Annotated in this window: 49 protein-coding genes (1 of these 49 running past the window's edge); 29 read left to right on the top strand and 20 right to left on the bottom strand. The window is 61.4% G+C overall.

Annotation, left to right across the window (positions count from 1 at the left end):
- Positions 1-498: 498 nt before the first annotated feature.
- Positions 499-1794: a glycine-betaine demethylase subunit GbcA gene (gbcA, locus tag FIV38_RS03645; RefSeq protein ID WP_092230991.1), complete on the bottom strand. Its 1296-nt coding sequence runs from the start codon at positions 1792-1794 to the stop codon at positions 499-501.
- Positions 1795-2075: 281 nt separating this feature from the next.
- Here gbcA and gbcB point away from each other — a divergent pair, with 281 nt between their 5' ends.
- The gene (gbcB, locus tag FIV38_RS03655; RefSeq protein WP_029296985.1) at positions 2076-3176 is read left to right on the top strand and encodes a glycine-betaine demethylase subunit GbcB; all 1101 of its coding nucleotides are present in this window, start codon (positions 2076-2078) and stop codon (positions 3174-3176) included.
- A gap of 3 nt (positions 3177-3179) precedes the next feature.
- On the opposite strand, the gene FIV38_RS03660 is transcribed toward gbcB, so the two are convergent.
- Positions 3180-3995, bottom strand: coding sequence for a nitrilase-related carbon-nitrogen hydrolase (locus FIV38_RS03660; RefSeq protein ID WP_092230989.1), 816 nt, complete (start codon positions 3993-3995; stop codon positions 3180-3182).
- Positions 3992-5437 carry a purine-cytosine permease family protein gene (locus FIV38_RS03665; RefSeq protein WP_029296979.1) on the bottom strand — a complete coding sequence of 482 codons (1446 nt, stop codon included), beginning with the start codon at positions 5435-5437 and terminating at the stop codon, positions 3992-3994. Before FIV38_RS03665 ends, FIV38_RS03660 begins: the two co-directional genes overlap by 4 nt.
- 264 nt (positions 5438-5701) lie before the next feature.
- On the opposite strand from FIV38_RS03665, the gene FIV38_RS03670 reads away from it, so the two are divergent.
- Positions 5702-7516, top strand: a complete 1815-nt coding sequence (locus FIV38_RS03670) for a flavin monoamine oxidase family protein (protein ID WP_092230986.1) — start codon at positions 5702-5704, stop codon at positions 7514-7516.
- 63 nt (positions 7517-7579) lie between these two features.
- Here the strand turns inward: FIV38_RS03670 and FIV38_RS03675 are convergent, their stop codons facing one another.
- A complete protein-coding gene (locus FIV38_RS03675) occupies positions 7580-8620 on the bottom strand; it encodes a threonine aldolase family protein (RefSeq protein WP_029296975.1) in 1041 nt (346 codons plus the stop codon).
- A gap of 90 nt (positions 8621-8710) precedes the next feature.
- Between FIV38_RS03675 and FIV38_RS03680 the strand changes: the two genes are divergently transcribed.
- From FIV38_RS03680 to fdhA, 8 genes are all read left to right on the top strand, one after another.
- Positions 8711-9439, top strand: coding sequence for a TraX family protein (locus FIV38_RS03680; RefSeq protein WP_092230983.1), 729 nt, complete (start codon positions 8711-8713; stop codon positions 9437-9439).
- Positions 9440-9675: 236 nt separating this feature from the next.
- The gene (glyA, locus tag FIV38_RS03685) at positions 9676-10929 is read left to right on the top strand and encodes a serine hydroxymethyltransferase (protein ID WP_092230979.1); all 1254 of its coding nucleotides are present in this window, start codon (positions 9676-9678) and stop codon (positions 10927-10929) included.
- A gap of 22 nt (positions 10930-10951) precedes the next feature.
- Positions 10952-12202 carry a sarcosine oxidase subunit beta gene (locus FIV38_RS03690; protein WP_092230976.1) on the top strand — a complete coding sequence of 417 codons (1251 nt, stop codon included), beginning with the start codon at positions 10952-10954 and terminating at the stop codon, positions 12200-12202.
- Between the two features lie 15 nt (positions 12203-12217).
- Complete coding sequence (locus tag FIV38_RS03695; RefSeq protein WP_003194855.1) at positions 12218-12520, top strand: sarcosine oxidase subunit delta; 303 nt, start codon at positions 12218-12220, stop codon at positions 12518-12520.
- Positions 12517-15534 carry a sarcosine oxidase subunit alpha gene (locus tag FIV38_RS03700; protein ID WP_092230973.1) on the top strand — a complete coding sequence of 1006 codons (3018 nt, stop codon included), beginning with the start codon at positions 12517-12519 and terminating at the stop codon, positions 15532-15534. Before FIV38_RS03695 ends, FIV38_RS03700 begins: the two co-directional genes overlap by 4 nt.
- 123 nt (positions 15535-15657) lie before the next feature.
- On the top strand, positions 15658-16290 hold the full coding sequence (locus FIV38_RS03705) for a sarcosine oxidase subunit gamma (RefSeq protein ID WP_092230969.1): 633 nt from the start codon (positions 15658-15660) through the stop codon (positions 16288-16290).
- Positions 16291-16432: 142 nt separating this feature from the next.
- Positions 16433-17290 (top strand): formyltetrahydrofolate deformylase, encoded by an 858-nt coding sequence (purU, locus tag FIV38_RS03715; RefSeq protein ID WP_029296961.1) that lies wholly within the window; start codon positions 16433-16435, stop codon positions 17288-17290.
- 199 nt (positions 17291-17489) lie between these two features.
- Positions 17490-18689 (top strand): formaldehyde dehydrogenase, glutathione-independent, encoded by a 1200-nt coding sequence (gene fdhA / locus FIV38_RS03720; RefSeq protein ID WP_029296959.1) that lies wholly within the window; start codon positions 17490-17492, stop codon positions 18687-18689.
- Between the two features lie 136 nt (positions 18690-18825).
- Here fdhA and FIV38_RS03725 read toward each other — a convergent pair whose 3' ends face one another.
- Positions 18826-19284: an anti-sigma factor domain-containing protein gene (locus tag FIV38_RS03725; RefSeq protein ID WP_029296957.1), complete on the bottom strand. Its 459-nt coding sequence runs from the start codon at positions 19282-19284 to the stop codon at positions 18826-18828.
- A gap of 182 nt (positions 19285-19466) precedes the next feature.
- On the opposite strand from FIV38_RS03725, the gene FIV38_RS03730 reads away from it, so the two are divergent.
- Entirely contained in the window at positions 19467-20036 is a 570-nt protein-coding gene (locus tag FIV38_RS03730) for a DUF2780 domain-containing protein (protein WP_092230966.1), read from the top strand.
- Here the strand turns inward: FIV38_RS03730 and FIV38_RS03735 are convergent.
- Positions 20033-20920 carry an acyltransferase gene (locus FIV38_RS03735; RefSeq protein ID WP_092230963.1) on the bottom strand — a complete coding sequence of 296 codons (888 nt, stop codon included), beginning with the start codon at positions 20918-20920 and terminating at the stop codon, positions 20033-20035. The genes FIV38_RS03730 and FIV38_RS03735 overlap by 4 nt on opposite strands.
- Positions 20921-21095: 175 nt before the next feature.
- On the opposite strand from FIV38_RS03735, the gene rloA2 reads away from it, so the two are divergent.
- From rloA2 to creD, 4 genes are read left to right on the top strand one after another with little or no spacing between them, the layout of a single operon-like run.
- On the top strand, positions 21096-21596 hold the full coding sequence (gene rloA2, locus FIV38_RS03740) for a retropepsin-like aspartic peptidase RloA2 (RefSeq protein WP_029296952.1): 501 nt from the start codon (positions 21096-21098) through the stop codon (positions 21594-21596).
- Positions 21597-21654: 58 nt separating this feature from the next.
- Positions 21655-22332: a two-component system response regulator CreB gene (gene creB, locus FIV38_RS03745; RefSeq protein ID WP_092230960.1), complete on the top strand. Its 678-nt coding sequence runs from the start codon at positions 21655-21657 to the stop codon at positions 22330-22332.
- Positions 22332-23771 (top strand): two-component system sensor histidine kinase CreC, encoded by a 1440-nt coding sequence (creC, locus tag FIV38_RS03750; RefSeq protein WP_092230957.1) that lies wholly within the window; start codon positions 22332-22334, stop codon positions 23769-23771. Before creB ends, creC begins: the two co-directional genes overlap by 1 nt.
- A gap of 51 nt (positions 23772-23822) precedes the next feature.
- Positions 23823-25181: a cell envelope integrity protein CreD gene (creD, locus tag FIV38_RS03755; RefSeq protein ID WP_029296947.1), complete on the top strand. Its 1359-nt coding sequence runs from the start codon at positions 23823-23825 to the stop codon at positions 25179-25181.
- Positions 25182-25548: 367 nt separating this feature from the next.
- Here the strand turns inward: creD and FIV38_RS03765 are convergent, their stop codons facing one another.
- The 8 genes from FIV38_RS03765 to FIV38_RS03800 form a co-directional block, all read right to left on the bottom strand.
- Positions 25549-26178 carry a glutathione S-transferase family protein gene (locus FIV38_RS03765; RefSeq protein ID WP_029296945.1) on the bottom strand — a complete coding sequence of 210 codons (630 nt, stop codon included), beginning with the start codon at positions 26176-26178 and terminating at the stop codon, positions 25549-25551.
- A 163-nt stretch (positions 26179-26341) separates the two neighbouring features.
- A complete protein-coding gene (locus tag FIV38_RS30230) occupies positions 26342-26521 on the bottom strand; it encodes a hypothetical protein (RefSeq protein WP_070994483.1) in 180 nt (59 codons plus the stop codon).
- On the bottom strand, positions 26518-27621 hold the full coding sequence (locus tag FIV38_RS03775; protein WP_070994527.1) for a PepSY-associated TM helix domain-containing protein: 1104 nt from the start codon (positions 27619-27621) through the stop codon (positions 26518-26520). The genes FIV38_RS30230 and FIV38_RS03775 overlap by 4 nt, the downstream gene beginning before the upstream one ends.
- Before the next feature lie 72 nt (positions 27622-27693).
- The gene (locus FIV38_RS03780; RefSeq protein WP_092230949.1) at positions 27694-30123 is read right to left on the bottom strand and encodes a TonB-dependent siderophore receptor; all 2430 of its coding nucleotides are present in this window, start codon (positions 30121-30123) and stop codon (positions 27694-27696) included.
- A gap of 452 nt (positions 30124-30575) precedes the next feature.
- Complete coding sequence (locus FIV38_RS03785) at positions 30576-31556, bottom strand: FecR domain-containing protein (protein ID WP_092230946.1); 981 nt, start codon at positions 31554-31556, stop codon at positions 30576-30578.
- Positions 31553-32071: an RNA polymerase sigma factor gene (locus tag FIV38_RS03790; protein WP_070994528.1), complete on the bottom strand. Its 519-nt coding sequence runs from the start codon at positions 32069-32071 to the stop codon at positions 31553-31555. The genes FIV38_RS03785 and FIV38_RS03790 overlap by 4 nt, the downstream gene beginning before the upstream one ends.
- Before the next feature lie 129 nt (positions 32072-32200).
- Positions 32201-32908, bottom strand: a complete 708-nt coding sequence (locus FIV38_RS03795; protein ID WP_092230943.1) for a 3'-5' exonuclease — start codon at positions 32906-32908, stop codon at positions 32201-32203.
- A complete protein-coding gene (locus FIV38_RS03800) occupies positions 32905-34827 on the bottom strand; it encodes a putative nucleotidyltransferase substrate binding domain-containing protein (RefSeq protein WP_092230941.1) in 1923 nt (640 codons plus the stop codon). Before FIV38_RS03800 ends, FIV38_RS03795 begins: the two co-directional genes overlap by 4 nt.
- A gap of 245 nt (positions 34828-35072) precedes the next feature.
- Here FIV38_RS03800 and FIV38_RS03805 point away from each other — a divergent pair, with 245 nt between their 5' ends.
- Positions 35073-35519 (top strand): response regulator, encoded by a 447-nt coding sequence (locus FIV38_RS03805; protein ID WP_070994488.1) that lies wholly within the window; start codon positions 35073-35075, stop codon positions 35517-35519.
- 121 nt (positions 35520-35640) lie between these two features.
- Complete coding sequence (locus tag FIV38_RS03810; protein ID WP_092230938.1) at positions 35641-36072, top strand: hypothetical protein; 432 nt, start codon at positions 35641-35643, stop codon at positions 36070-36072.
- A 71-nt stretch (positions 36073-36143) separates the two neighbouring features.
- Here the strand turns inward: FIV38_RS03810 and FIV38_RS03815 are convergent, their stop codons facing one another.
- The gene (locus FIV38_RS03815; protein WP_092230935.1) at positions 36144-38321 is read right to left on the bottom strand and encodes a malate synthase G; all 2178 of its coding nucleotides are present in this window, start codon (positions 38319-38321) and stop codon (positions 36144-36146) included.
- A 431-nt stretch (positions 38322-38752) separates the two neighbouring features.
- On the opposite strand from FIV38_RS03815, the gene FIV38_RS03820 reads away from it, so the two are divergent.
- The gene (locus tag FIV38_RS03820; protein WP_070994490.1) at positions 38753-39271 is read left to right on the top strand and encodes a glycine cleavage system transcriptional repressor; all 519 of its coding nucleotides are present in this window, start codon (positions 38753-38755) and stop codon (positions 39269-39271) included.
- Positions 39272-39493: 222 nt separating this feature from the next.
- Here the strand turns inward: FIV38_RS03820 and rarD are convergent, their stop codons facing one another.
- The 4 genes from rarD to FIV38_RS03840 form a co-directional block, all read right to left on the bottom strand.
- Positions 39494-40378 (bottom strand): EamA family transporter RarD, encoded by an 885-nt coding sequence (gene rarD, locus FIV38_RS03825; protein ID WP_029296920.1) that lies wholly within the window; start codon positions 40376-40378, stop codon positions 39494-39496.
- A 207-nt stretch (positions 40379-40585) separates the two neighbouring features.
- Entirely contained in the window at positions 40586-41560 is a 975-nt protein-coding gene (locus FIV38_RS03830; RefSeq protein ID WP_029296919.1) for a serine/threonine protein kinase, read from the bottom strand.
- A gap of 410 nt (positions 41561-41970) precedes the next feature.
- Entirely contained in the window at positions 41971-42735 is a 765-nt protein-coding gene (locus tag FIV38_RS03835) for a TOBE domain-containing protein (protein ID WP_092230934.1), read from the bottom strand.
- A gap of 65 nt (positions 42736-42800) precedes the next feature.
- Positions 42801-43538, bottom strand: coding sequence for a ComF family protein (locus FIV38_RS03840; protein WP_092230931.1), 738 nt, complete (start codon positions 43536-43538; stop codon positions 42801-42803).
- 92 nt (positions 43539-43630) lie between these two features.
- Here FIV38_RS03840 and bioB point away from each other — a divergent pair, with 92 nt between their 5' ends.
- The 10 genes from bioB to FIV38_RS03890 all read left to right on the top strand — a co-directional run bounded on the left by bioB (position 43631) and on the right by FIV38_RS03890 (position 56085).
- Positions 43631-44686, top strand: coding sequence for a biotin synthase BioB (bioB, locus tag FIV38_RS03845; RefSeq protein ID WP_029296913.1), 1056 nt, complete (start codon positions 43631-43633; stop codon positions 44684-44686).
- A 145-nt stretch (positions 44687-44831) separates the two neighbouring features.
- A complete protein-coding gene (gene bioF / locus FIV38_RS03850) occupies positions 44832-46010 on the top strand; it encodes an 8-amino-7-oxononanoate synthase (RefSeq protein WP_092230928.1) in 1179 nt (392 codons plus the stop codon).
- Positions 46003-46734 carry an alpha/beta fold hydrolase gene (locus tag FIV38_RS03855; protein WP_029296909.1) on the top strand — a complete coding sequence of 244 codons (732 nt, stop codon included), beginning with the start codon at positions 46003-46005 and terminating at the stop codon, positions 46732-46734. The genes bioF and FIV38_RS03855 overlap by 8 nt, the downstream gene beginning before the upstream one ends.
- Positions 46727-47539 carry a malonyl-ACP O-methyltransferase BioC gene (gene bioC, locus FIV38_RS03860; protein ID WP_092230926.1) on the top strand — a complete coding sequence of 271 codons (813 nt, stop codon included), beginning with the start codon at positions 46727-46729 and terminating at the stop codon, positions 47537-47539. The genes FIV38_RS03855 and bioC overlap by 8 nt, the downstream gene beginning before the upstream one ends.
- Entirely contained in the window at positions 47536-48216 is a 681-nt protein-coding gene (gene bioD, locus FIV38_RS03865; protein ID WP_029296906.1) for a dethiobiotin synthase, read from the top strand. The genes bioC and bioD overlap by 4 nt, the downstream gene beginning before the upstream one ends.
- 107 nt (positions 48217-48323) lie before the next feature.
- The gene (locus FIV38_RS03870; protein WP_029296904.1) at positions 48324-48605 is read left to right on the top strand and encodes a hypothetical protein; all 282 of its coding nucleotides are present in this window, start codon (positions 48324-48326) and stop codon (positions 48603-48605) included.
- Between the two features lie 387 nt (positions 48606-48992).
- Positions 48993-50798, top strand: a complete 1806-nt coding sequence (locus FIV38_RS03875) for a phenylacyl-CoA dehydrogenase (protein ID WP_029296902.1) — start codon at positions 48993-48995, stop codon at positions 50796-50798.
- A gap of 206 nt (positions 50799-51004) precedes the next feature.
- The gene (locus tag FIV38_RS03880) at positions 51005-52297 is read left to right on the top strand and encodes a GGDEF domain-containing protein (RefSeq protein WP_092230923.1); all 1293 of its coding nucleotides are present in this window, start codon (positions 51005-51007) and stop codon (positions 52295-52297) included.
- 90 nt (positions 52298-52387) lie between these two features.
- Positions 52388-54172: an acyl-CoA dehydrogenase C-terminal domain-containing protein gene (locus tag FIV38_RS03885; protein ID WP_092230920.1), complete on the top strand. Its 1785-nt coding sequence runs from the start codon at positions 52388-52390 to the stop codon at positions 54170-54172.
- Positions 54173-54306: 134 nt separating this feature from the next.
- Positions 54307-56085: an acyl-CoA dehydrogenase C-terminal domain-containing protein gene (locus tag FIV38_RS03890; protein ID WP_092230911.1), complete on the top strand. Its 1779-nt coding sequence runs from the start codon at positions 54307-54309 to the stop codon at positions 56083-56085.
- A gap of 227 nt (positions 56086-56312) precedes the next feature.
- On the opposite strand, the gene FIV38_RS03895 is transcribed toward FIV38_RS03890, so the two are convergent.
- The gene (locus FIV38_RS03895; RefSeq protein WP_092230908.1) at positions 56313-57233 is read right to left on the bottom strand and encodes a LysR family transcriptional regulator; all 921 of its coding nucleotides are present in this window, start codon (positions 57231-57233) and stop codon (positions 56313-56315) included.
- Positions 57234-57439: 206 nt separating this feature from the next.
- On the opposite strand from FIV38_RS03895, the gene FIV38_RS03900 reads away from it, so the two are divergent.
- Positions 57440-57671, top strand: partial view of an aspartate aminotransferase family protein gene (locus FIV38_RS03900; protein WP_092230907.1) — the 5' end (the start) only. Its footprint extends 1040 nt past the window's final position; 232 of the gene's 1272 nt are visible here — the first part of the coding sequence; its start codon is at positions 57440-57442; its stop codon lies off the right edge, out of view.

A 57671-nucleotide genomic window follows, 5' to 3' on the forward strand; every position in this document is an offset into this window, starting at 1 on the left:
TTCTGTGGATAAGATGTTCGCTACCCGCTACAGGCCTTATAAATAAAGGCGTGCAGTGGGTTGGTTGAAATATGATCAATGTGGCCGTTTCCGCTTGAATCTTCGCGTAAAGCCTCGATTTTGCTCGGTTGCAGACGGTTTTCCACAGATAGGCCAAAGTTGCCCCCAAAGTCTGTTGGCGCTTCTGTGGATAAGGTGTTTGCGTTCCGCTACAGGCTATATAGAACGTGGCTTGTAGGCTTTAGGTCAAAAAATCATCAATGTTGGATAAAACCCGTTGCTTTGAATAAGTCACGGATTTTCTTGGTTTTATTTCGAGGTAAGAGCGCAGTTGCCCACAATTGCTGTGGGTGGGTTTGTGGATAAGTTGTTGGAGGATGGCTGTAGGGCAGGATAACAGTGGGCTGACGGCCCTATGCTCAATTTTTGACCAGATGCGGACCCAAATGTGGGAGCGAGCAAGCCCGCTCCCACATTTTTTGATCCCGGGTGGGTCAGTTACTCGTGCGCGGCAACGCCCTTGAGGTACGGGGCCGGTGCCGCTCCCAGGTTGTTGAGCATGCGCTCGCTGTACCAGTCCACAAAGTTCACCACGCCAAACTCATAGGTCTTGGAATACGGCCCTGGCTGGTAAGCGGTGGAGTTGATCCCGCGCTGGTTCTCTTCGGCCAGGCGCCGGTCCTGGTCATTGGTGGCATCCCACACTTGGCGCATGCGGTCGACGTCGTAGTCCACACCTTCCACGGCATCCTTGTGCACCAGCCACTTGGTGGTGACCATGGTTTCCTGGGCGCTGATCGGCCATACCGTGAAGACGATGATGTGATCGCCCATGCAGTGGTTCCAAGAGTGGGGCAGGTGCAGGATGCGCATCGAGCCCAGGTCGGGGTTCTGGATCCGGCCCATGAGTTTCTTGCAGCCCTGCTTGCCATCCAGGGTCATGGAGACGGTGCCCTTGAGCAGCGGCATGCGCACGATGCGGTTCCGCAGGCCGAAGCTGGCGTGGGCGTAAGGGATCTTCTCGGCGTCCCAGGCAGCGGCGGATGCGGCGACGTGGTCTTTAAAGGCCTGGTCGGCCCGTGGGTCGGTGACGTCGTCCCATTCCAGCAGGGTTTTCAGCAACTCGGGGTGCGAGGCGTTGCAGTGGTAGCACTCGCGGTTGTTTTCCAGCACCAGTTTCCAGTTGGCTTTTTCAAACAAGGTGGTCTGGATCGCCACCTTGGTGTTTTCCATGTCGTAGGGTTCCATGTAGTGGTTGAGCGTCGACAGAAAGTCATCGATGGCCGGTGGGTTTTCGGCCAGGCTGATGAAGATGTAGCCGCCGGCGGTCTTCACGTTTACCGGCTTGAGGCCGTACTGCTTCATGTCGAAGTCGGCGCCCATCTCGGTGCCGGCGAACAACAGGCGCCCGTCCAGTTCGTAGGTCCACTGGTGGTAATGGCAAACCAGTTTGGCGACCTTGCCCTTGTCGCTGGTACACAAGCGCGAACCGCGGTGGCGGCAGACGTTGTGAAAGGCATGCACCACGCCTTCGGCGCCACGGATCACGATGATCGGGTTCTTGCCGATCTGCAGGGTCAGGTAGTTGCCCTTGGTGGGGATTTCGCAGGTCATGCCGGCGATCAACCATTCCTTCTGGAAGATCTCCTGCATGTCGATATCGAACAGCCGCTGGTCAGAGTAAAACGGCTGGGGCAACGAAAAAGTGCGCTCGCGCTCTTGCAACATTTGCGCGGTGGCCTTGCGTGCGGGTTCCAGCGGATCGCCCAAGCTCAAGGTTGCGGTGACGTCCATCGTATGTGTCCTCAAGGCCATTCTGTGTGGCCGCGATAAGTGGCTAATCAGGTTTGCAGCAAGGCGTAAAGAAAGCGTCGTTGTTGGCTGCGAGTGTGGGCCCGGCGCTGCCCGCAACCTTGTCCATTAACGACATGGCCCACTCTGTTCCCGACGCGCAACCCCAGTGGTATGGGGGCTGGTCGCGATAAGTATGCGAATGTCGCAGATAGGTAAATGGCAGGTCGCGGCGTTACGCAGAATCGCCAGCATCAAGCCGAACTACGGCCGTGGAGAACAGCATGTCCAACACCTTCCTGAATCCTGTCACTACCCAGACCTGGGCCAATGGTCGGCACATCGTCCGGTGCGTCAAAGTCATCCAGGAAACCTGGGATGTGCGCACCTTCTGCTTTATGGCCGACCAGCCGATCCTGTTCTTTTTCAAGCCGGGGCAGTTCGTCACCCTGGAGCTGGAAATCGACGGCCAGCCGATCATGCGGTCGTACACCATTTCCAGCTCGCCATCGGTGCCCTACAGCTTCTCGGTGACCATCAAGCGCGTGCCGGGCGGGCGGGTGTCGAACTGGCTGCACGACACCCTGCATGAAGGGCAAGAGTTGGCGGTGCACGGGCCGGTAGGGCTGTTCAACGCCATCGACTTCCCGAGCCCTAAAGTGCTGTACCTGAGCGGCGGCGTGGGGATCACCCCGGTGATGTCCATGGCCCGTTGGTTTTATGACACCAACGCCAATGTCGACATGACCTTTATCCACAGTGCGCGCTCGCCCAAAGACATCATTTACCACCGCGAGCTGGAGCACATGGCCTCGCGCATCGACAACTTCAGCCTGCACCTGATCTGCGAGAAGCACGGCCTGGGCGAACCCTGGGCCGGGTATCGCGGCTACCTGAACCACAAGATGCTGGAATTGATGGTGCCGGACTTCCTCGAGCGGGAAGTGTTCTGCTGCGGGCCGACGCCTTATATGAACGCGGTCAAACGCCTGCTCGAAGCGGCGGGCTTCGACATGGCGCGCTACCACGAGGAGTCCTTCGGCGCCACGCCAGCGGAAGCCCGTGCCGATGCGGTCGAACAAGCCGAACAAGCCGCCGACGCGCCGCAAATCGACCAGGCGGATTTGCATCAAGTGGAATTCATTGCGTCGGGCAAGAGCATCCGCGTGGCACCGGGCGAAACCGTGCATGCCGCCGCCGCCAAGCTCGGCCTGCTGATCCCCAAAGCCTGCGGCATGGGGATTTGTGGCACATGCAAAGTGATGAAGCTGGGCGGGGAGGTCGAGATGGAGCACAACGGCGGCATCACCGAAGAAGACGAAGCCGAAGGCTACATCCTGTCGTGCTGCAGCGTGCCGAAGGGGGATGTGCGGATCGAGTTCTGACGCTCAGTACAACTGCGGCCGCCGATCCTGATGCACATGGTTGTGTGCGCTGATGAACTTGTCCCTGGCGTGGGCCAGTGGCAGGTCGGCGACCAAGCGTTGTTCTTGCTGGTGCGAGACCGCGCCGGCCAATGGGTAGCCGTCGGCGTCGACGATAACTGACCCTCCCACCCAGTTGACGCCGCGTTCTTCGCCATGGCGGTCGCAGGCGGCAATGAACAGGCGGTTGACGGCCGCATTGGCCTGGACCCGGACGATTTCTGCCGGCCTTTCGCCGGCGGGGCGCGGGCCATCTGGCCAGTTGACGGGCGCACACAGCAGGTCGGCACCGGCCAGGGCGGCCAGGCGTACCCACTCGGGCAACTCCAGGTCATAGCAGATCATCACGGCGATGCGGCCGACGGCGGTGTCGACCACCGGCGGGGGCTCGGTGCCGGGGGTGAAGATCAACGTTTCGCGATCCCACAAATGCGCCTTGCGGTACACCGTCAGCCTGCCGTGCGGCTCTATCAGGGCGGCGCTGTTGGCCACCTGCGTTGCCGTCAGCCGCTCACAAAAGCCGGCCACGACAATGATGTTTAGTGAGTTTGCCAGCGTTTTCCACAGGGTCAGTGTCGGGCCATCGAGGGGTTCGGACACCCTGAGGGCTTCCTGCGTGTCAGTGAACACATAACCGCTTTGGGTCAACTCCGGCAGCACCACCACCTGCGCGCCCAGCGCCGCTGCACTGCGGATGGCCTCGGCGCTGAGGGTGCGGTTGTACTCGGCGTCGCCGATACGGGGGGCCAGTTGATGACAGACGACACGTACGCTGTTCATGGGGTGTTGCCTTCCAACATGGCTTCGCTGGCGGCAATCGCACGGCGCTCGGCGTTATGGTCAAGGTTGCGGTTCATTGCACAGTAGACGAGCGCGGAAACGGCCAGGCCGATCACAAACGCAATGTCGGCACCGCCCAGTGCCACGGCGACCGGCCCCACGTAGAAGCTCAACGACATGAACGGCACCATCGAGGCCATGCCCAGGCCATAGGCGACCAGGCCCGCTTTGCCCCACTGGCCATAGATGCCGGCGGAGTTGAAGATGTCGCTGATGGCGTATTGGCCTTTGCGCACCAGATAAAAGTCCGCGAGGTTGACGGCGGTCCATGGCACCAGGAAATACAACATCAGCAGCACAAACGTATTGAAGCTGGCCAGGTAACTGTCAGGAATGCTCAGGGCGATCAGGAAAATCACCACGGCCACCAGGCCGATGCCAATGATCCGGCTCTTGAGGCGCGGCTGGATCTTCACGAAACCGTCGATGGCACTGATGCCAGTCAGCATGGCGCCGTAGCAGTTGACCGCCATGATGCCAATCAACGCCGGCACTGCGATCAGCACGGTGAAGGTGCCGAAGCCGGGGATCACCTGGTTGCCCACGGTGCGCACGCTGGTGATGGCATCCGGCGAAGGCAGCGCCGAAGCGAGGAATGCGCCCAGGGACATCAGCCACAAGGCAGAGCCGGCAGCGCCCAGGTAAGTCCAGAAAATCACCCGGCGCGACGGCGTTTGGTGGGGCAGGTAGCGCGAGTAGTCCGAGACGTACACGGCGTAGCTGATCTGATAACCGGCAGCGGCGCTGAGCTGAATCAGGAACGCCGACCACGAGAAGTGGGCATCGGCCACCGCTGCGTCGGCCGACAGGCTCATCAGGGCGGCGACGGTCAGCACCGCGAATACGCTGATCATCACGTAGGTCAACCAGCGTTGCACCGTGTGCAGCAGGTCATGGCCGATCACGGCGATTACCACCGCGAGGATGATCATCAGCGCATACCACGGCGCGCGGCTGCCCGGCAGGACCGTGTTGATGGCATCGGTGGCGAGAATCACGTTGAACACGTTGAAGCCGATGTACACAAAGATCACCGCGATAAACGGCACGATGGCCCCGCGCAGACCGAACTGGGCGCGTGACTGGATCATCTGCGGCAAGCCCATGCGCGGGCCCTGGTTGGCGTGGAACGCCATGGCGAAGGTGCCCAGGCACACACCAATGACAATCGCCAGCACGGCATAGACCAGGCTCAAGCCCAACGCGGCCCCGGTGAAGCCGGTGACCATGGTGGTGAGGACGAAGTTGCCCGTGAACCAGAACGGACCCTGGTGCCAGACTTTGCCGTGGCGTTCGCTACGCGGAACGTAGTCAATGGAGCGGGTCTCGATTTTCAGGCCGGGAGCGGCGCGGGGAGCGGTCTTGTCGGATAGGGCGTTCATAGGTTCACGGCTTGTTTTTATAGGGGCTGAGTGCCGGAGCATCGGGTAACTGGCGGGCCAATTGAATCGTGATCTATAAATAATTACTTCAGACTTTCCTTAAGTAATGCTTTTTCGCGGGCGGCGACGGAACCGCTCTGTCTTATTGCAAAGCGATATAACCCAGGTGCGGTCGGTCTTCTAGTCTGGTTTTTAGTCCCGTCGCAGTCGCCTTTAGCCGTGTCGTAAAGGGTGGACGCTCACCCTATCTGCAAGGAAGCCACCATGTCTGCGATTCCCTCCCGTTCCCAGGGGGCCCAGCGCCTGTTGAACAAAAACGTCACGGCGCTGATTCCTGATTTTCCGTTCCATTACGCCCGCTATCTGTGGCAGGCGGCGATCCTCAAGAAACCCCTGGGCCATGTCGCACCACAGCATTATGGCGAGCAGGTGTTGATCGTCGGGGCCGGCGTGTCCGGTCTGGTGGCCGCCTACGAGGCGATGCGCATGGGCCTGCATCCGATTGTGGTGGAAGCCTCCGGGCGCATTGGCGGGCGGCTCTACTCCCAGGTGGTGGGTGATCGCAACGACCCGCACGCCCGGGTGATCTGTGAGCTGGGGGCCATGCGTTTTCCCAAGTCCGGCAAGGCGTTGATGCACTACTTCAATAAGGTCGGGATGGACGCAAACTCGACGGACTTCCCCAACCCCGGCTCGCCCGCCGCCCCCAGTACCGTTGTCGATTACGAGAACGAACAGACGTACTACGAACGCAATGACCTGCCGGAAAAATACAAACGAATCGAAGACATGTTCTTCGGCGACTTCCTCGAGCAGGATCCGATCCGTTTTACCGACATGGAAAATGCGATGCAGGAAACCGCGGTCGATCAGGGCGAAATCAAGGCAATCTGGAACACGATCCTGAGGGCGGGCTGGGATGACCTGAGTTTCTATGCGGCCATGGTCGAGCAAGCCAGGTGGGGCAGGGAAGACATTGACCTGTTTGGCCAGATCGGCTTCGGCACCGGCGGTTGGAACACCGACTATCCGAACTGTTTCCTGGAAGTGTTGCGGGTGCTTTACACCGGCCTGGATACCAACCACACGTTGATGTATGACGGCTCCAGCGAGCTGCCCCTGCGTTTATGGAGCCGCACGCCGGCTTCGTTCGGCGACACCCAGGTCCATTGGCCAGCGGACGCGACCGTGGAGAGCCTGACGCGGCGGGAGATTGCCGACCCTCTCAATCAGGAAGTCCGGCAGATTCACCGCCTGGCCGATGGCACCTTCGATGTGTACCTGCATGACAACAAACTGGGTCGAGACACCCTGCGCAACTTTAAAAGTGTGGTCTATACGCCTCACGTACGGGTGCTCGACAAGTTCCGCTATATGGATGGCAAAGACCGCTTTACGCCGATGAACAGCTTGTTGCCCCAGGCTACCTGGGAAGCGGTCATGTACACCCATTACATGCAATCGGCGAAGATCTTTGCCAACACTCGACGGCCGTTTTGGAATGATGTCGAGAACGGTCGCTACAAGATGAGTGTGACCTTGTCGGACCGGCTCACCCGAGGCACCTATCTGTTGGACTATGCCCCAGGTGCTGGGGTGAACAAAGGCAGCGGCCTGTTCCTCTCCTATACCTGGAACGATGACAGCCTGAAATTCCTGGGGGACCGTAGTGCGCCGTTGCCGACCCATGTGCAGTTGTGTACGACCTTGCTCGATACGGTGTACGCCGACACACAACTGGACCTGGCGGCCGAGTTCGGCATGGTTGACCCCTTCATCGAAATCAACTGGGAAGATGAGCCGTTTTACTTGTGCGCCTTCAAGATGAACCTGCCGGGGCAGTATGAGTATCAGCGCCTGCTGTTTTCCCAGTTCATGAGTGGTGTAAGGGAAGGGGTGCCGGACGGTTTCATTCTGTCTGGCGATGATATTTCCTGGACCGGGGGCTGGGCCGAAGGCGCTGTGACCACGGCCTTGAATGCGGTGAACAAGCTGGCGGTCACGTTTGGCGGTGGGACGCTCGAACACAATCCCGGGCCGATTGACCAGTGGGATGCGTTACAGCCTCTCCAATTGTAGGAGTTTGCCGGCGGAGGCGACCTCAGGATCGCCATCGCCGGCAAGCCGGCTCCTACAAGGGGATCAGGCGCCCATCACTTCGCGGATATCCGCCGCGAGTTCACGCACCCGTTCTTCCTCGGTATCCCACGCACACATGAAGCGTGCGCCGCCCTTGCCGATAAAGGTGTAGAAGCGCCAGCCCTTGGCCGTCAGCGCGGCGATGGCCGGCTCCGAGAGTTGCAGGAACACGCCGTTGGCCTGCACCGGGAACATCAATTCCACGCCGGGAATATCCGCCACCAGGCTGCTGAGCAACTGCGCGCAGTGGTTGGCGTGGCGTGCGTGTTTGAGCCAGGCGTCGTTTTCCAGCAGGCCGACCCACGGCGCTGACAGGAAGCGCATTTTCGAGGCCAGTTGGCCGGCCTGTTTGCAGCGATAGTCGAAGTCTTCAGCCAGTTTGTGGTTGAAGAACAGGATCGCCTCACCCACCGCCATGCCGTTCTTGGTACCGCCAAAACACAGGACATCCACCCCGGCTTTCCAGGTCAGGTCGGCCGGCGAGCAGCCGAGGAAGGCGCAGGCGTTGGAGAAGCGTGCGCCATCCATATGCAGGTTCAGCCCCAGCTCCTTGCAGGTGACGCTGATGGCGCGGATTTCATCCGGGGTGTACACGCTGCCCACTTCGGTGGCCTGGGTCAGGGTCACGACGCGGGGCTTGGGGTAGTGGATATCCTGGCGCTTGAGGGCGATCTCACGGATCGATTCCGGGGTCAGCTTGCCATTCTCGGTGCGCGCGGTGAGCAGCTTGGAACCGTTGGAGAAGAACTCCGGTGCGCCGCATTCGTCGGTCTCGACGTGGGCGGTTTCCGAGCAAATCACGCTATGGTAGCTCTGGCACAGCGAAGACAGGGCCAGGGAGTTGGCCGCTGTACCGTTGAAGGCGAAGAACACTTCACAGTCGGTTTCAAACAGTTTGCGGAAACCGTCGGCGGCGCGGTGGGTCCATTCATCGTCGCCATAGGCGCGTTGATGGCCCTGGTTGGCGAGTTCCATGGCGGCCCAGGCTTCCGGGCAGATACCGGAATAGTTGTCGCTGGCGAATTGTTGGCTCTTGTCGGTCATGGCCCGTTCCTGTGGTCGATGTTGGTGCGCACTTTAACCAAGAATATCCGGCGGGCGCACGCACTGTTAATGCAAAGTCTCTGGGGAATTATGCACGGTACTGAAACGATTCCTGTAAGGCGTGGCCGCGATGGCGCGCTGGACCTGCTCAAATGGCTGGCGCTGCTGAGTATGGTGCTCGATCACCTGCGCTATGTCGGTTTGAGCCTCGATGGCCTGTACGTGCCGGGGCGCCTGGCGTTCCCCTGGTTTTGCCTGGCGATTGCGGCGAACCTGCACCGGGTCAAGGCGGGGCCGGCGACCTTTCAATGGCGTTACCTGGGCTGGTTGCTGCTGTTCAGCGTGATCAGCGAGGTGCCCTATCGGATGTTTATCGAGGATGCCGATACATTGAATGTGCTGCCGACCCTGGCGCTGGGTTTGCTGGTTGCCCGGGGATGGCAGCAGAAGACGCTTTTTGATCGAGGATTGGCGCTGATCGCCTTGTTGTTGGCGGCGGTATTCTCGTCGAGCCTGATGTTCGGTTTTTTTGGTGTATTGCTGCCGTTGGCGATGCTGTTGGTGTTCAGTCGCCCCTGGTATTTCAGCGTGTTGCCGGGGTTGGTGTGTGTAGCTGCCAATCAATGGCAGGTCTTACTCAATAGCGGCAATCTCGTCGCGATGCTCGGGTTGGCCACATGCCTGATTGCGCCATTGGCCGGATTGGTCTTGTTGCGACAGGTCACACATGTCTCACCGCCGGCTATGCGGCGCTGGGCGTATGCACTTTATCCCGCGCATTTCTTACTGCTGCTACTCCTTCGAAAGGTCATCACATAGTCCCTGTGGGAGCGGGCTTGCTCGCGAATGCGGTGGACCAGCCAATGCATGTGCTGCCTGACACACCGCATTCGCGAGCAAGCCCGCTCCCACATTTGTTCGGTGTTGTTCTGGCCATGTCGTAAACGCACCTTTGCGTGGCGTGCGTAGGCATTTGACCTGTCTGCGCCAGCCCTACCATCGCATCAAAGGGCCCTGCACGGGCCTCAACAATACGAAAGGCTGGGAGAGACGCGATGTTCAGCAAACAAGACCAGATCCAGGGATATGACGACGCACTGCTGGCGGCCATGAATGCCGAGGAGCAGCGTCAGGAAGATCATATCGAGCTGATCGCGTCGGAGAACTACACCAGCAAACGCGTGATGCAGGCCCAGGGCAGCGGCCTGACCAACAAATACGCCGAAGGCTACCCGGGCAAGCGCTACTACGGCGGCTGCGAGCATGTGGATAAAGTCGAGGTCCTGGCCATTGAGCGCGCCAAGCAGCTGTTCGGCGCCGATTACGCCAACGTGCAGCCGCACTCTGGTTCGTCGGCCAACAGCGCGGTGTACCTGGCGCTGCTGAACGCCGGTGACACCATCCTCGGCATGAGCCTGGCCCACGGCGGTCACCTGACCCACGGCGCCAAGGTGTCGTCCTCGGGCAAGCTGTACAACGCGGTGCAATACGGCATCAACACCGACACCGGCCTGATCGACTACGACGAAGTCGAGCGCCTGGCCGTGGAGCACAAGCCGAAAATGGTCGTGGCCGGTTTCTCTGCCTACTCCAAGACCCTGGATTTCCCGCGCTTTCGCCAGATCGCCGACAAGGTTGGCGCGCTGCTGTTCGTCGACATGGCCCACGTCGCAGGCTTGGTTGCCGCCGGCCTGTACCCGAACCCGCTGCCGTACGCCGATGTGGTTACCACCACCACCCACAAGACCCTGCGCGGTCCACGGGGTGGCCTGATCCTGGCCAAGTCCAACGAAGAGATTGAGAAAAAACTCAACTCCGCCGTGTTCCCAGGCGCACAGGGCGGCCCGCTGATGCACGTGATCGCGGGCAAGGCTGTGTGCTTCAAGGAGGCGATGGAGCCGGGCTTCAAAGCTTATCAACAGCAGGTGATCGACAACGCCCAGGCCATGGCCAGCGTGTTTATCAAGCGTGGCTACGATGTGGTGTCCGGCGGCACCGATAACCACCTGTTCCTGGTCAGCCTGATCCGCCAGGGCCTCACCGGCAAGGACGCAGACGCTGCCCTCGGTCGTGCCCATATCACCGTCAACAAGAACGCCGTGCCCAATGACCCCCAGTCGCCGTTCGTGACCTCGGGCCTGCGCATCGGCACACCGGCGGTGACCACACGCGGTTTCAAAGTGGCGCAGTGCGTCGAGTTGGCTGGCTGGATCTGCGACATCCTCGACAACCTCGGCGACGCCGATGTCGAGGCCAACGTGGCCAAGCACGTGTCTGCCCTGTGCGCTGATTTCCCGGTTTATCGCTGAGCGCGGTTTTGGAGTAATGACTATGCAACGCTACTCAGGCTTCGGCCTCTTCAAGCACTCACTCAGCCACCACGAAAACTGGCAGAAGATGTGGCGCACGCCGACCCCTAAAAAGGTGTATGACGTGGTCATCGTCGGCGGCGGCGGGCATGGTCTGGCGACCGCTTATTACCTGGCCAAGGAACACGGGATCACCAACGTGGCCGTGGTCGAGAAAGGTTGGCTGGGCGGCGGTAACACCGCGCGCAACACCACCATCGTGCGTTCCAACTACCTGTGGGATGAGTCGGCGCACCTGTACGAACACGCAATGAAGCTGTGGGAAGGTCTGTCCCAGGACTTGAACTACAACGTGATGTTCTCCCAGCGCGGCGTCTACAACCTGTGCCACACCCTGCAGGACATCCGTGATTCCGAGCGTCGCGTGAGTGCCAACCGCCTCAATGGCGTGGACGGCGAGCTGCTCAACGCCAAGCAAGTGGCCGACGAGATCCCGTACCTCGATTGCTCGAAGAACACCCGCTATCCGGTCCTCGGCGCCACCGTGCAACGGCGCGGCGGCGTGGCCCGTCACGATGCCGTGGCCTGGGGCTTTGCCCGCGCCGCCGACGCCCTGGGCGTGGACCTGATCCAGCAGACCGAAGTCATCGGTTTTCGCAAGGAAAACGGCATGTGCATCGGCGTGGAAACCAACAAAGGCTTTATCGGTGCCAAGCGCGTCGGTGTGGTCACCGCGGGTAATTCCGGGCACATGGCTTCGCTGGCGGGCTTCCGTCTGCCAATCGAATCCCACCCGCTGCAAGCGTTGGTGTCGGAGCCGATCAAGCCGATTATCGACAGCGTGATCATGTCCAACGCGGTACACGGTTACATCAGCCAGTCCGACAAGGGCGACCTGGTGATCGGCGCCGGTATCGACGGCTACAACGGCTACGGCCAGCGCGGCTCGTACCCGGTGATCGAACACACCATCCAGGCCATCGTCGAGATGTTCCCGGTGCTCTCGCGGGTGCGCATGAACCGCCAGTGGGGCGGCATCGTCGACACCACGCCAGACGCGTGCCCGATCATCTCCAAGACCCCGGTGCCGAACATGTTCTTCAACTGCGGTTGGGGCACCGGTGGCTTCAAGGCTACCCCCGGCTCAGGCAACGTATTTGCCGCGAGCCTGGCCAAGGGTGAAATGCACCCGTTGGCGGCACCTTTCTCCATCGACCGTTTCCACAACGGTGCGCTGATCGACGAACACGGCGCTGCGGCCGTCGCCCACTAACAGGAGAAATTCCCTATGTTGCATATCTTCTGTCCTCACTGTGGCGAACTGCGCTCCGAAGAGGAATTCCACGCCTCCGGCCAAGCGCACATCCCGCGCCCGCTGGACCCGAATGCCTGCACCGACGAGCAGTGGGGCGACTACATGTTCTTTCGCGACAACCCCCGTGGCCTGCACCACGAACTGTGGATTCACGCTGCCGGTTGCCGCCAGTATTTCAACGCGACCCGCGACACCGTGACCTACGAAATTCTTGAAACCTACAAGATCGGCGAGAAGCCACAATTCACCGCCAAGGCTTCTGGAGAGAAGGTATGAGCCAGATCAATCGCCTGTCCAACGGTGGCCGCATTGACCGTAATAAAGTCCTGACGTTTACCTTCAACGGCCAGAGCTACAAAGGCTTTGAAGGCGACACCCTGGCCGCAGCCTTGCTGGCCAACGGCGTGGATGTCATCGGCCGCAGCTTCAAGTACTCGCGCCCGCGCGGCATCTTTGCCGCTGGTGCCGAAGAGCCGAACGCGGTGCTGCAGATCGGCGCCACCGAAGCCACGCAGATTCCCAACGTGCGCGCCACGCAACAGGCGCTGTACCAGGGCCTGGTCGCCACCAGCACCAACGGCTGGCCGAGCGTGAACAACGACATGATGGGCATCCTCGGCAAGGTCGGCGGCAAGCTGATGCCGCCGGGTTTCTACTACAAAACCTTCATGTACCCGCAATCGTTCTGGATGACCTACGAGAAGTACATCCGCAAGGCCGCAGGGCTGGGTCGCTCGCCGACCGAGAACGATCCGGACACCTACGACTACATGAACCGCCACTGCGACGTGCTGATCGTCGGCGCCGGGCCTGCAGGCCTGTCCGCTGCCCTGGCGGCTGCGCGCAGTGGTGCGCGGGTGATCATCGCCGATGAGCAGGAAGAATTCGGCGGGTCGTTGCTGGACTCCCGTGAAAGCCTGGATGGCAAGCCGGCGGCCGAGTGGGTCGCCAGTGTGATTGCCGAGCTCAAGGCCCTGCCGGACGTGGTGCTGCTGCCTCGCGCAACCGTCAACGGCTATCACGACCATAACTTCCTGACCATCCATGAGCGCCTCACCGATCACCTCGGCGACCGTGCGCCGATTGGCGTGGTGCGCCAGCGTATCCATCGTGTACGGGCCAAGCGCGTAGTGTTGGCGACCGGTGCTTGCGAGCGCCCGCTGGTGTACGGCAATAACGACGTGCCGGGCAACATGCTGGCGGGTGCGGTTTCGACTTACGTGCGCCGTTACGGCGTGGCGCCGGGTAAAAAATTGCTGCTGTCGACCAACAACGATCACGCCTACCGCGTGGCGCTGGACTGGTTCGACGCCGGCCTCGCCGTTGTCGCTGTGGCCGATGCTCGCCACAACCCACGCGGTGCGCTGGTGGAAGAAGCCCGCGCCAAAGGTATTCGTATCCTCACCGGCAGCGCTGTGATCGAGGCCCGTGGCAGCAAGCACGTGACCGGTGCGCGAGTGGCGGCTATTGATGTCAAAGCCCACACCGTCACCAGCCCTGGCGAATGGCTGGACTGCGACCTGGTGGCCAGCTCCGGCGGCTACAGCCCGGTGGTCCACCTGGCCTCGCACCTGGGCGGCAAGCCGACCTGGCGTGAAGATATCCTCGGTTTTGTACCGGGCGAAGCCCCGCAGAAACGCGTGTGCGTCGGTGGCATCAACGGCGTTTACGGCTTGGGTGATTCCCTGGCTGACGGCTTTGAGGGTGGCGTGCGTGCCGCCAGCGAAGCCGGGTTTGCCCCGGTGGAAGGTACGCTGCCCAAGGCCCTGACGCGCCTTGAGGAGCCAACCCTGGCGCTGTTCCAGGTGCCGCACGAGAAGGCCACTGCGCGGGCGCCCAAACAATTTGTCGACCTGCAAAACGACGTCACCGCCGCCGCCATCGAACTGGCGACCCGCGAAGGCTTCGAGTCGGTGGAACACGTCAAGCGTTACACCGCGCTGGGCTTCGGTACCGACCAAGGCAAGCTGGGCAACGTCAACGGCCTGGCCATTGCTGCGCGCTCGCTGAACGTGACCATCCCGCAGATGGGCACCACCATGTTCCGCCCCAACTACACGCCGGTGACTTTCGGCGCCGTGGCGGGCCGGCACTGTGGGCATATCTTCGAGCCGGTGCGCTACACCGCGCTGCAAGCCTGGCACGTGAAAAACGGCGCCGAGTTCGAGGATGTCGGCCAGTGGAAACGCCCGTGGTACTTCCCGCGCAACGGTGAAGACCTGCACGCGGCAGTCAAGCGCGAATGCCTGGCCGTGCGCGACAGCGTCGGCCTGCTGGACGCCTCGACCCTGGGCAAGATCGATATCCAGGGCCCGGATGCCCGTGAGTTCCTCAACCGCATCTACAGCAACGCCTGGACCAAGCTCGATGTGGGCAAGGCGCGCTACGGCCTGATGTGCAAGGAAGACGGCATGGTCTTCGACGATGGCGTGACTGCCTGCCTGGCGGACAACCACTTCCTGATGACCACCACCACCGGCGGCGCCGCCCGCGTGCTGCAGTGGCTGGAAATCTACCAGCAGACCGAATGGCCGGACCTGAAGGTGTACTTCACCTCGGTCACCGACCACTGGGCGACCATGACCCTGTCCGGACCCAACAGCCGCAAGCTGTTGAGCGAAGTCACCGACATCGACCTGGACAAGGACGGCTTCCCGTTCATGACCTGGAAAGAAGGCCTGGTGGGCGGCGTGCCGGCACGGGTGTTCCGTATCTCGTTCACCGGTGAGCTGTCGTACGAAGTCAACGTGCAGGCCGACTACGCCATGGGCGTGCTGGAACAGATCGTCGAGGCCGGCAAGCAATACAACCTGACCCCGTACGGCACCGAGACCATGCACGTACTGCGGGCCGAGAAGGGCTTCATCATCGTAGGTCAGGACACCGACGGCTCGATGACCCCGGACGACCTGAACATGGGCTGGTGCGTTGGCCGTACCAAACCGTTCTCGTGGATCGGCTGGCGTGGGATGAACCGCGAAGATTGCGTGCGTGAAGAACGCAAGCAACTGGTGGGCTTGAAGCCGATTGATCCGAAGGTGTGGCTGCCGGAAGGCGCGCAACTGGTGTTTGATCCGAAGCAGACGATCCCGATGAAGATGGTCGGTCACGTTACTTCGAGTTATGCCCATAACTCCCTTGGGTATTCGTTTGCGATGGCGGTGGTCAAGGGCGGCTTGAAGCGTATGGGTGAGCGGGTGTTTTCACCGCAGGCGGATGGCAGTGTGATCGAGGCCGAGATTGTGTCTTCGGTGTTCTTTGATCCGAAGGGTGATCGCCAGAACATCTGATAGACCGAGTCGCCTGCATCGCAGGCAAGCCAGCTCCCACAGGGGAATGCATTCCAAAGGTGGGAGTGGGCTTGCCCGCGATGGCGCCAGTAGATTCACCACAGAATTCAAGAAAGGTGCTTTATGACCGCAGCCAATGTGTACCAACAACGCCCCACCGCCGGCGCCAAGGCCGAGTCGTCGCTGCACCATGCCGACCTCGCCAGCCTGGTCGGCAAGGGCCGCAAGAACGCCGGCGTGACCGTGCGTGAAAAGAAACTCCTTGGCCACCTGACCCTCCGTGGCGATGGCCATGACGCCGCGTTTGCCGCTGGCGTACACAAGGCCCTGGGCATCGAGTTGCCCGGCGCCCTGACAGTGGTCGTCAACGGTGAAACCAGCCTGCAATGGCTCGGCCCGGATGAGTGGCTGCTGGTGGTGCCTAGCGGTGAAGAGTTGGCTGCCGAGCAAAACCTGCGTGCCGTCCTGGGGGATTTGCATATCCAGATCGTCAATGTCAGCGGCGGCCAGCAGATCCTCGAACTCAGCGGCCCGAACGTGCGCGATGTGCTGATGAAGTCCACCAGCTACGACGTGCACCCCGACAACTTCCCGGTGGGCAAGGCGGTGGGCACGGTGTTTGCCAAGTCGCAACTGGTGATCCGGCATACGGCCGAGGACACGTGGGAGCTGCTGATTCGGCGCAGCTTCTCGGATTACTGGTGGTTGTGGTTGCAGGACGCGGCGGCCGAATATGGCCTGAACGTCCAAGCCTGACATGACCCTGTAGGAGCGAGCTTGCTCGCGAAAAACGTCAACGAAAACGCGCGCATCCTGAATGAACGCGGTGCCCTTGGATTTTTCGCGAGCAAGCTCGCTCCTACAGTAAGCAGCATCGCTGTATGAGGAGTTAACTGTAATGAGCCGCGCACCCGATACATGGATTTTGACCGCCGATTGCCCCAGCGTGCTCGGCACGGTGGACGCGGTCACCCGCTATCTGTTCGAGCAGGGCTGCTACGTCACCGAGCACCACTCGTTCGATGACCGCCTCTCGGGGCGCTTTTTTATCCGCGTGGAATTCCGTCAACCCGACGGCTTCGACGAACAGGGTTTTCGCGACGGCCTGGCCACCCGTGGCGAAGCCTTTGGGATGATTTTCGAGCTGACGGCGCCTAATTACCGGCCAAAAGTGGTGATCATGGTCTCCAAGGCCGATCACTGCCTCAACGACCTGCTGTATCGCCAGCGCATCGGCCAACTGTCGATGGATGTGGTCGCGGTGGTGTCCAACCACCCTGATCTCAAGCCCCTGGCCGACTGGCACCAGATTCCCTACTACCATTTCCCCCTCGACCCCAACGACAAACCGTCCCAGGAGCGTCAGGTGTGGCAGGTGATTGAAGAGGCCGGCGCCGAGCTGGTGATCCTTGCGCGTTACATGCAAGTGCTGTCACCGGAGCTGTGCCGCAAGCTCGATGGCAAGGCGATCAATATCCATCACTCGTTGCTGCCGGGGTTCAAGGGCGCCAAGCCGTATCACCAGGCCTACAACAAAGGGGTGAAGCTGGTAGGCGCCACTGCGCACTACATCAACAACGACCTGGACGAAGGCCCGATCATCGCCCAGGGCGTGGAGGTGGTGGACCACAGTCATTACCCCGAGGATTTGATTGCCAAGGGGCGGGATATCGAAGGGCTGACCTTGGCCCGGGCGGTGGGGTATCACATTGAGCGGCGGGTGTTTTTGAACGCCAATCGAACGGTGGTGCTCTGATGGACGCCTTCGCGAGCAAGCCCGCTCCCACATTTGACCGTGTTCCAAAGTTGGAATGCAGTCGAATGTGGGAGCGGGCTTGCTCGCGAAGAGGCCCTCACTAACAGCGCAAAAAACAGCATCTGCAACCCGAGCACTTAAACGCGCAGCCCAACCCAAGGGCTACGCAGTTCCATAAAAACAACAGCGAGGTGAAAGCATGTCTGGTAATCGTGGTGTCGTGTATCTCGGCAACGGTCAGGTCGAAGTACAGAAAATCGACTATCCCAAAATGCAGGACCCCCGTGGCAGGAAGATTGAGCACGGCGTCATCCTGCGCGTGGTCTCCACCAATATCTGCGGCTCCGACCAACACATGGTGCGCGGCCGCACCACCGCCCAGACCGGCCTGGTACTGGGCCATGAAATCACCGGCGAGGTGATCGAGAAGGGCAGTGATGTCGAGAACCTGAAACTCGGCGACCTGGTATCGGTGCCCTTCAACGTTGCTTGCGGGCGCTGCCGTTCCTGCAAGGAGCAACACACCGGCGTATGCCTGACCGTCAACCCGGCCCGTGCCGGTGGTGCCTATGGCTATGTGGACATGGGTGACTGGACCGGCGGCCAGGCCGAGTACGTGCTGGTGCCGTATGCCGATTTCAACCTGCTCAAGCTGCCGGATCGCGACAAGGCCATGGAGAAAATCCGCGACCTGACGTGCCTCTCCGACATCCTGCCGACCGGCTATCACGGTGCAGTCACCGCCGGCGTCGGCCCTGGCAGTACTGTCTACATTGCGGGCGCCGGTCCGGTTGGCCTGGCTGCTGCGGCCTCCGCTCGCCTGCTGGGTGCGGCGGTGGTGATCATTGGTGACGTCAACACCATCCGCCTGGCCCATGCCAAGGCCCAGGGTTTTGAAGTGGTCGACCTGTCCACCGACACCCCGCTGCACGAACAGATTGCCGCGCTGCTCGGCGAGCCGGAAGTGGACTGTGCTGTTGACTGTGTGGGCTTTGAAGCGCGCGGTCATGGGCACGACGGTGTCAAGGCGGAAGCCCCGGCCACGGTACTCAACTCACTGATGGGCGTGGTGCGCGTCGCAGGCAAGATCGGCATCCCCGGCCTGTACGTCACCGAAGATCCGGGTGCGGTGGACGCTGCCGCGAAAATGGGCAGCCTGAGCATTCGCTTCGGCCTGGGCTGGGCCAAGTCCCACAGCTTCCACACCGGCCAGACCCCGGTGATGAAGTACAACCGCCAGTTGATGCAGGCGATCATGTGGGACCGCATCAACATCGCCGAAATCGTCGGCGTACAGGTGATCAGCCTGGACGACGCACCACGCGGTTATGGCGAGTTCGATGCCGGTGTGCCGAAGAAGTTTGTGATTGACCCGCACAAGCTGTTCAGCGCGGCGTAATCACAGCCACCGATAGCAATGTGGGAGCGGGCTTGCTCGCGAAAGCGGAGTGTCAGTCAGAGAATCTGGCGACTGATACACCGCTTTCGCGAGCAAGCCCGCTCCCACATTGGTTGTGTTGTATGGTGTTTGAGCGTTAGCGAATTGCCAGCGCGCCCTGGTACACCGTCGGGCCGGTAGGCTGCTTGCTCACCGAGCCACCCTTGGTTTCCGAACTGACCATCAACTCGACCGGCTGGCTGATGGTTTCCTGTTGGCGCGGATTCAGGCCGATGATGCCTTTGCCATCCTCCGGCAACAGGCCCAGGGACACCGGTGTGCCGCCCGCCGGCAGGGCCCACAGTTCGAGGCTGCGGTCCGGCTCCGGCGCAGTGGCCGCAATCGGTTGGACTTCCAGGTAATCCTTGTGCGCCATGATTTGCGCAGCCGGTTGTTGGGTGGTGCTGACCAGGGTCGCGGCGGACTTCACGCTGTCCTGTGTGTAGAGCGCGCCGCCGATACCGGCAACCACCACCACGCAGACGCCGATGAACAGACGCGGGCGGGTCCAGAATGAGGGCTTGTGCTCGATCACTGGGGGTTGGGACGCAGTCATAAGGCTCTTCCTGACAAGTTTTGTAGTGTGTTGATTGACCCTGTGGCGGGCGATGGGTTCCTAGTGGCAGTTTGATGGTGTGGGGCTTTGGGGCTTTTCTGAACAAATCTGTGGTGTGGAACAACCTATTGGATGCTGAGTCCAACGGCTGCTTCAGCTCCTAAATTTACGAGGTTGTCTCGATGAAGATTTCACGCGGTTTTGCCCTGTCCTGCCTTCTGACCGTGGCGGCCAGCCCGGTGTTTGCAGCAGGCTTCAGCCTGGGCGATGTGGCCAACGCCGTCGCCGGTGCCCAGGGTACCAACAAGGCCGCTGCCGCTGCGCCAACGTCACAGACCGCCGACCTGCTGGGCGCTTTGACCAAGCAGTTGAATGTCACCCCGGAGCAGGCTGTCGGTGGTACCGGCGCCATGTTGGGCCTGGCCAAGAACCAACTCAGCAGCACTGACTATTCGCAGTTGGGCAAAAGCGTACCGGGCCTGGACAAGCTGTCGGGTAGCAACGCATTGGGCAGCCTGGGCGCCCTCAGCGGCATGCTCGGCCAAACCGGTGGCAGCAAGACCAGCGGCCTCGATGGCCTGCTGGGTAACGTCAAGGACACCAACGACCTGAACACCGCGTTCAGCGCCTTGGGCATGGACAGCGGCATGATCGGCCAGTTTGCCCCGGTGATCCTGCAATACCTGGGCGGCCAGGGTGCCGACAGTTCATTGCTTGGCAAGCTGGCCCAGGCCTGGGGTACCGGCAGCTAAGGCCGTTCGGCGCGCAGTTGGGCGATGCGCGCATCCTTCTCCATCCAGAGCTGGTTGACCCAGTTCTGGACGCTCTGGCGAAACGCCGGATCATTCTCGTAATCCCCCTGCCACAACGCTGGATCCAGCTCGCGGGTGCGGATATCCACAATCACGCGGGGCACCGCGCCGCTGATCAAATCCCAGAACCCCGGAATCTTCTCCTGTGGATACACCACGGTCACGTCGAGGATCGCGTCCAGCTGTTCGCCCATTGCCGCCAGCACAAACGCCACGCCACCGGCCTTGGGCTTGAGCAGGCGGGTGAAAGGTGAGCCCTGTTGGGCACGCTTGGCTTCGGTGAAGCGCGTGCCTTCCAGGTAGTTGACCACCGTCACCGGCTGGCGCTTGAACAGCTCGCACGCCTGTTTGGTGATCTTTAGGTCCTGGCCCGCCAGTTCCGGGTGCTTGGCCAGGAACGCCTTGCTGTAGCGCTTCATGAACGGGTAGTCCAGGGCCCACCAGGCCAGGCCCAGGAACGGTACCCAGATCAGTTCCTTTTTCAGGAAGAACTTGAAGAACGGCGTGCGCCGGTTGAGGGTCTGGATCAGCGCCGGGATATCCACCCAGGATTGGTGGTTGCTGATCACCAGGTACGAGGTGTCGCCGCGCAGGCCCGTATCGCCGCGAATGTCCCATTGGGTGGGAATGCACCAGGCGAAGATCAGCTTGTCGATCTCGGCCCAGGTCTCGGCGATCCACATCACTGCGGCTGAGGCGTAGTCCCGTGAACGACCGGGGGCCACCAGCTTGAGCAGGGCGAAGACCAGCAGTGGGCCGATCAGGATCAGCGTGTTGAGTAACAGCAGCAGTGTGACGAAACAGCCGGTGAGCAGGCGGCGCATAAGGAACTCTTGCAAGCGGTTGGACGGGCCATGATAAGCAGCTTGAGTCTAGAGGCCAAATCGCAAATGGCCTGACGAATGTTTCACTTTGTGTTGCGTATGCTGGGTAACGATCCAACTTTGGGCTGCGTTTGCAGTCTAGTATTCGCCTACTTACCTCAAGGAATCCTCCTACGTGAAATCTCTCCTTGCCCTATTAGCCGTGGTGGCCCTGCCGGTCATGGCCGCCGAACCGACCCTGTACGGGCGCTACGAATACATCCAACTGCCGGAGATCGGCGAGACCTTCAAGGCCAAGATGGACACCGGCGCGCTGACCGCTTCGCTGTCGGCCCGTGACATCGAGACCTTCACCCGCGATGGCGAAGACTGGGTGCGCTTCCGCCTCAGCGGCAAGGATGTGAGCAACAAGGTCTACGAACACAAAGTGGCGCGCATCAGCAAGATCAAGAACCGCGCCGACGAGGACGAAGACGGCGAAGAAACCAGCGTGGCCAAGCGCCCGGTGGTGGACCTGGAGATGTGCCTGGGCAACGTCAAGCGCACCGTCGAAGTCAACCTCACCGACCGCAGCAGTTTCAACTACCCGCTGTTGATCGGCGCCAAGGCCCTGCGTGAATTCGGCGCCGCCGTGAACCCGGCTCGGCGCTACACCGCCGACAAACCCGACTGCTGATTGACGCCGCATAAGGCATGGGGCACCGTTCACCTTTAGCTCCCAGTGCTCGGACGCCATGCCCCATATCCTGATTGTCGAAGACGAAGCGGCCATTGCCGATACGCTGATTTTTGCCCTGCAAGGCGAAGGCTTCACCACCACCTGGCTGACCCTCGGCCAGGCCGCGCTGGAGCATCAACGGCAGACCCCGGCAGACCTGCTGATCCTCGACATCGGCCTGCCGGACATCAGCGGTTTTGAAACCTGTAAGCAACTGCGCCGTTTCAGCGAAGTGCCGGTGATGTTCCTCAGTGCCCGCGACGGCGAAATCGACCGCGTGGTGGGCCTGGAAATCGGCGCCGATGATTATGTGGTCAAGCCCTTCAGCCCACGGGAAGTGGCGGCGCGGGTCAAGGCGATCCTCAAGCGTGTCGCGCCGGTTGCGGCGCCGGCCAGCGGCGGGCTGTTTCAGGTGGACCACGAGCGCGTGCAGATCCACTATCGCGGGCAGTTGCTGGGCCTGACCCGGCATGAGTTCCGTTTGCTCAACTGCCTGCTGGAGCAGCCCGAGCGGGTGTTCAGCCGCGAGCAACTGCTGGATGCCGTCGGCGTGGCCGCCGATGCCGGCTACGAGCGCAATATCGACAGCCATATCAAAAGCCTGCGCAGCAAGTTGCGGGGCGTGGCCGTCGATGGCGAGCCGATCCAGACCCATCGGGGCCTGGGCTACAGCTACAGCCCGAGCCACGCCTGATGCGCATGGGGCTGCGGATTTTCCTGGTGTATGCGCTGTTCATCGGCCTGACCGGCTACTTTGTGCTCAACACGGTGATGAAGGAAATCCGCCCCGGCGTGCGCCAGTCCACCGAAGAAACCCTGGTGGACACCGCCAACCTGCTGGCGGAAATCCTGCGTGAGGACGTGAAGCACGGCACCCTCGGCCAAAGCCACTGGCCGACCGTGCTCAAGGCCTACGGCGAGCGCCAGCCCGGCGCGACGATCTGGGGGCTGGCGAAGAATCAGGTCAACCACCGTATCTATGTCACCGACGCCAAGGGCGTTGTGCTGCTGGATTCGGCAGGAGTGGCAGTGGGCCAGGACTACTCGAAATGGAACGACGTGTACCTGACTCTGCGCGGCGAATACGGCGCCCGCTCCACCCGCAGCGATGCCGAAGATCCGGCCTCGTCGGTGATGCACGTTGGCGCGCCGATCCGTGATAACGGGCAGATCATCGGCGCGGTCACGGTGGCCAAGCCCAACAGCTCGCTGCAGCCTTATGTCGACCGTACCGAGCGCCGCCTGCTGTGGTACGGCGCCGGCCTGGTGGCCCTGGGCCTGTTGCTGGGGGCGCTGTTGTCGTGGTGGCTGAGTGCTGCGCTGCGGCGCCTGACCACCTATGCCCAGGCTGTCAGCGAAGGCCGGCGTGCCGAGTTGCCGCACTATCGCGGCGGTGAGTTGGAGCAGCTGTCCACGGCGGTGGAGCACATGCGCACGCAACTGGAAGGCAAGGCCTATGTCGAGCGTTACGTGCACACCTTGACCCACGAACTGAAAAGCCCCCTGGCCGCGATCCGGGGTGCGGCGGAGTTGTTGCAGGGTGAAATGACTGCGGCCCAGCAGCAGCGCTTTGTCGGCAACATCGCCAGCGAAAGCGCACGTCTGCAGCAGTTGATCGAGCGCCTGTTGAACCTGGCCCAGGTCGAGCAGCGCCAAGGGTTGGAGCAGCAAGCCACGGTGCCTTTGGCCGCGTTGGTGGATGAAGTCCTCAAGGCGCAATGCGCGCGGATCGAACAGGCCGGGTTGCAGGTCGAGCGTCTGATCGAGGCGGATGTAAAGCTGTATGGCGAGCCATTCCTGCTGCGCCAGGCCTTGGGCAACCTGCTGGAAAACGCCCTGGACTTCACCCCGCCCGGCGGCACTCTGCGCTTTAGCGCCCAGGTGCGGCATCACGATGTCGATGTGTGCCTGTTCAACCAGGCCGAGCCGATCCCCGAATACGCCCTGCCACGCCTGAGCGAGCGGTTCTACTCCCTGCCGCGCCCGGTCAGCGGGCGCAAAAGCACCGGCCTGGGCCTGAACTTTGTCGAAGAAGTCATGAAGCTGCACGGCGGCTCATTGCAGATCGGCAACGTGCCGGGCGGGGTGCAAGTGGTGCTGCATCTCCACACAGTCTCCACATTGCCCTCATAAATCCCCCACAGGCTGGCGCCAGACTCTCCCCATCAAAACAGGGAGATACCCATGAACCGCAGCCTGCTATTCAAACTGGGCGCCATCGCGCTGCTGATCCTGCTATTGCTGATTCCGTTGCTGATGATCAGCGGCATCATCAACGAGCGCCAGGCGCTACGCGACGGCGTATTGATGGACATTGCCCGCAGTTCCAGCTACAGCCAGCAGGTGAGCGGGCCGTTGATGGTGGTGCCGTATCGCAAGACCGTGCGTGAGTGGAAGCTCAATGAAAAGCTCAACAAACGCTATGAAGTGCTCAGCGAAGAGCAAGGCCGCCTGTACTTCCTGCCAGAACATTTCGAGCTCGACGGCAAGGTGCAAACCGAACTGCGGGCACGGGGGATTTACCAGGCGCGGCTGTTCCATGCCGACAACCGTATCAGTGGCCGCTTTGTGCTGCCGGCACAGATGGGGATCAAGGAAGACTTTGCCGATTACACGTTTGAACAGGCATTCCTGGCCGTGGGGATCAGCGATATACGGGGGATCGAAAACGCCCTGAAACTGGAACTGGGCAGCCAGCGCCTGGAGTTCGCCCCGGGCACCCAAGTGAGTTTCCTTGGCGCCGGGGTGCATGTCCCGCTGCCCGCCCAGGACAGCAAGAACCCTGCGCCGCTGGACTTCGCGTTCGATCTGCGGCTGCAAGGTACCGAGCAATTGCAAGTGCTGCCGGTGGGCAAGACCAGTGTGGTCAAGCTGGCGTCCAACTGGCCCCACCCAAGCTTTGTCGGCAACTTCCTGCCGGTGCAGCGCGAGATCAACGACCAAGGGTTCAGCGCCAACTGGCAGACCTCATTTTTCTCCACCAACCTTGAAGAGTCGTTGTACGGCTGCGTGGTCGCCAGTCGCTGCGACGACTTCAACCAACGCAGCTTCGGCGTGAACTTTATCGACCCGGTGGACCAGTACCTCAAGAGCGACCGTGCGATCAAATATGCGCTGCTGTTTATCGCCCTGACGTTCGCCGGCTTCTTCCTGTTCGAAGTGCTCAAGAGCCTGGCGGTGCACCCGATCCAGTACGCGTTGGTGGGGGTGGCCCTGGCGTTTTTCTACCTGCTGCTGTTGTCGCTGTCCGAGCATATCGGCTTTGCCCTGGCGTACCTGATCTCGGCCAGTGCCTGTGTGTTGTTGATCGGTTTTTATGTGTGCCATGTGCTGCGCAGCGTGGCCCACGGCCTGGGATTCTCGGCGGGGTTGGCGGCGTTGTACGGCTTGCTGTACGGGCTGCTGAGTGCCGAGGATTACGCGCTGTTGATGGGCTCGTTGTTGCTGTTCGGGCTGCTGGGCACGGTGATGGTGCTGACACGCAAACTGGACTGGTATGGCGTGGGCAAGCGCAAGGCGAGTGAACAGGAGGCGATGCAATGATCGGGCTACGGGAGGACCAGCGGGAGAGGGTGCAACTGGTGGGGAAAATCAACGCACTGTTTGCGCAGTTGCGCGATGGACTTGTGGTGGTTGGAGGGCTTGCTGTGGCTAACAGGCCTGTCGTGGCTAACAGGCCTGTCGTGGCAAACGGGCTTGTTGTGGCGAGCGGGCTTGCCCCGCGCTGGGCTGCGCAGCAGCCCCAACCCCAAGCACCGAGGAGTCCCTGACACACCGCATTCTGCTGGATTGGGGCTGCTACGCAGCCCAGCGCGGGGCAAGCCCGCTCGCCACAACAAGCCCGCTCGCCACAACAAGCCTGCTCGCCACAAGAGGCCTTCTTGCCACGGCAACCTGGTAGCTGCAGGCCTCAGGCCGGCGGCTGGGTCGCCAGCATCGAAGGCCGCTGGCTGACTTCGGCGTACCAGGCGGCCAGTTTGGGATTGCTCGAACGCCACTGCAGGTCCGGATGGCGAAAATCTACATAGCCCAAGGCGCAGGCGACACTGATGGCTGCGATGTCGAAATGGCAGGCCAGCTCGGCGATAGCGTCCCGTTCCAGCTCGGCCAGGGTGCGGCGGATCTTGTTGCGCTGTTCTTGCAGCCAGCTTTCCCACTGCTTGTCGGCCGGGCGCAGGGCGGTTTCATAGCGCATCAATACGGCCGCATCCATGATCCCGTCGGCCATCGAGGCCAGGGTCAGGCGCCGCCAGCGGGCCGAGCCGTCACGGGGGATCAGCGGGTTGCCGACGTGCTGGTGGTCGAAGTAGTCGAGGATCACCCGGCTGTCGTGCAACACATTGCCATCGGCCAGGCGCAGGGCCGGGATCTTGCCCACGGGGTTGCCTTCGTTCAGCGCGGGGATCGGGTTGACCGGCGTGACCAACACAGTCTCCAGGGCGACCCGGTCTTGCTGGCCGGTTTCGTGGAGCAGGACCAGGACTTTGCGGACAAACGGCGAAGCGGGGTGCTGGAACAACGTCATGCTGGGCGCGGACATGGGCAATCCTCGGAAAAGGTCGGCCATAGACTAGACAGTTGTGAGGTGACTGGCGAGGGGGATCTGGTTGTTTTTACGGGCCTCATCGCAGGCAAGCCCGCTCCCACAATTTGATTGGTGAACACCATCAAATGTGGGAGCTGGCTTGCCTGCGATGGCGTCCTCAAGGCCTGCGCACCAACCCCCACACCCCGACAACTGCCGGTATCCCCAACCCCAGCCAGCTAAGGGAATCCCAAACCCCATCCCCCAACAGCGCCGCAAACAACCCCCCTGCACTGAGCAGCCCGATTGCCAGCGGCACCCCGAACACCTTCCAGAAATTCGATTGCCGCGGCCTCATGGCTTGGCCGCCTTGCGCCGCACCAGCCACAGGTACACACCGCTGCCCAGCACGATGATGGTCAGCACATCCAGCACCGCCCAGAGGATTTTCATCGGCATGCCGCCATAGTCGCCAAAGTGCAAGGGCTGGGACATGCCCATGGCGTCCATGTACCAGGGCCGCCCGGCCACGGCGGTGACGCTCAGATCGCTGGCGTCGATCAGCACCGGCGTCAGCAGGTGCGAGGTCAGGTGTGTGCTGCCTTTCATAAACACCGCGTAATGGTGCTCGCTGGAAAACCGCGTGCCGGGGAACGCAATAAAGTCCGGGGTCATGCCCGGCGCGACCTGTTCGGCGATTTTCAGCAGGTCAGTGGCCGGCGCCCGCAAGGTCAGCGGCGGTGCGTTCTTGTAGGGTTCGATCATCGCGGTGAGGCTGTCATTGCGCCAGGCGGCGATGATCAGGTCGGCACAGGCGCTGATCACCCCGGTGACGCCCACCACCAGCGCCCAGGTCAGGGTGACGACGCCGATCAGGTTATGCAGGTCCAGCCAGCGCAGGCGCGTGGACTTGTCCTGGCGTACGGTGGCGAACTTCAAGCGCCGCATGAACGGCAGGTACAACACCGTGCCGGAAATGATCGCGACCACAAACAGCACACCCATGAACGCCAGCAGCAACTTGCCCGGCAGTCCGGCGAACATATCCACATGCAGGCGCAGCAGGAACATCGTCAAGCCGCCATTGGCCGAGGGCATCTCCACACTGTCCCCGGTGCGCGCGTCCAGCATGAAGGTGTGCGACGAATTGGGCTCGGTCCCGGCGGTGGCCGCCATGATTGCAATCACGCCGTTCTTGTCGTCTTCGTCCCAGGCCAGGTACTGCATGGCTTCGCCAGGACGATGGGCCTGGGCCTTGGCCACCAGTTGCTCAAGGTTGAGCTGCGGGGTATCGGCCGGCATCTGCTTGAGCTCGGGCTCGTTGCCCAGCAAGTGATCGATCTCATGGTGAAAGATCAACGGCAGGCCGGTCAGCGCCAGCATCAGCAGGAATACGGTGCAGATCAGGCTGGTCCAGGTGTGGATGAAGGACCAGCGGCGGATGGTTGTGCTTTTCATTTCATAGCCTTCAGACAAGCCAAAGCCGCCCACGTAGGACGGCTTGGTTGTGGAGCAGGTTAGTTCAGTGCGTTACCACTGATAGGTGGCGCTGGCGACGACGCTGCGTTGGTCGCCGTAGTAGCAGTAGGAGGCATCACAGGTGGAGATGTACTGCTTATCGAACAGGTTGGTGGCGTTCAGTTTTACCGAAGCACCTTTGAGGCTATTGTTCAGGCGGCCCAAGTCGTAATGCACTGCACCGTCGAACACCGTGTAAGCATCGGCTTTACCCAGCCAGGTGTTGGCTTGGTCGCCATAGGTATTTCCGGTGTAGCGGGCACCAAAGCCGATGCCGAAACCGTCGAGCACGCCGTCGTGCCAGGTGTAGTCGGTCCACAACGAGGCTTGTTGATTTGGCATCAGTTGCAGGCGGTTGCCTTTGTAGGTGCCTGTCTGCACCTCCGACTTGGCCAGGGTGTAGGCAGCGATGACCTTGAGGTTCTCGGTTACATCAGAGATGGCTTCCAGCTCCAGGCCCTTGACCTTCACTTCGCCGGCCTGGTCGGTGATCGACTCGCCACCCGAGCCAAATCGAGTGACCAGTACGTTTTTCTGGGTCAGGTCGTAAATCGCTGCGCTGAGCAGTGTGTTACTGCCGGGGGGCTGGTACTTGACCCCCAATTCCCATTGCTTGCCTTCGGTGGGTTTGTACGACTTGACCGGGTCGGCGCTGGCGTTGCTCGCTGGCTGGAATGATTCGGCGTAGGACAGGTACGGTACAAAGCCCGAGTCGAACACGTAGCTCAGTGCAGCATTGCCGCTGAAGTTTTTGCTGCGGTCAGTGTTGGTCGCGTCGCTCTTATTGAGGTACGTGGTGCCTTGATGTACCCAGTCTTCACGTCCACCAAGGGTCAGGCGCCATTTATCCAGGGCCATCTGGTCTTGCACGTAGAGGCCCGTCTGCACGGTTTTCTGGTCGTAGTCGTAGTACGCATCCTTACGCGCTGGACGCTCGATTGGTTGCCCATAAACCGGTTTGTAGATGTTAGTAGTCCCGGCGCCGCCGAAAATGGACAGGTAAGAGGAGTCAGTGCGCTGATGATCCAGGCCGATCAGCACAGTGTGGTTGATATTGCCGGTAGCGAAGTCAGCCTGGAAATTGTTGTCCACGGCAAACTGAGCGATGTCCTCGTCCACATTGGTCGAAGAGCGGCTGATATTGCCTTCAGCATCCACCGGGGCGTACAAGTAAGCGCCCACCGTCAGTTGCTGGAAGGACAGCTCCGACTTGGTGTAACGCAGGTTTTGCTTGAATTGCCAGGTATCGTTGAGGCGATGTTCAAAGGCATAGCCCAATGCGTAGTAGGTACGGTCGTAGAACTCGTAGTCCGGGTCACCCAGGTTCTTGTGATGGGATACTTTGCCCAGCGGTGATTTGATCTTGGTACCCACGATCGGCAGGAACTGGCTGGTGGTGCCGGTATCGTCGCGAGTGAACTGCGAGAGCAGGGTCAGCTTGGTATCGGTATCGATATTCCAGGTCAGGCTCGGCGCGATGTTATAGCGCTTGTTGTCGATGTGATCGACTTGTGTGCCGGCGTCCCGCACCACGCCACTGAGGCCATAGAGGAACTGACCTTCATCATCGATCTTGCCGGTGCTGGCGAAGTTGATCTGGCGATAGTTGTCGCTGCCGTACTGCACCTGGATGGCATTGCTCGATTCTGCGCTGGGGCGTCGGCTGACCATATCCAGCAGACCGCCTGGTGGGGTCTGGCCGTAGACCGACGAGGCAGGGCCGCGCAGCAAGGCGAGGCGGTCGAGGTTCCAGGTTTCTGCTTTCGGGTTGGCGTAAACGCCACGCGGCAATGGCAGGCCATCGAGGAAATGGGTGGGTTCGAAGCCTCGTACGCGCATCCAGTCGTAGCGAGTGTCACTGCCGTAGCTGGCGGAAACGATGCCGGGCATGTACTTGACCGCGTCATCCAGGTTCTGCACGTTGCGGTCCAGCATCTGCTGGCGGGTCGCTACGGAGATTGAACGTGGTGCTTCTACCAGCGCGGTATCAGTCTTGCTCCCCGCCGCCGTACGCGTAGCGACATAACCTTCCACCGGGCCCCAGGCGCTTTCATAGTTGCCCTGGCCAATGATGCTGGTCTCGGGCAGGGCAACGACACCCTCCGGAACCGGCACCAGGCTGAAGGTGCCGGCGCTGCTCTGCTCCAACTGCAGACCGCTGCCGCGCAAGGCTTCACGCAGGGCGCCCTGGGCGTCGAACTGGCCCTTGACCGGGGCCGAGGTCTTGCCTGCGGCCAGTGCTGGGTTGAGGGTCAATGCCAGGCCGGCCTGGCTGGCGATCTGGTTCAGGGTGCTGGCCAGGGGCGCGGCAGGCAGGTTATAGGCGCGCACGCTTGACGCCTGTTCGGCGGCGATCAGCGCAGTGCTGGCCAGCGGGGCGCTGAGGGCAATGGCCACGGCTAACAGGCTGGGGCGCAACAAGGTGTCTAGCGTGCGGGACATACGGCGGCTCCTGAATGGAAATATTTCTCAATTGCCTGTGTGCCGAGCGAGAATCAAAAAGTGATAGGGCTGTGGGGAAATATTTTTTGTCTGGGAGGAAATGGGGGCTTTCAGAGCCCTATCGCAGCATAGGTATCTACACAACTTTGCCGCAACGCCTAGATCCAGGCAGATAGCGCAGTTGTGGCGAGCGGGCTTGTCGGAACGCCGCATCGCCCGCGCTGGGCTGCGAAGCAGCCCCAACAAGCCCGCCGCGTTTCTTCAGATAAACCGCGATAGGCGGGTTTAGGGCTGCTTCGCAGCCCAGCGCGGGGCAAGCCCGCTCGCCACGGGGGAGTTCGTCAGTTTCTGAAAGTTGTGTGGATACTTATGCCTATCGCAGGCAAGCCAGCTCCCACATTGATGGTATGCACAATTCAAAATGTGGGAGCTGGCTTGCCGGCGATAGGGCCCTAAGGCTTACCCGTAACCTTTGGCACCACCGTCACCCACCACGGCGTACGCTGCTGGATCTGCACTGGCAGGGTTGGCAGCAGCGCATTCAAGGCCAGGTCGGTGTCCTGCAACGGGAAGCTGCCGGTGATGCGCAGGTCGGCCACGTTTTTGTCCACACCCAAGTAGCCGCTGCGGTAGCGGCCGAGTTCCTCGACCACATCCGCCAGCCGTGCGTTGTCTACCACCAGCATGCCGCGGGTCCAGGCGTCGGTGCCGGGGCTGACGGTCAGCAGTGGGCCGAGGCCGTCATGGCGCATCAGCACCTGCTGGCCTTCCTTGAACACCTGCTCCTGCTGCAACGCCTCGGGCTGCGCCGCGACGGCCGACTGCAAAACGCTGAGCCGCGTACCGTCGTCCTCGCGTTTGACGATAAACCGCGTGCCCAGGGCGCGCAGGCTGCCGTCGCGGGTCTCGACGATAAAGGGGCGGGCATCGTTGTGGCCGGTCTCGACGAGGATCTCGCCGTCCTGCAACACGATCACCCGGCGTTTTTCGTCAAAGCGCACATCAATGGCGCTGTGGGTATTGAGGTTGATCAGCGTGCCATCCGCCAGTTTCAGCGTGCGCTGTTCGCCGGTGGCGGTGCGTTGGTCGGCCAGCCAATAGTTGATCGGCACGTAGCGCTGGCCGGCGAACAGCGCCAGGCCGCAGACCAGCACCACACTGGCCAGGCCGCTGCCGAGCTTGCGCACCCGCTGGCGGATGTTTTCACGCGATTGCAGCAGCGCCGCCCGCGCCGGGCCGCTGGCCACGCTGAAACGCTGATCGAGCATGCCCAGTTGGCGCCAGGCACGGGCGTGCTCATCGTTGCTGGCCAGCCATTTCCTGAATTCTTCATGCTCCACGGCACTGCGCTCCCCGGAATCGAGGGACAGTTGCCAGGCAATCGCAGCATCCAGCACGCGTGCCGAAACCGGCTTGGAGCTGATCTGAGTCACAGCGGCTCGCCATACAGTGCGATGTAGCACTGGCGAATGCCCTGGGCCAGGTACTGTCGCACCCGCGGCACGGAAACCCCCAGGCGCTGGGCGATTTCGGCGTGGCCCAGGCCATCGAGGCGGTTATAGAGGAAGGCGGCGCGGGCCTTGCTGGAGAGCTTGCCGAGCAGGCGGTCGATGGCCTTGAGGTCTTCGAGGATCAGATGCTGTTCTTGTGGGGAAGGGTGCTCGCTTTCCGGGATCAGCATCAGTTCGGTGAGGTAGGCCTGTTCCAGCGCCGCGCGGCGGAAATAGTCGAACAGCAAGCCCTTGGCGACGGCCACCAGGAAGGCCCGGGGTTCGCGCGGCTCGCGCAGTTCTTCACGGCCCAGCAGGCGCATGAAGGTGTCCTGGCTCAGGTCCTCGGCACGGCTGGGGCACGCCACGTTGCGCCGCAGCCATGCCAGCAGCCAGCCGCGATGGTCACGGTACAACGTGCCAACAAGCTCACTGTGGGGACTTTGGGCTGACGACAAGGCATCACCAATCGGCAAGTTTAAACTAACGAGAATTATTCGCGATTGTGGCAGAGGCGATGAAGCGGCGCAATTGGCGTTGGTCGGATGATGGCACCACAACCCATTCCAGGAGCCGGGTTGTGGTGTTTAGAAGGACGGGGCTTGCTTGCGACGTTTCCACTGGCTCAGGCGCTGCTGCAACAGTGCCGGGCTGTCCAGACCTTGCTGGCGTGCACGGCTGAACAGAATCAACATCAACTCGGCAGTGGCCAGGGCATCGGCGCTGGCGTGATGGCGTTCACCGACTTGCAGGTTGAAGTGGGCGATCCAGTCATCCAGGCCCGCTTCGCGAATATGCGCTTGGGGACACAGCAGCGGCGCCAGGTCTGCCACGTCGAGGAACGGATGGGCCAGGCGATAACCCAGGCTGTCCTTGAGCGCCCGGCCGAGCATGTGTTGGTCGAACGGTGCGTGGAACGCCAGCAGCGGGCTGTCGCCGACAAAATCCATGAAATCCAGCAACGCCTCGGCAGGATCGCAACCGGCGGCGATCGCACTGGGGCCCAGACCATGGATCAATACACTGGGGCTGAGTTTGGTGTGCGCCCGCAGCAAGGTGCGCTCGAACTGCTGGGAAAAGTCGATGGCACCGTCTTCGATCACCACCGCGCCAATCGACAGTACTAGGTCGCGATTGAGGTTCAGGCCGCTGGTTTCCAGGTCCAGGACCACCCAGCGCTGGTCACGCAAGGTGTTTTCGCCGAGTGCGCCGGCAGTTGGCAGTTGCGCCAGCCGTACTTGTTGATGCTCATCCAGCCCCGGCCGGTGAGGGCGTAGCCAACTGAACAGGCTCACAGCTGATACCTCAGGGCCAGGCTGCTTTGCAGGCGCTGGGCCTGGCGCAGGGATTCGCGCAGGATGCGCCGGTCCAGGTGGTTGAGGCTGTCAGGGTCGACCCGGTTGGAGTACGGCTGGTTCTCGCGGGTCTGCAACTGGTGCTGCTGCATGCGGGTTTGCTGGATAAAGTGGTAGGCCTCTTCATAGGCTGCGCCGTCCAGGCGTTCGATCACCTCTTTATCCACCAGTTGGCGTAAGCGTTCCAGGGTGTTGTTGGCGGCAATCCCATTGGCCAGGGCCAACAGGCGGGCACCGTCTACGAACGGTGTCAGGCCCTGCACCTTGAGGTCCAGGGTGGCCTTGTCCGAGCCTTTGCGCGTCAACACAAAGTCCCGGAAGCGCCCCACCGGCGGGCGCTGGCGCAAGGCGTTCTCGGCCATCATCCGTTGGAACAGGCGGTTGTCTGCGACCTGGTCAAGAATGCCCTGGCGCAACTGGTCGCAGCCCTGTTCATCGCCCCATACCACGCGCAGATCGAAGTAGATGCTGGATTTGAGCAGGTTCTCCGGCGTCGCCTCGCGGATAAACGCAGCAAAGCGCCGGGCCCACTCGGCGCGGGACAGGCACAGCTCGGGGTTGCCGGCCATGATATTGCCTTTGCACAGGGTAAAGCCGCACAGCGCCAGGCTTTGGTTGATCTGCTGCGCCAGCGGCAACAGCAGGCCGCGGATCTCGGCCGCGTGGGCGGCGTCCCGCGCATCAAACAGGATGCCGTTGTCCTGGTCGGTATGCAGGGTCTGTTCGCGGCGGCCCTCGCTGCCGAAACACAGCCAACTGAACGGTACGCCGGGGTCGCCTTTATCGGCGATGCTCAGTTCGATCACCCGGCACACCGTGTGATCGTTGAGCAGCGTGATGATATGGGTGATCTGGGTCGAGGACGCGCCATGGGCCAGCATGCGTTCCACCAGTTGGCCGATTTCGCCACGCAGCGCCACCAGGTTTTCCACCCGTGGTGCATTGCGGATGGTGCGGGCCAGGTGCACCAGGTCGACCCGTTGCAGGGAAAACAGGTCACGCTCGGACACCACGCCACACAAGCGTCGATCCTTGACCAGGCACACGTGGGCGATGTGCCGTTCGGTCATGGCGATAGCCGCGTCGAAGGCGCTGTGATCCGGGCTGAGGAAGAACGGCGCCTGGGTCATATGGCGCTCGATGGCCTGGGTGAAGTCGCTGGTGCCATCGGCCACTACGTGGCGCAGGTCACGCAGGGTAAAAATCCCCAGGGGCGCCTTGTGTTCATCGACCACCACGATGCTGCCGACCTGCTGCTCATGCATCAACGTGACCGCCTCACGCAGCGGCGTCAGCGGGCTGCACGTTACCGGGTGGCGCATGGCCAATTCGCCCAGGCGGGTATTGAGTGAGTACTGGGTGCCGAGGTTTTCTACGGCTTTCTGCTGGACTTGCTGGTTGACCTGGTCCAACAGGCTACTGACCCCGCGCAAGGCAAAATCGCGGAACGCCCCGGACAGCGCAAACAGCTTGATAAACGCCGGTTTGTTCAATTGCAGGCAGAAGGTGTCTTCGGCGGCCTTGTGCTCGGTGCGGGTGGCCCGCTCTCCCAGCAGCGCGGCCAGGGGGAAGCATTCTCCGGTGGCGATTTCGAAGGTGGTTTCGGCCGAATCCGGGCGCTGCCCGACCACGCGGCCCTGCTTGACGATATAGAAGTGCTCCACGGGGCCCGCCGACGGTTTGAGAATGCTCTCGCCGGGGCCGTAGAAGCGCAATTGGCACTGTTCCACCAGGAACGCCAGGTGGGCGTTTTCCATCTGGTTGAAGGGCGGGAACCGTTGAAGGAATTGCAGGGTGCCGTGAATGTTCTGCAACACCGCAGTTTTCCCTGCCTGGGTGAAAGCATCAGCTTTACTCATAACCATGACCGCAGTTTTTTGTCGTTATCGTCCTTCATGGTCGACCCCCACGCGGCGGGTGCCCATTGGACGTAAGTCTAGGTAGCTATAAGACCTTCGATGACTAAGGAAAAACCCTACATGAATATCGTCCAGACCCGTAGAACGCCCACTAGGAAAACTATCCGACGAAGTGCACATTGTTCGCCCTTCCGGCGATGTCTGACTAGTGTGCTGGGAGATTGAGAAGAACTGCCGAGAGACGTATGCCCGACCTAGATATTCTGAGTGACGCCGAGCGCGAAGCGCTGAGCGCCGTGATGCTGGAGCCTGATTTACCGCCGCAGCGGGTGCTGATCGTCGATGACGATAAAGACGCCCGGGAATTGCTGGCCGAAATCCTGGGGCTGGACGGCATTCGCTGCATGACGGCGGACAGTGGCGAGGCTGCGTGGGAATTGTTGAAGTCCAGCACTTCCATCGGCTTACTGATCACCGACCTGCGCATGGCACCCAGCAACGGCCTGCAACTTATCCGCCAGGTGCGCGAATCCACACGCGCGGCATTGCCGATCATCATCATGTCCGGGGACGCCGAAGCGCCGGACGTGATCGATGCAATGCATCTGAGTGTGGTGGACTTTCTGCTCAAGCCGATTGATAGCGTGAAGTTGGCGAAGATGGTCAAGCGCGAGTTGGGGATGGCGCAGTAGTTACCACTCATCGAAACTGTCAATTCTGACAGTAGAACTCATGGTGCTGAAATTGTTTAGTGCTCTGAAAGCACTGGAACGCAAGTTCCGTGCTTCATAGACCACTGAACAGGAGCTCATCATGAACGTTAAAAAAATGTCTATCGACGATGCTGAACTAGAAGAAGCCAGGGGCAAGGCTGAAGAGGGGCAAGCCTATATTTTGGTCATTGAGAACAATTCTGCTCGTCTTTTCGTGGCGGATGAGGTGTTTGGATATTTGTCTTGGACAGCGATACTGGGGCCGGAGCCCGAGCGTATTGACCTGCGTTATGGGAGTGACTTACAGACGGGCTTTCATACTTTCGATGCCGTGGATTTAAGGCCTTGGTACCGTGCGCCCGACGGCGAACTTTACACTTCCGCTTTAGAAGGTAAGGTTTTTATCAATGTCACTGGGCCAGGGTCTGGCACTGAGTTTGAACATACTGGCGTACTGCTGAACGTACGTTTCGAGAAGAGTGATGGCTCTCCTATTGTGCTCAATGGCACGTTCAATAACTCGTTCACCTGATGTTTTTGTTATTGGAGCCACGTATTAAAAAGCCCTGATCTTTCGATCAGGGCTTTTTTACGTGCGGTTACTCAAAGACCATTCTTGGCCTTGAACTCCCTCCGCCGACGATGCAACACCGGCTCGGTATAACCGTTGGGTTGCTTGGTCCCTTCAATCACCAACTCCACCGCTGCCTGGAACGCGATATTGCTGTCGAAGTCCGGGGCCAAGGGACGGTACAGCGCGTCCCCGGCGTTCTGCCGATCCACCACTGGCGCCATGCGCTTGAGGCTTTCCATGACCTGGGCTTCGCTGACCACGCCATGGCGCAGCCAGTTGGCGATGTGCTGGCTGGAGATACGCAGGGTGGCGCGGTCTTCCATCAGGCCCACATCGTTGATATCCGGCACTTTCGAGCAACCCACGCCCTGGTCGATCCAGCGCACCACGTAGCCGAGGATGCCCTGGGCGTTGTTGTCCAGCTCGTTGCGGATTTCTTCCTCGGACCAGTCGGTGTTCTGGGCCAGGGGAATAGTCAGGATGTCGTCCACCGAAGCGCGTTCGCGCTTGGCCAGTTCGGCCTGGCGGGCAAATACGTCGACCTTGTGGTAATGCAGCGCGTGCAGGGCGGCAGCCGTCGGCGACGGTACCCACGCGGTGTTGGCGCCGGCCAGCGGGTGAGCGATTTTCTGCTCGAGCATGGCGGCCATCAAGTCGGGCATTGCCCACATGCCTTTACCGATTTGCGCACGACCTTGCAGGCCAGTGCTCAAGCCGATATCAACGTTCCAGTTCTCATAGGCGCCGATCCATTTTTCCGCCTTCATCGCCGCCTTGCGCACCATCGCGCCGGCTTCCATGGAGGTGTGGATTTCGTCGCCGGTGCGGTCGAGGAAGCCGGTGTTGATAAACACCACGCGCTCGCTGGCAGCCTTGATACAGGCCTTGAGGTTGACCGTGGTGCGGCGCTCCTCGTCCATGATGCCGACCTTGAGGGTGTTGCGCGGCAGGTTCAGCACCTCTTCGATGCGCCCGAACAGTTCGTTGGTGAACGCGGCTTCTTCGGGGCCGTGCATCTTCGGTTTAACGATGTACACGGAGCCGGTGCGGCTGTTCTTGCGGCTGTTGTTGCCATTGAGGCTGTGGACCGCTGCCAGGCTGGTGATCAGGCCGTCGAGGATGCCTTCTGGCACTTCATTGCCCTGGGCATCGAGGATGGCGTCGATGGTCATCAGGTGGCCAACGTTGCGCACGAACAGCAGCGAGCGACCATGCAGGGTCACCGCATTGCCGTCGACACCGGTGTAGGTGCGGTCGGCGTTCATGGTGCGGGTAAAGGTCTTGCCGCCCTTGGCCACTTCTTCGGCCAGGTCGCCCTTCATCAGGCCGAGCCAGTTGCGGTAGATCACCACTTTGTCGTCGGCATCGACGGCGGCGACGGAGTCTTCGCAGTCCATGATGGTGGTCAGCGCGGCTTCCATCAGGATGTCTTTGATGCCGGCGGCGTCGGTCTGGCCGACCGGGGTGCTGGCGTCGACCTGGATTTCGAAGTGCAGGCCGTTGTGCTTGAACAAGATGGCGATTGGCTGGGCGGCATCGCCCTGGTAGCCGATCAACTGAGCATCGCTGCGCAGGCCGCTGTTACTGCCACCCTTGAGGCTGACCACCAACTTGCCGTCGACGATCTTGTAGCCGGTGGAATCGACATGGCTGCCGGCGGTGAGCGGTGCGGCTTCGTCGAGGAAGGCGCGGGCGAAGGCGATGACCTTGTCACCGCGCACCTTGTTGTAGCCCTGGCCTTTCTCGGCGCCGTCGGCTTCGCTGATGGCGTCGGTGCCATACAGCGCGTCGTACAGCGAGCCCCAACGGGCGTTGGAGGCGTTGAGGGCGAACCGCGCATTCATCACCGGCACCACCAACTGCGGGCCGGCCATGCGGGCGATTTCGTCATCGACGTTTTGTGTGGTCGCCTGGAAATCCGCCGCTTCTGGCAGCAGGTAGCCAATGTCTTGCAGGAAGGCTTTGTAGGCCACTGCGTCGTGGGCCTTGCCGGCGTGGGTCTGGTGCCAGGCATCGATCCGCGCTTGGAAATCGTCGCGTTTGGCGAGTAGGGCTTTGTTCTTCGGTGCCAGGTCGTGGATGACCTTGTCGGCGCCGGCCCAGAACTGGTCGGCGGTCAGGCCGGTACCGGGAATGGCTTCGTTGTTCACGAAGTCGAACAGGACTTTGGCGACCTGCAGGCCACCGACTTGAACGTGTTCAGTCATTGCTTGCCTCACTCTGCGGAGCTAATTCGCTTTTCAGCTTTTCAATTTACCAATGAAGCCTCTGGCCATTTAAACCACAAACCCAAGGCACCAGTACATGCCATGAACGGCGGCTGGGTGGTTCCAATCAACGGCGCAAGGCTTGCTGACGGGCTGTTCGGGGTTCTGACGGCGCCTGGGCAGACATCGACCTAACGTTATGTAGTGCGCGCCGAGGCATACTACATGATGAGTTGCGGTTGTGAAAATTAGACTAAATACGTCGTTTAGCGACCCACTTTGGTTGTACGGTCACAGCGGGGAATGGGATGTTCTCAAAAAACCAATGGATTGTTCCAGATAAATATAAAAATGGTACACGATTTGTTTTGCGGCTCGCTCCTACAGGCAGGTGCCTATAATCGAGTATTCATCACCAGAGGACTGTTGCCATGGACCATCTCGTACTCACCGTCATCGCCGCCGACAAACCCGGCGTGGTCGAGCGTGTAGCCCACTGCATTGCCGAGCGCGGTGGCAACTGGCTGGAAAGTCGCATGGCCCATATGGCCGGGCAATTTGCCGGGATCCTGCGGGTCAGTGTGCCAATGGAAAACCGCAGTGAGCTGGTCAGTGCCCTGGAGGACCTGTCCACCCATGGCATTCGTGTGCTGGTCGGTGAAAGCAGCGGCGCGCAGGCATCGGCAAGCAAGCCGATCCTGATGACCCTGGTGGGCAATGACCGGCCAGGTATCGTGCGCGAAATCACCGCGCTGTTGAGCAAGCAAGGGGTGAACCTGGAGCGCCTGAGTACCGACGTGCGCCCGGCGCCCATGAGCAGCGACCCGTTGTTTCACGCCGAGGCCGCGCTGGCGGTGCCTTCCACCCTGGCGCTGGACACGTTGCAGGCTGCCTTGGAAACCCTGGCCGATGATCTGATGGTGGAGTTGCAGCTGCGCAGCGAGGAATAACCGTCCACAGGGTTGTTCATGGAAATCTTGCATGGGCTTGTGGATAAGCTGTAGAGACTCGGCGCCAGGCCGCGCCGGCCGTGGCTTGCGGAGTGTTGAGCAAAAAACGAGCAATTTCAAAGGCTTGTGCACAAACGCCGGGGATCAGGTTGTGGATAACCTTGGGGTGAAACCCTGCAAGCCAAGCCGGCTGTGGCTTGCAAGGGTTTGTACATTATTTGATCAGCGTTTGCGCAGGCTCAGCCATGCGTCGATGCTGTAGACCGCAAGCCCCGCCCAGATAAATACGAACGCGACCAGGCTGGCGGGGCTCATGTGTTCGTCGAACAGCAGCACCGCCTGCAGCAGGACCAGGGTTGGCGCCAAGTACTGCAGGAAACCGAGCGTGGTGTACGGCAAGTGCCGCGCGGCGGCGTTGAAACACACCAGCGGGATCAATGTCACCGGGCCTGCGGCCACCAGCCACCAGGCTTCGGATGTGCTCCAGAACGCCATATTGGCGCTATGGGCGGTGGGGTTGAGCAGCAGCCACGCCAGGGCAATCGGCACCAGCATCCAGGTTTCCACCACCAGGCCCGGCAATGCCTTGACCGGCGCCTGCTTGCGGATCAAACCGTAGAAACCAAAGGTCAACGCCAGCACCAGCGACACCCACGGCAAACTCCCCACCTGCCATACCTGTTGCGCCACACCCACGGCGGCCAGCCCGACGGCGACCCATTGCAGGCGCCGCAGGCGTTCACCGAGCAGCAGCATGCCCAGCAGCACGTTGACCAGCGGGTTGATGTAGTAACCCAGGCTGGCTTCGAGCATGCGCCCACTGTTGACCGACCATACATAGGTCAGCCAGTTGCCTGCGATCAACGAGCCGCTCAACGCCAGGATCGCCAGGCGCTTGGGGTTGTCCCGCAGTTCGCGCCACCAGCCGGGGTGTTTCCACACCAGCAACAGCAAACCGCCGAACAGCGCCGACCACAGCACGCGGTGGACGATGATTTCGGCGGCCGGCACGCTGGCGATGGCTTTGAAGTAGAGCGGGAACAGGCCCCAGATGACGTAGGCACTCAGGCCCAGGATATACCCGCGACGCGGGTTGGCGGCTTGCATGCAGAATCCTTGCATAGGCAGCTAACAAAGCCGTGATTGTAAGGAAGTTTGTCTATCGATGGGTCGGCTTTTTGTAGGAGCGCGCTTGCTCGCGAAAAACCTGAGGGCGCCGCTGGGTGTCAGGTTTCCCGCGTTATCGCTAACGACCTTCGTCGGCACGCCGCCCGGAAACAAGCTCGCTCCTACATGATGAGCGAGCGTGATTTCCTAGAACAATTTCAGGGGTTCTTCGTTGAGCGCAGACAATTGTTCGCGCAGCGCCAGCACCTGGTCGCCCCAATACCGCTCGCTGCCAAACCACGGGAAGCTGTGGGGGAATGCCGGATCATCCCAGCGCCGTGCCAGCCAGGCGCTGTAGTGCATCAGGCGCAGGGCGCGCAGAGGCTCGATCAGCGCCAGTTCGCGAGGATCGAAATCGTGGAATTCCTGGTAGCCGTCCATCAACTCCGACAACTGCCCCAGGCATTCCTGGCGATCGCCGGCGAGCATCATCCATAAATCCTGGACCGCCGGGCCCATGCGGCAGTCGTCGAGGTCGACGATATGGAACATCTCATCGCGACACATCATGTTGCCGGGGTGGCAGTCGCCATGCATGCGGATGTTCTTGTGCGGCGTGGCGCTGTACACATCCTCCACGCGCTTGAGCAAGTCACGGGCCACGGATTCGTAGGCAGGCAGCAGGCTCTTGGGAATGAAGTTGCCTTCGAGCAACGTGTTCAGGGAGTCATGACCGAAGTTCTTCACCCCCAGGGCTTCACGGTGTTCGAAGGGGCGGGTGGCGCCCACCGCATGCAAGCGCCCGAGCAACTGCCCAAGGCGGTACAACTGATCGAGATTGCCCGGCTCCGGCGCCCGGCCACCACGGCGAGGGAACAGGGTGAAACGAAAGCCCGCGTGTTCGAACAGGCTTTCGCCGTTATGGATCATCGGGGCGACCACAGGCACTTCGCATTCGGCCAGTTCGAAGGTGAAGCGGTGTTCTTCAAGGATCGCTTCGTTGGTCCAGCGCTGGGGTCGGTAGAACTTGGCGATCAGCGGCTCGCAGTCTTCGATGCCGACTTGATACACCCGGTTTTCGTAGCTGTTGAGCGCCAAAACGCGGGCGTCGCTGAGAAAACCGATGCTTTCGACAGCGTCGAGAACCAGGTCGGGGGTCAATGTTTCAAACGGGTGGGCCATGCGAACTCCTGCGCGCAGCAGGTCGCCGCGTCCGGCCGGGTATGGTAGCGCACCGGGCTGGAGATAGGTGGTGTGTGTACTATCGCCTTCGCGAGCAAGCCCGCTCCCACACTTGGCCGGTGTACACAGAAACACTGTGGGCTTGCCCGCGATGAGCATAGGTATCTACACAACTTTGCCGCAACGCCTAGATTCAGGCAGATAGCGCAGTTGTGGCGAGCGGGCTTGCCCCGCGCTGGGCTGCGAAGCAGCCCCAACAAGCCCGCCGCGTTTCTTCAGATAAACCGCGATAGGCGGGTTTAGGGCTGCTTCGCAGCCCAGCGCGGGGCAAGCCCGCTCGCCACGGGGGAGTTCATTAGTTTGTGAAAGTTGTGTAGATACTTATGCCGCGATGAGGCCCTGAAGATCACCTAAACCGGCGTGCCCAGCAGCACATTGCTCGGCGCAAACTGCACCTGAACCTGCGTGCCTTCACTTGCTGCCAGCGCCTTGAGCTGCTCGGGCGCCGCCAATGCACACAGCACCAGGCCATTGGGCAAGGTGATGCGCACCTCACTGGGGCCGTCATCGGCATCAAGCATGGCCTCGATCACGCCGCCCATGCAGTTGAATCCAGGCGTCGGCGCTTGGTCAGCGGCGATCAGCTCCAGCCAGCCGGCCTTGATCAGCGCGACCACTTCAGTGCCGATTTCCAGTTCCAGGCGCAGGGTGCTGTCATGGGTGATTTGCGCATCGAGGGTCAAGCCACCGGCCAGCTCCAGGCGCACTCGATCATTGCGGCCATGGCTGTCGATGGCGATCACTTGGCCATGCAGTTGGTTACGCGCACTGGTGCGCAGCATCAGGCGGCCCAGCAGGTTGAAATCGCTGGCGTCTTCGGCAGCCTCCAGGACCTGGGCCTGCACGGTCTGCAGGCGCTGATACAGGCGCAATACCCGCTCACCTTCGGCCGAGAGCCGCGCGCCGCCGCCGCCCTTGCCGCCGACGCTGCGTTCAACCAGGGGCTTTTGCGCCAGGTTGTTCAGTTCATCGATGGCATCCCACGCGGCCTTGTAGCTCAAACCGGCGCTTTTCGCGGCACGGGTGATGGAGCCCTGCTCGGCGATATGTTGCAGCAAGGCGATACGCTGGGGGCGACGAACGATATGTTGGCTCAACAGAGACGGTAAAGGCATGGCGAACGGCTGCACACTGGCTTGGGATACGCGGGACGTTGCGGGCAGGCGTCGCCGGAGTCAAGTCATGTGCCGGGCTTGGGTGTGCGCGCCAGGCAATACACATCGACCTGGCGCGCGCCGGCGTGTAGCAGCAGGCGGGCCAGGCTGTGGGCGGTGGCGCCGGTGGTCAGCACATCGTCCACCAGCGCCAGGTGCTGGCCCTGTACCTGCGCGCCTGGGGCCAGGGCAAAGGCCTTGAGCAGGTTGCGCTGGCGCTGCCTGGCGTCCAGTTGCTGTTGGGCGATGGTGTCCTGGGGGCGCAGCAGCAGTTGTTCATCCACAGGCAGGTCGAGGTCCCGGCCCAGCCAGCGGGCGAGCATGGTGGCCTGGTTGTAGCCGCGCTGGCGCAGGCGTTTGGCGGCCATCGGCACAGGAAGCAGGCGGTCGGGGCGTGCCAGTTCGGCGTTGTCGAAGCGGTCTTGCAGGCATTGCCCCAGCAGGCTTGCCAGCAGATGCCCCAGGGGCCATTTGCCCTGATGTTTGAAGCGGCTGATCAGGCTGTCCAGCGGAAAGCCATAGGTCCAGGGCGCCACGACTTGCTGGAATGCCGGGGGTGAGTGCAGGCATTGGCCGCAGGTCAGGCCGCTGACGGGTAAGGGCAGGGCGCACACCTGGCAGCAATCCGTCAGCCACGGCAGGTCGATTTCGCAGGCATTGCATAGCGTAGCGGGGGAGTCCGTGGCTTCATCGCAGAGCAAACAGGTCTGGTTGCTTTTTAACCAGATGTAAACCTCGTGTTTGTAGTCAGGTTGACAGTGCATGAATCTTCCTTAAATATGCCGAGCATCCGTGTCGTGCCTGTGGGTATTGCCCTTCCCACAGCGCTTGCCCAAGCATAAACAAGGAATCGCCCATGAGCGCCAGCCTCACTGCCACCTTGCGTCACGACTGGTCTTTGGCCGAAGTCAAAGCCCTGTTCGTCCAGCCGTTCAATGACCTGCTGTTCCAGGCGCAGACCGTGCACCGCGCGCATTTCGATGCCAATCGAGTGCAGGTTTCGACCTTGCTGTCGATCAAGACCGGTGCCTGCCCAGAAGATTGCAAATATTGTCCGCAGTCGGGCCACTACAACACCGGCCTGGAAAAAGAAAAGCTGATGGAAGTGCAGAAAGTCCTCGAAGAGGCGGCACGTGCCAAGGCCATCGGTTCGACCCGCTTCTGCATGGGCGCCGCCTGGAAGCACCCATCGGCCAAAGACATGCCCTATGTGTTGCAGATGGTCAAAGGCGTCAAGGCCATGGGCCTGGAAACCTGCATGACCCTGGGGCGTCTGGACCAGGACCAAACCGAGGCCCTGGCCCAGGCCGGCCTGGACTACTACAACCACAACCTGGATACGTCGCCGGAGTTCTACGGCTCGATCATCACCACTCGCACCTACAGCGAACGCCTGCAAACCCTGGCGTATGTACGTGATTCGGGGATGAAGATCTGCTCGGGCGGTATCCTCGGCATGGGCGAATCCCTCGACGACCGCGCCAACCTGCTGATCCAGCTGGCCAACCTGCCGGAGCATCCGGAATCGGTGCCGATCAACATGCTGGTGAAGGTGGCCGGTACGCCCCTGGAGAATGCCGAGGATATCGACCCGTTCGACTTTATCCGCATGCTCGCCGTGGCGCGCATCCTGATGCCGCAATCCCATGTGCGGCTGTCCGCCGGCCGTGAAGCGATGAACGAGCAGATGCAGGCTTTGGCGTTCTTTGCCGGTGCCAACTCGATTTTCTACGGCGACAAGTTGCTGACCACCGCCAACCCGCAGGCCGACAAGGACATGCAGTTGTTCTCACGGCTGGGCATCCTGCCGGAAGCTCGTGAAGAGCACGCCGATGAAGTGCACCAGGCGGCGATTGAGCAGGCGTTGGTCGAGCAGAAAAGCAGCGAGCAGTTCTACAACGCTGTCGTCTGATTGAAATGCCATCCAAATGTGGGAGCGGGCTTGCCCGCGATCAGGGAGGGTCAGTCAAGACATTAGCTGACTGACACACCGTAATCGCGGGCAAGCCCGCTCCCACATTTTTGATCGAGTTCAATCCCTTGAATATGAGGCCAGCATGTCTTTTGATCTCGCCGCGCGCCTCGCTGCCCGCCGTACAGAACACCTCTATCGCCAGCGCCCGCTGCTGCAAAGTCCCCAGGGCCCGCAGGTGGTGGTGGACGGCCAGCCGTTGTTGGCCTTTTGCAATAACGACTACCTGGGCCTGGCCAATCACCCGCAAGTGATTGAAGCCTGGCAGGCCGGTGCTGCCCGTTGGGGCGTGGGCGGAGGGGCCTCGCACTTGGTCGTCGGCCACAGCACGCCACACCATGAGTTGGAAGAGGCGCTGGCCGAGTTCACCGGGCGCCCGCGTGCGCTGTTGTTCACCACCGGTTATATGGCCAACCTCGGTACCGTCACCGCCTTGGTGGGGCAGGGCGATACGGTACTCGAAGACCGGCTCAACCACGCGTCCCTGCTGGATGCAGGCTTACTGTCCGGCGCGCGGTTCAATCGCTATCTGCATAACGATGCGGTCAGCCTGGCCAAGCGCCTGGAAAGAGCCTGCGGCAATACCCTGGTAGTCACTGACGGCGTGTTCAGCATGGACGGCGACCTTGCGGACCTACCGGCCCTGGCCCGCGAAACCCGGGCCAAGGGCGCCTGGCTGATGGTGGATGATGCCCATGGCTTCGGGCCGTTGGGCGCCACGGGCGGCGGGATCGTCGAGCATTTTGGCCTGAGCCAGGAGGATGTGCCGGTGTTGGTCGGCACCCTGGGCAAAGCCTTCGGGACCGCCGGGGCGTTCGTTGCTGGCAGCGAGGAGTTGATCGAAAGCCTGATCCAATTCGCCCGCCCGTATATCTACACCACCAGCCAACCGCCGGCGCTGGCCTGCGCCACCCTCAAAAGCCTGGAACTGCTGCGCAGCGAGCACTGGCGGCGTGAGCATTTGCACTCGCTGATCCGCCAGTTCCGCCAGGGTGCCGAGCAGATCGGCCTGGTGTTGATGGACAGCTTTACCCCGATCCAGCCAATCATGATTGGCGACAGTGCGCGCGCGGTGCGCCTGTCGCAGATGCTGCGCGAGCGCGGCATCATGGTCACGGCCATCCGCCCGCCTACCGTGCCGGCCGGCAGTGCCCGTTTGCGTGTGACCTTGACGGCCGCCCACACTGAGGCGCAGGTGCGACTATTGTTAGACGCATTGGAAGAGTGTTTCCGCTTGTCAGACCCGGAGTCCGACCATGCGTGATCGACTGATACTGCTCCCCGGCTGGGGGCTGGGTGTGTCGCCACTGGAGCCCTTGGCCGCCGCCTTGCGTGGTCTGGATGAGCGCTTGCGGGTGGATATCGAACCGTTGCCGGTGCTCACCAGCAGCGACCCTGATGAATGGCTCGACGAGCTCGATGCCACGTTGCCAGACAACGCCTGGCTGGGCGGTTGGTCCCTGGGCGGAATGCTCGCATCCGAGTTGGCGGCACGGCGCGGCGATCGCTGCTGCGGCTTGCTGACCTTGGCCAGTAACCCCTGTTTTGTGGCGCACGAGGGCTGGCCCAGCGCAATGCCGGCCGAGACGTTCGACGCGTTCCTGGCGGGTTGCCACGCCGATTCGCAAGTCACCCTCAAGCGCTTTGGCCTGTTGTGCGCCAAGGGGACGCAAGACCCACGGGGCATCGCGCGCTTGCTGGTCAGCAGCGCGCCGGCTACGGCGTCCAGTGCGCTGATGAGCGGCCTGGAGCTGCTTGCACAACTGGACACCCGCGAGGCCCTGCAGGCCTTTCGTGGCCCGCAGTTGCACGTGTTCGCCGGCCTGGATGAGTTGGTGCCCTGCGAGGCCGGCACTGAGCTGCTGAAGTTATTGCCTGATGTTGAGGTCGGTCTGATTGAGCAGGCCGGACACGCTTTCCTACTGGACAACCCCCATGGAGTGGCGGCGGCGATCCAGGCTTTTTTGCATGAGTGCGGCGATGACTGATTTGTCCCATCCTCCACTGCCGGGTGCCTTGCCCGACAAACGCCAGGTGGCGGCGTCGTTTTCCAGGGCGGCGGCCAGTTATGACAGCGTTGCCGCGTTGCAGCGTGACGTGGGCAGCGAGTTGCTTGGGCGCTTGCCATCGGCGTTGATGCCCCGGCGCTGGCTGGATCTGGGCTGCGGCACCGGATATTTCAGCCGCGCATTGAATAGCACGTTCCCGCAGGGCCAAGGCCTGGCGCTGGATATCGCCGAAGGGATGCTCAGCCACGCGCGGCCCTTGGGCGGTGCCGAGCACTTTATCGCCGGGGATGCCGAGCGTTTGCCGCTACAGGACGGTAGTTGCGGGCTGATCTTCTCCAGCCTGGCGGTGCAGTGGTGTGCTGACTTCCCGGCGGTACTCAGTGAGGCGCGACGGGTGTTGCAGCCCGGTGGCGTGCTGGCGTTTGCCAGCCTGTGCGTCGGCACCCTGGATGAGTTGCGCGACAGTTGGCGGGCGGCGGACGCAATGGTTCACGTCAACCGGTTCCGCCCGTTCAGCACGTACCAACAGCAGTGCGCGGCCAGTGGCTTGCGCGTGGTGAGCCTGGAGCAGCGCCCCCACGTGTTGCATTACCCGGATGTACGCAGCCTGACCCACGAATTGAAAGCTTTGGGGGCCCACAATCTCAACCCGGGGCGCCCTGGCGGCTTGACGGGCCGGGCGCGGATTGTTGCCTTGGTGCAGGCCTACGAGCAGTTGCGCCAGGCCCAGGGCCTGCCAGCCACCTATCAAGTCGTGTATGCCGTACTGGAGAAGCCCTTATGAGCGCTGCCTATTTCGTCACGGGCACCGACACCGATGTCGGCAAGACCACCGTCGCCGCAGGCCTGTTGCATGCGGCCCGACAGGCCGGCAAGAGCACCGCTGCCGGCAAGCCGGTGGCCTCGGGCTGCGAAGTGACCACACGGGGCTTGCGCAACGCCGATGCTCTGGCCTTGCTGGCGGAGTGTTCGTTGCCGCTGGCCTATGCCGAAGTCAATCCACTGGCCTTTGAACCCGCCATCGCGCCGCACCTGGCGGCCCGTGAAGCGGGTGTGGCGCTGACCGTGCAAGCCCTGCTCAAGCCGATGCAGCACATCCTCGACAAACACGCGGACTTCACGCTGATTGAAGGTGCCGGTGGCTGGCGCGTGCCGCTGGCTGATCAGGACAACCTGTCGGATTTGGCCAAGGCCTTGCAGTTACCGGTGATCCTGGTGGTGGGCGTGCGCCTGGGGTGTATCAATCATGCGCTGCTGAGCGCCGAAGCCATCGCCCGGGACGGTTTGCCGCTGGCGGGATGGGTGGCCAATATCATCGATCCGAAGACCTCCCGTCTGGAAGAAAACCTCGCCACCTTGGCCGAACGCCTGCCGGCGCCGTGCCTGGGCCGGGTACCACGGCTCAAGCAACCCACGGCCGAAGCGGTGGCCGAGTACCTGCAACTGGACTTGCTTGATTAGTTTTTCCTAGGGATAAGGCATTATGCCATTAGTGTTATTGACGGGCCTTTTGCCAGATTGTCTGCTTCAATAAGGATTCACGATTTATTGCAAGGCAGGTTTACGCCATGGAAATCTCTGGAAGCAGTGCGTTTTATTCAGGCCTGAGCACTATTCAGGCCGGGCAAAACCGCGTCGACCAGGCCGCCGGCAAAATCGCCAGTGCTGCCACCAGCCAGCCTTCGGATGCGCAGAATGACCGCTTGCAGGCGGTCAATCGCGGCCAGCCGACCAGCTCCGCGAGCAACATGGTGGAACTGGCTGAAGGCAAGCTCCAGGTTGAGCTGGGCGCGAAAGTCGCCAAGGCTTCCGACGAAATGCTCGGCACGTTGATCGATACCTACGCCTGATCCAGCGGGATCATTGTGGCGAGGGGGCTAGTCCCCCGTTGGGCTGCGCAGCAGCCCCAGAATCTGCCACCTCGGTGTATCTGATAAGTCTCGGTGTGTCTTATTGGGGCTGCTTTGCAGCCCAACGGGGGACAAGCCCCCTCGCCACGACAAGCCTCTAGCCACCCCGATTTCTTCAACATACCTATCTTCCAATCTTTGACCGGTCATGCGGCATCACGCTGCAGGCCTTGTTGCGCCTGGCGTTGACCTGTGTCATGACAAACGGCATCTGCGGGGCGCTTGACAAGGATTGGGCGTAAACGTATGTTTCAAACAACTGTTTGACCGCTACAACAAATCCACGCGGTTGTTCATTCCAGGATTCATCAGCAGAGGTTTATCGCTATGCCTGACTACAAGGCCCCCTTGCGTGATATTCGCTTCGTTCGTGACGAACTGCTCGGCTACGAAGCGCACTATCAGAGCCTGCCGGCTTGCCAGGACGCTACCCCAGACATGGTTGACGCCATTCTCGAAGAAGGCGCCAAGTTTTGTGAGCAAGTGCTGGCCCCGTTGAACCGCGTCGGTGACATCGAAGGGTGCACCTGGAGCGAGTCAGGCGTAAAAACCCCTACTGGTTTCAAAGAAGCCTACAAACAATTCGTCGAAGGTGGCTGGCCAAGCCTGGCCCACGACGTGGCGCACGGCGGCCAAGGCCTGCCGGAATCCCTGGGCCTGGCCGTCAGCGAGATGGTCGGTGAGGCCAACTGGTCGTGGGGCATGTACCCAGGCCTGTCCCATGGTGCGATGAACACCATTTCCGAGCACGGTACCCCCGAGCAGCAAGATGCCTACCTGACCAAACTGGTCTCGGGCGAGTGGACCGGCACCATGTGCCTGACCGAGCCGCACTGCGGCACCGACCTGGGCATGCTGCGCACCAAGGCCGAACCTCAGGCCGACGGTTCCTACAAAGTCTCCGGGACCAAGATCTTCATCTCGGCCGGTGAACACGACATGGCCGACAACATCGTCCACATCGTACTGGCCCGCCTGCCGGATGCTCCGGCTGGCACCAAAGGCATTTCGCTGTTTATCGTGCCTAAGTTCCTGCCCAACGCCGATGGTTCGGTGGGTGAGCGCAACGCGGTGTCCTGTGGCTCCCTGGAACACAAGATGGGTATCCACGGCAACGCCACCTGCGTGATGAACTTCGACGCGGCCACCGGTTACCTGATCGGCCCGGCGAACAAAGGCCTGAACTGCATGTTCACCTTTATGAACACCGCTCGCCTGGGTACCGCGCTGCAAGGCCTGTCCCATGCCGAGATCGGTTTCCAGGGGGGCTTGAAATATGCGCGTGACCGCCTGCAAATGCGTTCCCTGACTGGCCCGAAAGCACCGGACAAGGCCGCTGACCCGATCATCGTCCACCCGGACGTGCGTCGCATGCTGCTGACCATGAAAGCCTTCGCTGAAGGCAACCGTGCGATGGTGTACTTCACCGCCAAGCAAGTGGATATCGTCAAGTACGGTACCGACGACGAAGCCAAGAAACAGGCTGATGGCCTGCTGGCTTTCATGACCCCGATCGCCAAGGCGTTCATGACCGAAGTCGGGTTTGAATCTGCCAACCACGGCGTACAGATCTACGGCGGTCACGGCTTCATCGCCGAGTGGGGCATGGAGCAGAACGTTCGCGACAGCCGCATCTCGATGCTGTACGAAGGCACCACCGGCATCCAGGCGCTGGACCTGCTCGGCCGTAAAGTGCTGATGACCCAGGGCGAAGCGCTCAAGGGCTTCACCAAGATCGTGCACAAGTTCTGCCAGGCCAACGAAGGCAACGCAGCGGTCAGCGAGTTCGTCGCACCGTTGGCGGCACTGAACAAGGAATGGGGCGAGTTGACCATGAAGGTCGGCATGGCTGCCATGAAGGACCGTGAAGAAGTCGGTGCCGCCTCCGTGGACTACCTGATGTACTCCGGTTATGCCTGCCTGGCTTACTTCTGGGCCGACATGGCGCGCCTGGCTGCCGAAAAACTGGCTGCCGGCACCAGCGAAGAAGGCTTCTACACCGCCAAGCTGCAGACTGCGCGCTTCTACTTCCAGCGCATCCTGCCGCGTACCCGTACCCACGTAGCGACCATGCTGTCGGGTGCCAACAACCTGATGGACATGAAAGAAGAGAACTTCGACCTGGGCTACTAAGCCCCGGCGGGTTCACTGCCAGGCCGCCGCTCTTTCGGGAGCGGCGGCTTTTTTATAGGCGGGTGAAAAAACCTGAGTGGCGCGCTCAGGGATTGCCCGTTGCTGCCGTTACAGTGATGGCAATGTGATACAGGTCACATTGAGTGTGCTTAACTGTCAGCAGTGAAGGCACTGTGCCATCTTTTTTGTGGGTCGGAGCTTTACCCTTGTCGCGCGCGTCTGCTGTACGTTTCAGTCATTTCCTACCATCGTTGCTGTTATTGCTGGCGGGGTTGTCGGCTGCTTACGTCAAGGACCTCAACGTCTTCTTCACCTCGCTGTTCAACGTGCTGCCGACCCTGGTGTTGCTGCTGGGCGGTGCCTATTGCGCGGTGTACCGCCGCCAGCGCGAGCTGTTCCTGATGGTGACGGTGTACGTCGCTTACTTCCTCCTGGATACCCAGACCGATTTCTATCGCGACCATGGCCGCGTGCGCGAAGACGCTGCCGTGGTGTTTCATCTGGTATGCCTGCTGTTGCCGATGTTGTTCAGTATCTATGCCCTCTGGCAGGAGAAAACCCACCTGTTCCGCGACTTTGTCGCACGTTGCGCGGTGCTGCTTGCCGTGGGCAGCGTAGCCCTTGGCCTGGAGCAGAGTTACCCGGGACCGTTGCTCAACTGGTTGGCGGAGATTCGCTGGCCGGCGTTGCATGGCGCGTGGATGAGCTTGGTCCAACTGTCGTACCCGATGTTCCTGCTGGGTTTTGTCGCCCTGGCAGCCCAGTACTGGCGCGAGCCGCGGCCGTTGCATGCGGCGCAGTTGGTGGGGTTGCTGGGGATGTTCTGGATGTTGCCGCAGACCTTTATTCTGCCGTTCACCCTGAACATCATGTGCAGCCAGGTGATGTTGATGATCGCTGCAGGCGTGTCCCATGAGGCCTATCAAATGGCCTTTCGCGATGAGCTCACCGGCCTGCCGGGGCGTCGCGCCCTCAACGAGCGCATGCAGCGCCTGGGGCGCAACTATGTACTGGCGATGAGCGACGTCGACCACTTCAAGCGCTTCAACGACACCCACGGTCACGACGTCGGCGACCAGGTGCTGCGGTTGGTCGCCAGCAAACTGTCGAAAGTCAGCGGCGGTGGTCGGGCCTACCGGTATGGCGGCGAAGAATTTGCCGTAGTGTTCGCCGGCAAGACCCTGGATGAGTGCCTGCCGCACCTGGAAGCAATCCGCGAGGTCATTGCCAACTACCACATCAAGTTGCGCAACCAGGACAGTCGCCCCCAGGACGATCACCAGGGGCGTCAGCGCCGTTCGGGTGGCGGCGACTCCAGCGTGTCGGTGACCATCAGCATCGGCGTCGCCGAGCGCCAGATCGAGCAGCGCACCCCGGAAGAAGTGCTCAAGTCTGCTGACCAAGCGCTGTACAACGCCAAGGGTGCCGGGCGTAACTGTGTGGTGGCGGCCGGCCAGAACCGCCGTGGCGCGGTGCGCATGCAGGGCGCTGCCGGTTGAGTGATGGTGGTGTATTCAGCGCCTGTACAGTGATTGTCCGGGGGCACCTACGGCAGTAGGTTGCAGTCATCTGCCGCCGGAGACATCACCATGCCTGCCTATAAAGCTCCCCTGCGCGACATGCGCTTTCTGATTGATCACGTGTTTGATTTCCCTGCTCACTACGCGGCCCTGGGCGCCACCGAGGCCAGCCCGGACATGGTCAGCGCGATCCTCGAAGAAGGCGCCAGGTTCTGCGAAAACGTGCTGGCACCGTTGAATCGCCCGGGTGATGAAGAGGGCTGCCATTTTGATAATGGCGTGGTGACCACACCCAAAGGCTTCAAGGAAGCCTTTGCGCAATACGTCGAAGGCGGCTGGCACGGCCTGGCGGCGGATCCGGCCTACGGCGGCCAAGGCCTGCCGTCTTCCCTGGGGTTGGTGCTCAGCGAGATGATCGGCTCCAGCAACACTTCCTGGGGCATGTACCCCGGCCTGACCCACGGCGCCATGTCGGCGATCCACGCCCACGGCACTGCCGAGCAGAAAGACACCTACCTGACCAAACTCACCGCTGGCCAGTGGACGGGCACCATGTGCCTGACCGAAGCCCACTGCGGCACCGACCTTGGCATCATCAAGACCCGCGCCGTGCCCCAGGCCAACGGCAGCTATGCGGTAACCGGCAGCAAGATTTTCATCTCCGCCGGTGAACACGATATGAGCGAAAACATCATCCACCTGGTGCTGGCCAAGTTGCCGGACGCGCCGCCCGGCACCAAGGGCATTTCGCTGTTTATCGTGCCCAAGTTCCTCGCCGGTTCCGGCGCGCGCAATGGGGTCAGTTGCGGCTCCATCGAGCACAAGATGGGGATCAAGGCCTCGGCCACCTGCGTGCTGAACTTCGATGGTGCCGAGGGCTATCTGATCGGCGAGGCCAACAAGGGCCTGAACTGCATGTTCACCATGATGAACCATGCGCGCCTGGGCACGGGCATGCAGGGGCTGTGCCTGGGTGAAGCGAGCTTCCAGGGCGCGATCCAGTACGCCAACGACCGTCTGCAGATGCGCGCCCTGACCGGCGCCAAGGCCCCCGATAAGCCGGCAGATCCGATCATCGTGCATCCCGATGTGCGGCGCATGCTGCTGACCATGAAAGCCTTCAATGAAGGCAACCGCGCCCTGACTTATTTCACCGCGCAACTGCTGGACACCGCACACCTGAGCGACGACCCGCAGCAGCGCCAGCAGGCCGAAGACCTGTTGGCGTTCCTCACGCCGATCTGCAAAGCCTTTATGACCGAAACCGGGCTAGAGGTGACCAACCACGGCATGCAGGTGTTTGGCGGCCACGGTTTTATCCGCGAGTGGGGCATGGAACAGTTGGTGCGCGACTGCCGGATCGCGCCGATCTACGAAGGCACCAATGGGATCCAGGCCCTGGATTTGCTGGGGCGCAAGGTGTTGGGCAGCCAGGGCAAGTTGCTGCGCGGCTTTACCAAAATCGTGCATAAGTTTTGCGCGGCGAATGCCGAGCATCCACAACTCAAGGCCCAAGTCGCGCAGCTCAATGAGCTGAACCAACAATGGGGCGAGTTGACGACCAAAGTCGGCATGGCGGCGATGAAAAATCCCGATGAAGTCGGCGCGGCGGCCCTGGATTACTTGATGTACAGCGGTTACATCATCCATGCCTACCTGTGGCTGCGCATGGCGCTGGTGGCCCAGGCGCAGCTGGATGCAGGCCAAGGCGATGCGGACTACGCCCGTGGCAAGTTGGCGACTTGCGAGTTTTACTTCAAGCGTCTGTTGCCGCGCACCAGTGCACATCGGGCGGCGGTGGAGGCGGGCAGTGATTGCTTGATGAGCCTGCCTGCCGAGCTGTTCGCCTTGTAGGAATCGGTGGCGTGACTGTTAAATACCAGTTGGTCACAAGCAGACCCTATGTGTCACAAAAGTTGTTCGGTTACACTCCGGGTCTGTGAAACCGATCCTACCGAATCACTTTTAACGTTCCTACGAGGTTTGCCATGGCTGACTACAAAGCGCCGCTGCGCGATATGCGCTTCGTCCTCAACGAAGTATTCGAGGTTGCCAAGCTGTGGGCGCAATTGCCGGCCCTGGCCGAGACCGTCGACGCCCAAACCGTCGAGGCAATCCTTGAAGAGGCTGGCAAAGTCACCGCCAAGACCATCGCCCCGTTGAGCCGCAGCGGCGACGAGGAAGGTTGCCGCTGGGACAACGGCGTGGTCACCACGCCGGCCGGCTTTCCCGAAGCCTACAAGACCTATGCCGAAGGCGGCTGGGTGGGCGTAGGGGGCGACCCGGCCTACGGTGGCATGGGCATGCCCAAGGCCGTGTCGGCCCAGGTCGAAGAAATGATCAACTCCTCGGGCCTGGCGTTTGGCCTGTACCCCATGCTGACGTCCGGCGCTTGCGTGTCGATCAACACCCACGCCAGTGAAGAACTGAAAGCCACTTACCTGCCGAATATGTACGCGGGCGTGTGGGCCGGTTCCATGTGCCTGACCGAGCCCCATGCCGGCACCGATCTGGGGATTATTCGTACCAAGGCCGAGCCCCAGGCGGACGGTTCCTACAAGGTCAGCGGGACCAAGATCTTCATCACCGGTGGCGAACACGACCTCACCGAAAACATCATCCACCTGGTGCTGGCCAAGTTGCCGGACGCTCCGGCCGGTCCCAAGGGCATCTCGCTGTTCCTGGTGCCCAAGTTCATGGTCAATGCCGATGGCAGCCTGGGCGCACGCAACCCGGTGACCTGTGGTTCGATCGAACACAAGATGGGCATCCAGGCTTCCGCCACTTGTGTGATGAACTTCGACGACGCCGTTGGCTACCTGGTCGGCGAGCCGAACCGTGGCCTGGCGGCGATGTTCACCATGATGAACTACGAGCGCCTGGGCGTCGGCATCCAGGGCCTGGCGACCGGCGAGCGTTCTTACCAGAACGCTGTGGAATACGCGCGTGACCGCCTGCAAAGCCGTTCGCCGACTGGCCCCAAGGCCCAGGACAAGATCGCCGACCCGATCATCAACCACCCTGACGTGCGCCGCATGTTGCTGACCATGAAGGCGGCGAACGAAGGCGGCCGTGCGTTTTCCACTTATGTGGCGATGCAACTGGACACCGCCAAGTTCAGCGAAGACGCCGCGACCCGCAAGCGCGCGGATGACCTGGTGGCGCTGCTGACCCCGGTATCCAAGGCCTTCCTCACCGACCTGGGCCTGGAAACCACCGTGCACGGCCAGCAGATCTTCGGCGGCCATGGTTATATCCGTGAGTGGGGCCAGGAGCAGTTGGTGCGTGACGTGCGTATCACGCAGATCTACGAAGGCACCAACGGCATCCAGGCGCTGGACTTGATGGGGCGCAAGATCGTTGGCAGCGGCGGGGCGTTCTACACCCTGTTTGCCGATGAGATCCGCCACTTCATCGCCACGGCCAGCAGCGACCTGGCTGAGTTCACCCAGCCCCTGAGCGCCGCGGTGGACGAACTCGACACCTTGACTGCCTGGGTGCTGGATCGCGCCAAGACCAACCCGAATGAAATCGGCGCGGCCTCGGTGGAGTATCTGCATGCCTTCGGCTACATGGCCTATGCCTATATGTGGGCGTTGATGGCCAAGGCGGCTTTGGGCAAGGAGACTGAGGAAGACTTCTACGCCAGCAAACTGGGGACGGCGCGCTTCTACTTCGCTCGTCTGCTGCCGCGTATTCACTCCCTGAGTGCCTCCGTGAAGGCCGGCAGTGAATCGCTGTTCTTGCTGGACGAAGCGCAGTTCTAATCGGGGGAGGTCATGTAAGCATTCTCTTACATGACGTACTGCTAATCGTCCTCTATCGCCAGATTGGATCCACAGCTAATCTACTTCACATGGACGTCGCGCAGGAAGCGCAAAGCAACAACAGGGACACGTAGGATTCTGCCAGGGTGGCGGAGTGAAATGGATGTCAGGGAAACAGTCTGCAAAGCCCCGCTTCGGCGGGGTTTTCTTATTGCCCGCGAAAAAGTTCAGGCCAGCCCGTCTACCGGGCTTGCCGGCCCATGTGGCCCATTCATCACGTCTTCGAGCAAGGTGCGCAGCAACTCCAGCGTGGCTTGCTGACGTTGTACATCCCGGCACACCAAACCTACTTTCAGCGGCACCCGTGGCTCACTCAAGGGCTTCCACAATAGCGCGTGGCTGCTGTGTTCATCCTGTGATCGGCCAGGCAGTACTGTCGCCAGACGGGTATGGGGCAGGCTGTCGAGAATCCCCACCATGGTGTTCAGCTCGGCCTGGACCTGCGGCCGGCGCCCCAGGTTCGCCAGTTGCGCCTGCCAGATCTGCCTGATCTGGAACTCTTCCCCGAGCAACAGCATGGGCAGTTCCGCTGCTTGTTTGAGGGAGACCTTCTTGAATTCACGCAAAGGATGATCGGCAGGGATGACTACTTTCAGTTCATCTTCATACAGCAGTACGCCGTGCAAGCCCGGTTGGCGTGCCGGTAGGTAGCTGATGCCAATGTCCAGCGAGCCATTGAGCAGGCGACGTTCGATCTCCAGGCCCGTCAGCTCATAGATCTGCACCACCAGGTGTGGCTGGGCTTTGCGCACGCGTTCGAGCATCTGTGGCACCAGGCTGGTGTGCACGGTTTGCAGCACACCGATAGCCAGGGTCCGCAGCGCCTGGCCCTTGAAGTGCCGCAGGGCCTCGACGGCTTGCTGCATGCCATCGAGCAACGGCAGGGCATGGTTGTACAAGGTGTGGGCAGCCAGGGTCGGCAACAGGCGTTTACTGCTGCGTTCGAACAAGCTGACATCGAGGTGCTGCTCCAGCTGGCGGATCTGCTGCGACAGCGCTGGCTGGGAAATCGACAGGCGCTCTGCGGCCCGGCCCACATGGCCCTCTTCGTACACCGCGACGAAATAACGCAGTTGCTTGAAATCCATAAGTAATGCTTATCGAAAATGCTGGAAAATCGAAATGGCTGTACGCCCCCAAGGCGCCTAGTCTAGCGCCTATTCATAGGGCTTACAGGGCCAAGACGCGAGATGAATACCGTTTGCAGCGATGGTGTTTACATAGGCAAGGCAAAAAACGTATTGCCGGGCTTCCGCCAATCCAGGGTTGCCAACAACCCGTGGGGTGTGCAGGCATGAACCTGTTCAACTTGCGCCGTCCGGCGCCGAGCCTGGACGATCTGTTACTGGACGCGAAAACCCCGATGCTGCGTGATGAGCTTTCCACTCAATCCCTGATGCCCACAGTGGCCCGCCCTCCGCAGGTTTTCGTACGTGGCCAGGGTTCCTGGCTATGGGACAGTGAAGACCGTGCCTACCTCGACTTTACCCAGGGTGGTGCGGCCAACAGCCTTGGCCACAGCCCTT

The organism is Pseudomonas proteolytica (assembly GCF_007858275.1).
In the GTDB taxonomy this organism is placed as follows: Bacteria; Pseudomonadota; Gammaproteobacteria; order Pseudomonadales; family Pseudomonadaceae; genus Aquipseudomonas; species Aquipseudomonas proteolytica.

What these genes read in the sequence shown, in the direction of transcription:
- gbcA (WP_092230991.1), bottom strand. Translation starts at nt 1,794, where the DNA reads ATGGACGTCACCGCAACCTTGAGCTTGGGCGATCCGCTGGAACCCGCA.
- gbcB (WP_029296985.1), top strand. Translation starts at nt 2,076, where the DNA reads ATGTCCAACACCTTCCTGAATCCTGTCACTACCCAGACCTGGGCCAAT.
- FIV38_RS03660 (WP_092230989.1), bottom strand. Translation starts at nt 3,995, where the DNA reads ATGAACAGCGTACGTGTCGTCTGTCATCAACTGGCCCCCCGTATCGGC.
- FIV38_RS03665 (WP_029296979.1), bottom strand. Translation starts at nt 5,437, where the DNA reads ATGAACGCCCTATCCGACAAGACCGCTCCCCGCGCCGCTCCCGGCCTG.
- FIV38_RS03670 (WP_092230986.1), top strand. Translation starts at nt 5,702, where the DNA reads ATGTCTGCGATTCCCTCCCGTTCCCAGGGGGCCCAGCGCCTGTTGAAC.
- FIV38_RS03675 (WP_029296975.1), bottom strand. Translation starts at nt 8,620, where the DNA reads ATGACCGACAAGAGCCAACAATTCGCCAGCGACAACTATTCCGGTATC.
- FIV38_RS03680 (WP_092230983.1), top strand. Translation starts at nt 8,711, where the DNA reads ATGCACGGTACTGAAACGATTCCTGTAAGGCGTGGCCGCGATGGCGCG.
- glyA (WP_092230979.1), top strand. Translation starts at nt 9,676, where the DNA reads ATGTTCAGCAAACAAGACCAGATCCAGGGATATGACGACGCACTGCTG.
- FIV38_RS03690 (WP_092230976.1), top strand. Translation starts at nt 10,952, where the DNA reads ATGCAACGCTACTCAGGCTTCGGCCTCTTCAAGCACTCACTCAGCCAC.
- FIV38_RS03695 (WP_003194855.1), top strand. Translation starts at nt 12,218, where the DNA reads ATGTTGCATATCTTCTGTCCTCACTGTGGCGAACTGCGCTCCGAAGAG.
- FIV38_RS03700 (WP_092230973.1), top strand. Translation starts at nt 12,517, where the DNA reads ATGAGCCAGATCAATCGCCTGTCCAACGGTGGCCGCATTGACCGTAAT.
- FIV38_RS03705 (WP_092230969.1), top strand. Translation starts at nt 15,658, where the DNA reads ATGACCGCAGCCAATGTGTACCAACAACGCCCCACCGCCGGCGCCAAG.
- purU (WP_029296961.1), top strand. Translation starts at nt 16,433, where the DNA reads ATGAGCCGCGCACCCGATACATGGATTTTGACCGCCGATTGCCCCAGC.
- fdhA (WP_029296959.1), top strand. Translation starts at nt 17,490, where the DNA reads ATGTCTGGTAATCGTGGTGTCGTGTATCTCGGCAACGGTCAGGTCGAA.
- FIV38_RS03725 (WP_029296957.1), bottom strand. Translation starts at nt 19,284, where the DNA reads ATGACTGCGTCCCAACCCCCAGTGATCGAGCACAAGCCCTCATTCTGG.
- FIV38_RS03730 (WP_092230966.1), top strand. Translation starts at nt 19,467, where the DNA reads ATGAAGATTTCACGCGGTTTTGCCCTGTCCTGCCTTCTGACCGTGGCG.
- FIV38_RS03735 (WP_092230963.1), bottom strand. Translation starts at nt 20,920, where the DNA reads ATGCGCCGCCTGCTCACCGGCTGTTTCGTCACACTGCTGCTGTTACTC.
- creB (WP_092230960.1), top strand. Translation starts at nt 21,655, where the DNA reads ATGCCCCATATCCTGATTGTCGAAGACGAAGCGGCCATTGCCGATACG.
- creC (WP_092230957.1), top strand. Translation starts at nt 22,332, where the DNA reads ATGCGCATGGGGCTGCGGATTTTCCTGGTGTATGCGCTGTTCATCGGC.
- creD (WP_029296947.1), top strand. Translation starts at nt 23,823, where the DNA reads ATGAACCGCAGCCTGCTATTCAAACTGGGCGCCATCGCGCTGCTGATC.
- FIV38_RS03765 (WP_029296945.1), bottom strand. Translation starts at nt 26,178, where the DNA reads ATGTCCGCGCCCAGCATGACGTTGTTCCAGCACCCCGCTTCGCCGTTT.
- FIV38_RS30230 (WP_070994483.1), bottom strand. Translation starts at nt 26,521, where the DNA reads ATGAGGCCGCGGCAATCGAATTTCTGGAAGGTGTTCGGGGTGCCGCTG.
- FIV38_RS03775 (WP_070994527.1), bottom strand. Translation starts at nt 27,621, where the DNA reads ATGAAAAGCACAACCATCCGCCGCTGGTCCTTCATCCACACCTGGACC.
- FIV38_RS03780 (WP_092230949.1), bottom strand. Translation starts at nt 30,123, where the DNA reads ATGTCCCGCACGCTAGACACCTTGTTGCGCCCCAGCCTGTTAGCCGTG.
- FIV38_RS03800 (WP_092230941.1), bottom strand. Translation starts at nt 34,827, where the DNA reads ATGAGTAAAGCTGATGCTTTCACCCAGGCAGGGAAAACTGCGGTGTTG.
- FIV38_RS03805 (WP_070994488.1), top strand. Translation starts at nt 35,073, where the DNA reads ATGCCCGACCTAGATATTCTGAGTGACGCCGAGCGCGAAGCGCTGAGC.
- FIV38_RS03810 (WP_092230938.1), top strand. Translation starts at nt 35,641, where the DNA reads ATGAACGTTAAAAAAATGTCTATCGACGATGCTGAACTAGAAGAAGCC.
- FIV38_RS03815 (WP_092230935.1), bottom strand. Translation starts at nt 38,321, where the DNA reads ATGACTGAACACGTTCAAGTCGGTGGCCTGCAGGTCGCCAAAGTCCTG.
- FIV38_RS03820 (WP_070994490.1), top strand. Translation starts at nt 38,753, where the DNA reads ATGGACCATCTCGTACTCACCGTCATCGCCGCCGACAAACCCGGCGTG.
- rarD (WP_029296920.1), bottom strand. Translation starts at nt 40,378, where the DNA reads ATGCAAGCCGCCAACCCGCGTCGCGGGTATATCCTGGGCCTGAGTGCC.
- FIV38_RS03830 (WP_029296919.1), bottom strand. Translation starts at nt 41,560, where the DNA reads ATGGCCCACCCGTTTGAAACATTGACCCCCGACCTGGTTCTCGACGCT.
- FIV38_RS03835 (WP_092230934.1), bottom strand. Translation starts at nt 42,735, where the DNA reads ATGCCTTTACCGTCTCTGTTGAGCCAACATATCGTTCGTCGCCCCCAG.
- FIV38_RS03840 (WP_092230931.1), bottom strand. Translation starts at nt 43,538, where the DNA reads ATGCACTGTCAACCTGACTACAAACACGAGGTTTACATCTGGTTAAAA.
- bioB (WP_029296913.1), top strand. Translation starts at nt 43,631, where the DNA reads ATGAGCGCCAGCCTCACTGCCACCTTGCGTCACGACTGGTCTTTGGCC.
- bioF (WP_092230928.1), top strand. Translation starts at nt 44,832, where the DNA reads ATGTCTTTTGATCTCGCCGCGCGCCTCGCTGCCCGCCGTACAGAACAC.
- FIV38_RS03855 (WP_029296909.1), top strand. Translation starts at nt 46,003, where the DNA reads ATGCGTGATCGACTGATACTGCTCCCCGGCTGGGGGCTGGGTGTGTCG.
- bioC (WP_092230926.1), top strand. Translation starts at nt 46,727, where the DNA reads ATGACTGATTTGTCCCATCCTCCACTGCCGGGTGCCTTGCCCGACAAA.
- bioD (WP_029296906.1), top strand. Translation starts at nt 47,536, where the DNA reads ATGAGCGCTGCCTATTTCGTCACGGGCACCGACACCGATGTCGGCAAG.
- FIV38_RS03870 (WP_029296904.1), top strand. Translation starts at nt 48,324, where the DNA reads ATGGAAATCTCTGGAAGCAGTGCGTTTTATTCAGGCCTGAGCACTATT.
- FIV38_RS03875 (WP_029296902.1), top strand. Translation starts at nt 48,993, where the DNA reads ATGCCTGACTACAAGGCCCCCTTGCGTGATATTCGCTTCGTTCGTGAC.
- FIV38_RS03885 (WP_092230920.1), top strand. Translation starts at nt 52,388, where the DNA reads ATGCCTGCCTATAAAGCTCCCCTGCGCGACATGCGCTTTCTGATTGAT.
- FIV38_RS03890 (WP_092230911.1), top strand. Translation starts at nt 54,307, where the DNA reads ATGGCTGACTACAAAGCGCCGCTGCGCGATATGCGCTTCGTCCTCAAC.
- FIV38_RS03895 (WP_092230908.1), bottom strand. Translation starts at nt 57,233, where the DNA reads ATGGATTTCAAGCAACTGCGTTATTTCGTCGCGGTGTACGAAGAGGGC.